Annotated in this window: 47 protein-coding genes and 1 tRNA gene (1 of these 48 cut by a window edge); 21 read left to right on the top strand and 27 right to left on the bottom strand. The window is 35.9% G+C overall.

Going from position 1 to position 43,946, the window contains the following annotated elements:
* Positions 1-121 precede the first annotated feature (121 nt).
* Complete coding sequence (locus LS66_RS05890; RefSeq protein WP_034327161.1) at positions 122-373, bottom strand: hypothetical protein; 252 nt, start codon at positions 371-373, stop codon at positions 122-124.
* A 122-nt stretch (positions 374-495) separates the two neighbouring features.
* Between LS66_RS05890 and LS66_RS05885 the strand changes: the two genes are divergently transcribed.
* Entirely contained in the window at positions 496-1,176 is a 681-nt protein-coding gene (locus LS66_RS05885; protein ID WP_034327163.1) for a helix-turn-helix domain-containing protein, read from the top strand.
* Between the two features lie 287 nt (positions 1,177-1,463).
* Here LS66_RS05885 and LS66_RS05880 read toward each other — a convergent pair whose 3' ends face one another.
* The 8 genes from LS66_RS05880 to tatB form a co-directional block, all read right to left on the bottom strand.
* Complete coding sequence (locus tag LS66_RS05880; RefSeq protein ID WP_034367297.1) at positions 1,464-2,642, bottom strand: site-specific integrase; 1,179 nt, start codon at positions 2,640-2,642, stop codon at positions 1,464-1,466.
* Between the two features lie 175 nt (positions 2,643-2,817).
* Positions 2,818-2,905 (bottom strand) — tRNA-Ser (locus LS66_RS05875).
* On the bottom strand, positions 2,904-3,320 hold the full coding sequence (locus tag LS66_RS05870; RefSeq protein ID WP_011116324.1) for a hypothetical protein: 417 nt from the start codon (positions 3,318-3,320) through the stop codon (positions 2,904-2,906). Before LS66_RS05870 ends, LS66_RS05875 begins: the two co-directional genes overlap by 2 nt.
* Positions 3,317-3,538 (bottom strand): PP0621 family protein, encoded by a 222-nt coding sequence (locus LS66_RS05865; RefSeq protein WP_011116325.1) that lies wholly within the window; start codon positions 3,536-3,538, stop codon positions 3,317-3,319. The genes LS66_RS05870 and LS66_RS05865 overlap by 4 nt, the downstream gene beginning before the upstream one ends.
* A 29-nt stretch (positions 3,539-3,567) precedes the next feature.
* Positions 3,568-4,164, bottom strand: a complete 597-nt coding sequence (gene rsmG, locus LS66_RS05860) for a 16S rRNA (guanine(527)-N(7))-methyltransferase RsmG (protein WP_052057438.1) — start codon at positions 4,162-4,164, stop codon at positions 3,568-3,570.
* Positions 4,161-5,258: a tRNA preQ1(34) S-adenosylmethionine ribosyltransferase-isomerase QueA gene (queA, locus tag LS66_RS05855; protein WP_034367294.1), complete on the bottom strand. Its 1,098-nt coding sequence runs from the start codon at positions 5,256-5,258 to the stop codon at positions 4,161-4,163. Before queA ends, rsmG begins: the two co-directional genes overlap by 4 nt.
* A complete protein-coding gene (gene tatC / locus LS66_RS05850) occupies positions 5,255-6,052 on the bottom strand; it encodes a twin-arginine translocase subunit TatC (RefSeq protein WP_034367291.1) in 798 nt (265 codons plus the stop codon). The genes queA and tatC overlap by 4 nt, the downstream gene beginning before the upstream one ends.
* A 2-nt stretch (positions 6,053-6,054) precedes the next feature.
* Positions 6,055-6,624, bottom strand: coding sequence for a Sec-independent protein translocase protein TatB (gene tatB, locus LS66_RS05845; RefSeq protein WP_034367288.1), 570 nt, complete (start codon positions 6,622-6,624; stop codon positions 6,055-6,057).
* A 159-nt stretch (positions 6,625-6,783) separates the two neighbouring features.
* Here tatB and serS point away from each other — a divergent pair, with 159 nt between their 5' ends.
* Positions 6,784-8,052 carry a serine--tRNA ligase gene (serS, locus tag LS66_RS05840; RefSeq protein ID WP_034367285.1) on the top strand — a complete coding sequence of 423 codons (1,269 nt, stop codon included), beginning with the start codon at positions 6,784-6,786 and terminating at the stop codon, positions 8,050-8,052.
* A gap of 12 nt (positions 8,053-8,064) precedes the next feature.
* On the top strand, positions 8,065-10,548 hold the full coding sequence (locus LS66_RS05835; protein WP_034367282.1) for a lipopolysaccharide assembly protein LapB: 2,484 nt from the start codon (positions 8,065-8,067) through the stop codon (positions 10,546-10,548).
* Between the two features lie 10 nt (positions 10,549-10,558).
* Here LS66_RS05835 and LS66_RS05830 read toward each other — a convergent pair whose 3' ends face one another.
* On the bottom strand, positions 10,559-10,912 hold the full coding sequence (locus tag LS66_RS05830; protein WP_011116332.1) for a hypothetical protein: 354 nt from the start codon (positions 10,910-10,912) through the stop codon (positions 10,559-10,561).
* Positions 10,913-11,161: 249 nt separating this feature from the next.
* On the opposite strand from LS66_RS05830, the gene LS66_RS05825 reads away from it, so the two are divergent.
* From LS66_RS05825 to LS66_RS05800, 6 genes are all read left to right on the top strand, one after another.
* Positions 11,162-12,445 carry a citrate synthase gene (locus tag LS66_RS05825; RefSeq protein WP_011116333.1) on the top strand — a complete coding sequence of 428 codons (1,284 nt, stop codon included), beginning with the start codon at positions 11,162-11,164 and terminating at the stop codon, positions 12,443-12,445.
* Positions 12,446-12,508: 63 nt separating this feature from the next.
* Positions 12,509-13,045, top strand: coding sequence for a 50S ribosomal protein L25/general stress protein Ctc (locus LS66_RS05820; RefSeq protein ID WP_011116334.1), 537 nt, complete (start codon positions 12,509-12,511; stop codon positions 13,043-13,045).
* Positions 13,045-13,716, top strand: coding sequence for an aminoacyl-tRNA hydrolase (gene pth / locus LS66_RS05815; protein ID WP_034367279.1), 672 nt, complete (start codon positions 13,045-13,047; stop codon positions 13,714-13,716). Before LS66_RS05820 ends, pth begins: the two co-directional genes overlap by 1 nt.
* Before the next feature lie 2 nt (positions 13,717-13,718).
* Positions 13,719-14,798 carry an LptF/LptG family permease gene (locus tag LS66_RS05810; RefSeq protein WP_034367275.1) on the top strand — a complete coding sequence of 360 codons (1,080 nt, stop codon included), beginning with the start codon at positions 13,719-13,721 and terminating at the stop codon, positions 14,796-14,798.
* 74 nt (positions 14,799-14,872) lie between these two features.
* Complete coding sequence (locus LS66_RS05805) at positions 14,873-15,553, top strand: F0F1 ATP synthase subunit A (protein ID WP_011116337.1); 681 nt, start codon at positions 14,873-14,875, stop codon at positions 15,551-15,553.
* The gene (locus LS66_RS05800) at positions 15,540-16,139 is read left to right on the top strand and encodes a thiamine phosphate synthase (protein ID WP_034367272.1); all 600 of its coding nucleotides are present in this window, start codon (positions 15,540-15,542) and stop codon (positions 16,137-16,139) included. Before LS66_RS05805 ends, LS66_RS05800 begins: the two co-directional genes overlap by 14 nt.
* Here LS66_RS05800 and LS66_RS05795 read toward each other — a convergent pair.
* Together LS66_RS05795 and LS66_RS10280 are read right to left on the bottom strand one after the other, a co-directional pair.
* Positions 16,108-17,820 (bottom strand): LTA synthase family protein, encoded by a 1,713-nt coding sequence (locus LS66_RS05795; RefSeq protein WP_034367270.1) that lies wholly within the window; start codon positions 17,818-17,820, stop codon positions 16,108-16,110. The two genes, LS66_RS05800 and LS66_RS05795, sit on opposite strands and share 32 nt — an antisense overlap.
* Before the next feature lie 41 nt (positions 17,821-17,861).
* Positions 17,862-18,194 (bottom strand): hypothetical protein, encoded by a 333-nt coding sequence (locus LS66_RS10280; protein WP_052057437.1) that lies wholly within the window; start codon positions 18,192-18,194, stop codon positions 17,862-17,864.
* Positions 18,195-18,288: 94 nt separating this feature from the next.
* Here LS66_RS10280 and LS66_RS05785 point away from each other — a divergent pair, with 94 nt between their 5' ends.
* Together LS66_RS05785 and LS66_RS05780 are read left to right on the top strand one after the other, a co-directional pair.
* Positions 18,289-19,161, top strand: a complete 873-nt coding sequence (locus tag LS66_RS05785) for a DMT family transporter (RefSeq protein WP_236096985.1) — start codon at positions 18,289-18,291, stop codon at positions 19,159-19,161.
* Positions 19,162-19,283: 122 nt separating this feature from the next.
* Positions 19,284-19,607: a TRL-like family protein gene (locus LS66_RS05780; RefSeq protein ID WP_034367202.1), complete on the top strand. Its 324-nt coding sequence runs from the start codon at positions 19,284-19,286 to the stop codon at positions 19,605-19,607.
* A 46-nt stretch (positions 19,608-19,653) separates the two neighbouring features.
* Here LS66_RS05780 and LS66_RS05775 read toward each other — a convergent pair whose 3' ends face one another.
* From LS66_RS05775 to LS66_RS05765, 3 genes are read right to left on the bottom strand one after another with little or no spacing between them, the layout of a single operon-like run.
* The gene (locus tag LS66_RS05775) at positions 19,654-20,463 is read right to left on the bottom strand and encodes a polysaccharide deacetylase family protein (protein ID WP_011116342.1); all 810 of its coding nucleotides are present in this window, start codon (positions 20,461-20,463) and stop codon (positions 19,654-19,656) included.
* Positions 20,432-22,237, bottom strand: a complete 1,806-nt coding sequence (locus LS66_RS05770) for a Na/Pi cotransporter family protein (RefSeq protein WP_034367205.1) — start codon at positions 22,235-22,237, stop codon at positions 20,432-20,434. The genes LS66_RS05775 and LS66_RS05770 overlap by 32 nt, the downstream gene beginning before the upstream one ends.
* 22 nt (positions 22,238-22,259) lie before the next feature.
* On the bottom strand, positions 22,260-23,165 hold the full coding sequence (locus tag LS66_RS05765) for an AEC family transporter (RefSeq protein WP_034367208.1): 906 nt from the start codon (positions 23,163-23,165) through the stop codon (positions 22,260-22,262).
* 216 nt (positions 23,166-23,381) lie between these two features.
* Here LS66_RS05765 and LS66_RS05760 point away from each other — a divergent pair, with 216 nt between their 5' ends.
* On the top strand, positions 23,382-24,485 hold the full coding sequence (locus LS66_RS05760; protein ID WP_034367211.1) for an Mrp/NBP35 family ATP-binding protein: 1,104 nt from the start codon (positions 23,382-23,384) through the stop codon (positions 24,483-24,485).
* Here LS66_RS05760 and LS66_RS05755 read toward each other — a convergent pair.
* Complete coding sequence (locus LS66_RS05755; RefSeq protein ID WP_034367214.1) at positions 24,482-25,810, bottom strand: hypothetical protein; 1,329 nt, start codon at positions 25,808-25,810, stop codon at positions 24,482-24,484. The two genes, LS66_RS05760 and LS66_RS05755, sit on opposite strands and share 4 nt — an antisense overlap.
* On the bottom strand, positions 25,811-26,230 hold the full coding sequence (locus tag LS66_RS05750; protein WP_034367217.1) for a hypothetical protein: 420 nt from the start codon (positions 26,228-26,230) through the stop codon (positions 25,811-25,813).
* 116 nt (positions 26,231-26,346) lie between these two features.
* Between LS66_RS05750 and lysA the strand changes: the two genes are divergently transcribed.
* The 8 genes from lysA to LS66_RS05710 all read left to right on the top strand — a co-directional run bounded on the left by lysA (position 26,347) and on the right by LS66_RS05710 (position 34,788).
* Positions 26,347-27,621 carry a diaminopimelate decarboxylase gene (gene lysA, locus LS66_RS05745; protein ID WP_011116347.1) on the top strand — a complete coding sequence of 425 codons (1,275 nt, stop codon included), beginning with the start codon at positions 26,347-26,349 and terminating at the stop codon, positions 27,619-27,621.
* 19 nt (positions 27,622-27,640) lie between these two features.
* Positions 27,641-28,738, top strand: a complete 1,098-nt coding sequence (gene pheA / locus LS66_RS05740) for a chorismate mutase (protein WP_034367220.1) — start codon at positions 27,641-27,643, stop codon at positions 28,736-28,738.
* Positions 28,739-28,766: 28 nt separating this feature from the next.
* Positions 28,767-29,654 (top strand): DUF2156 domain-containing protein, encoded by an 888-nt coding sequence (locus LS66_RS05735; protein WP_034367223.1) that lies wholly within the window; start codon positions 28,767-28,769, stop codon positions 29,652-29,654.
* Positions 29,651-30,463 (top strand): GH25 family lysozyme, encoded by an 813-nt coding sequence (locus LS66_RS05730; protein WP_034367226.1) that lies wholly within the window; start codon positions 29,651-29,653, stop codon positions 30,461-30,463. The genes LS66_RS05735 and LS66_RS05730 overlap by 4 nt, the downstream gene beginning before the upstream one ends.
* Positions 30,464-30,466: 3 nt before the next feature.
* On the top strand, positions 30,467-31,444 hold the full coding sequence (locus tag LS66_RS05725; RefSeq protein WP_201273659.1) for an alpha/beta fold hydrolase: 978 nt from the start codon (positions 30,467-30,469) through the stop codon (positions 31,442-31,444).
* Between the two features lie 120 nt (positions 31,445-31,564).
* Entirely contained in the window at positions 31,565-32,767 is a 1,203-nt protein-coding gene (locus LS66_RS05720; protein ID WP_034367229.1) for a ferritin-like domain-containing protein, read from the top strand.
* Positions 32,768-32,776: 9 nt separating this feature from the next.
* Complete coding sequence (locus LS66_RS05715) at positions 32,777-33,910, top strand: acyl-CoA dehydrogenase family protein (RefSeq protein WP_034367232.1); 1,134 nt, start codon at positions 32,777-32,779, stop codon at positions 33,908-33,910.
* Positions 33,911-33,912: 2 nt separating this feature from the next.
* Positions 33,913-34,788: a phosphate/phosphite/phosphonate ABC transporter substrate-binding protein gene (locus LS66_RS05710; RefSeq protein WP_034367235.1), complete on the top strand. Its 876-nt coding sequence runs from the start codon at positions 33,913-33,915 to the stop codon at positions 34,786-34,788.
* Here LS66_RS05710 and truD read toward each other — a convergent pair.
* The 4 genes from truD to recR form a co-directional block, all read right to left on the bottom strand.
* Entirely contained in the window at positions 34,785-35,942 is a 1,158-nt protein-coding gene (gene truD / locus LS66_RS05705; protein WP_081947966.1) for a tRNA pseudouridine(13) synthase TruD, read from the bottom strand. The two genes, LS66_RS05710 and truD, sit on opposite strands and share 4 nt — an antisense overlap.
* A gap of 2 nt (positions 35,943-35,944) precedes the next feature.
* Entirely contained in the window at positions 35,945-36,979 is a 1,035-nt protein-coding gene (locus LS66_RS05700; RefSeq protein WP_011116356.1) for an alanine racemase, read from the bottom strand.
* A gap of 44 nt (positions 36,980-37,023) precedes the next feature.
* Positions 37,024-37,329: a c-type cytochrome gene (locus LS66_RS05695; RefSeq protein ID WP_011116357.1), complete on the bottom strand. Its 306-nt coding sequence runs from the start codon at positions 37,327-37,329 to the stop codon at positions 37,024-37,026.
* Between the two features lie 95 nt (positions 37,330-37,424).
* Positions 37,425-38,012, bottom strand: coding sequence for a recombination mediator RecR (gene recR, locus LS66_RS05690; RefSeq protein ID WP_011116358.1), 588 nt, complete (start codon positions 38,010-38,012; stop codon positions 37,425-37,427).
* Between the two features lie 114 nt (positions 38,013-38,126).
* Here recR and dnaJ point away from each other — a divergent pair, with 114 nt between their 5' ends.
* Positions 38,127-39,284, top strand: a complete 1,158-nt coding sequence (gene dnaJ / locus LS66_RS05685) for a molecular chaperone DnaJ (RefSeq protein ID WP_011116359.1) — start codon at positions 38,127-38,129, stop codon at positions 39,282-39,284.
* Here dnaJ and LS66_RS10085 read toward each other — a convergent pair.
* The 6 genes from LS66_RS10085 to LS66_RS05660 all read right to left on the bottom strand — a co-directional run.
* A complete protein-coding gene (locus tag LS66_RS10085; RefSeq protein WP_161594732.1) occupies positions 39,274-39,450 on the bottom strand; it encodes a hypothetical protein in 177 nt (58 codons plus the stop codon). The genes dnaJ and LS66_RS10085 overlap by 11 nt on opposite strands.
* A gap of 285 nt (positions 39,451-39,735) precedes the next feature.
* Positions 39,736-40,281, bottom strand: coding sequence for a hypothetical protein (locus LS66_RS05680; RefSeq protein WP_034364934.1), 546 nt, complete (start codon positions 40,279-40,281; stop codon positions 39,736-39,738).
* A gap of 238 nt (positions 40,282-40,519) precedes the next feature.
* Positions 40,520-41,335: a hypothetical protein gene (locus LS66_RS05675; RefSeq protein WP_034364931.1), complete on the bottom strand. Its 816-nt coding sequence runs from the start codon at positions 41,333-41,335 to the stop codon at positions 40,520-40,522.
* Positions 41,336-41,347: 12 nt separating this feature from the next.
* A complete protein-coding gene (locus LS66_RS05670) occupies positions 41,348-41,635 on the bottom strand; it encodes a hypothetical protein (protein ID WP_034364928.1) in 288 nt (95 codons plus the stop codon).
* A gap of 245 nt (positions 41,636-41,880) precedes the next feature.
* Entirely contained in the window at positions 41,881-43,218 is a 1,338-nt protein-coding gene (locus LS66_RS05665; RefSeq protein WP_081947910.1) for a 2-hydroxyacyl-CoA dehydratase, read from the bottom strand.
* Positions 43,219-43,239: 21 nt separating this feature from the next.
* Positions 43,240-43,946 carry the 3' end of an acyl-CoA dehydratase activase gene (locus LS66_RS05660; protein ID WP_034364925.1) on the bottom strand. Its footprint extends 2,323 nt past the window's final position, so 707 of the gene's 3,030 nt are visible here — the last part of the coding sequence; its start codon lies beyond the right edge, outside the window; its stop codon occupies positions 43,240-43,242.

The raw sequence follows: 43,946 nt of genomic DNA, 5'->3' as shown, positions 1-43,946 counted from the left end.
GTTTCAAATTCACGCTTATCACAAAATAACACATTAGGATTTTGTTTATCTGCATAAAACATCTTGCCACCACAGCATACATCAAGGATAGGTTTCATTTTGTATTTCCCTTTTCTTGCCTTCATTCTACAACATTAGTTTGATTTGTTTCCCTTTCTTGCAATTTAGAAAACCAATCCATAATTGCCTCGCGCTGATAGCAAACCTTGTTTCCTACCTTGAAGAATGGTATTGCGTAGTCTCCATCGTTTTTCTTGCTTTTACGTGTTCTTAGTTTGGATTGTGTAGCCACGCTGATACCAAATTCTATCTCAAATTGTTTTGGACTTAGCACAGCTGGGTTGTTAGGCTCTCTCCTCGTTCTTACCAACATATTATCTCCTTTTTATATCTGCTATTAAGATATTAAATGATATTATTTTAACTATACCTAAAGAAAATTAACAAATTAATTTGTTAAGATATAATTATGTTAAAAATACGCAAGAGGAAATTATGGAAACAAAGCAGACAGAACAAATCAATAAAGCTGAAAAGTTGCGTAATCTACGCTTATTTTTTGGAATCTCACAAAAAGAGTTTGGTAAAAAGCTTGGTTATACAAGAGAAACACTAAATGCCTATGAGCGAAAAGTCAATCCTGTGCCACCTATCTTAATTGAAAAGATTAATAAAACTATGGGGATAGGGCGAGAATATTTTGAAACTGATATGACCCTACAAGAAGCAGTAGAGAAATATCATATAAAACCTAGCGATATTGATATGCTAGGTGATTTTGGTGAGACAAACTGCTTTGTCTATGATGGCATTGAAAATTATGCTAAAAATACTTCCATAGAAAAAAATAATCTAAAATTACATTTTTTTGAGCTACTTTTTAGGCTAAACTACAAGTCTAGCTATCATTTCATAAGACTAAATAATACCACCAATGAGCCATTTGCAAGTAATGGAGATATTTTAATTGTGCTAAAAGATACAGCGGCTGTCAATGGAGACTTTGTTATTGTTTGTTTCAAGCGAAGCTATATCATTTTTCAATATTTTATATCTGGGCTTGATGAAGTGTTATTAAAAGGTAACAATGGCATAGAAATTAAATTAAGTGGTAATGACATTGATAAAGTAGAGATTCTAGGGATAATAAAACAAAAGATTGTTGTGTCAATGTAAAAAGTGCTAAAATCCCCTCAAAAGCAGGATTTATAGCAAAAAAAAGAATAGATAAACATTATTTCCACAAAAAATTAATATCACAATTTAATACTTTTATATGCTTAAAACATCAATAAATAGGCACTTTTAGGCTTTAAAATTATTACTACCTTACACACATATATATAAAAAGTGTAGATTTTTACACCCTATAAATACTGCTATATAGGTAATTTTGCACCTTTTGTTTTTTATAAATTGTGTCATAAATACGCGTAAAATAGGGCAGGGCAATTAAAATGTGCTTAGAGCTTAAAATCACACAAAGCATTCAAATAATCCCCATACCATTGCATTAGAATCCTCTGCTGTTGCAGTGTGCTTTTTTCTCGCTCATATGCATATTTAATACTATTTGTCTCTTTATGTGCCAAACAAACCTCAATCACTTCATCACTAATACCCATTTGTAATAATTCAGCTTTATGTAAAGTGCATATAGTTCTAAATGTGGCTCTAAATCCGTGAGTAGTAACCTTGCCTTGCCATTTGCCTTTATTTAGTCGTCTTAAAGCCTTGCTTAGTGTGTCTCTATGAATATGTCCCTCTTTGCTAAGAGCAATAGTAAAAGGCTCTCGCATTTTCATTTCTTTGGCAGGTATGCTCCACACTTTAGTTTCTAAATCTATGTGTTGCCATTTGCTACCTGCAGTATTTGCTGGGCGATTTACACATAGAATCTGCAAATATAATGCCCTCTTAATTTGTTTTTCTATATGTGCTGCACTTAAATCTTGCAAAAACTCACGCAAATCATTCTCTTTAGTCAATGCTGCAAGGCGTGGGTCAATATCATTGTCTATGTAATACCTCTTAATGCTTGGAAATTCTTTTTCTAGCCCTAGTGTTGGGTCATACTCTATATAGCGGTCTTTTAGTGCAGGGGCTAGGATATTTCGCAAGGCAGTCTTTGCTCTTTTAATTGTCTCTAGTCTAGGTAAGCGTGGATTGTTAGAATCAAATATCGTATTAAAGACTGATAGAATATTTGAATACTTAATCTCTCTTGCGTCCAAATGTCCAAAATGAGGCAATAAATGCCTATTACATAAATTTTCTACAACTCTAATTGTTCTTTGAGTTTGTCCTTTTTTACGCTTTTGTGCGATGAAATCCTTGTAAAGATTCTTAAAGAGATACTTGTCTGTATCTAACTCACCACCACTTTCAATAATTCTAAGCTTTTCTGTTGCTTCCTTTCTTGCTTCTGCTACACTATAAATACCTTGCCTAAATCGTTTGAGTGGGATATTTTTTTCCTTATTACCATTTCTCAAACGCAGTGCAAAGGTTTTTGTGCCACTTGGATACACAAACAAGATGAGCTCACTAGGATTGCCTACAACTACACGATATTTCTTTTCTTTTGGTTTCAATTCTCTTATATCCTTATCAAAAAGGATTGTTTTGGCTATGCGGCTCATTACTTACCTCTCTTAAATAAAACTTTTGAGATAGTATAAACAAGTTCCCTTAAAAGTTCCCAAATAAAAAGAAATCAACTGATATTAAACCATATTCAAATGAAAAAATAAAAGCTAAAAATAGTGCTATTTGTGTAGTTTTTGAAAACAAAAAGAAATAAAAGGAAAGTAATCGTGGCAGAGAGGAAGGGATTCGAACCCTCGAAAGCTTGCACTTTACACGCGTTCCAGGCGTGCTCCTTCAACCACTCGGACACCTCTCTATGAGGAGTGAATGTTATCCAAAACTTGCTTAAAAATCACCCCATCAATGCCAAGTTGAGCGATTTTTGTAAGTTGTGAATCTGTTTTAATCACGCATAAAAGCTTACAATCAAGCAAATAATGTTCTATAAGAGATTGATACATTTTAGCTTGGTTGTGTAGGCTTTTATGCAAAATGAGATATTGTGGTGTTAAATTGGCATAAATGAGTAGTTCATCAATAGAGCAAATCATCACTGCATAATTTACCTTATGCTCATAGCAATATTTCCCAAGTATAAAGCCTTGCTCTTTTTTGAGTTTGCTTGTATCAAACCATACTATATTAGAAGAATGGGTGTTTTGTATATCTGCTATATTCGTAATCTTAACAAAATGTTGGTGAGGAATAGCTGGGTGTCCGATAATAATCATTGCGTATCCTTTTGCATACATTCTTTGGAGCAATAATATTTCCCTTGGGATAAAAATGCTTCATTTGCAGATGTATATACACCACAATATGCACATTCTTGCATTTCCTCAATGCTTTCATCTTTAGGTTTTTTGCGAGGTTTGTTATTTTTAAGAATCGGGCGAATAAGTATATACACAAGTAATGCAAGAGTGATGATAATAAGTAAAAATTTCATACTCTCTCCTTTTTATTTAAATACAAAATTTATAAATCACGGCTGTGTTTATAGTAGTAAATACGATTTTCTCGCGTAAAACATTCCTCTATGCTCATACTTGGTGTTTCTTGACGGAATCTTGTGCCTTTATAGAGAAGAAAATATCCCTCACTTTTAAGAAATTTGCGTGAGAGTGAAATAAGCTCTTTAGCGTCCATAAGCGCACGCGAAGTGATGAGGTCAAGATTATTGACTTCAGCAATTGGCACATCTTGAATACGAATAGGACGCACTTGCACATTATTAAGCTCTAATTGTATAATGATATTTTGCAAAAAGCAAGAACGCTTGTTACGCGGCTCAATGAGGATAAAATGCGATTGTGGTTTAGCGATAGCAAGAGGAATTGCTGGGAATCCTCCACCTGATCCTATATCCATACAACTTGTAAAATCATCAATAAATCTTAATGGATAGAGTGAATCAAAAATATTTTCCATCACAGATTCTATGCTGCTCGCGCCTGTGAGATTGTGAATCTTATTCCATTTCAGCAGTTCATCGCCAAAGGTAGTAAAATGCTTATAGCACACTTCAGGCAACATAATGTGGTGTCTTTGAAGTCTCTCTTGTAAATCTATCATAGTATTAGCATCCCATCTCCATAGGAATAAAATCTATATCCTTTTTCCAAAGCAAGTTTATAAAGTTCAAGGCATTTCTCTCGCCCTACCATTGCACTTACAAGCATCATTAAAGTGCTTTTGGGAAGATGAAAGTTTGTGAGCAAATAATCCACGCGTTTAAAACTTTTACTTGGGTATAAGAAAATATCGCACTCTCCTTGTAAAATTTTATATCTTGCATAATATTCTACACATCTTGCACTAGTTGTGCCAATACAAAGCACCTTGTGAGCATTTTGTATAGCAGCAGCACTTTGAGGTGAGAGAGAGAAAAATTCCTTATGTATAAGGTGATGTCGTATATCGGCACTTTCTACGTTCATAAATGTCCCTGCTCCGATATGTAATGTGAGAAAACAAGTCTCAAACTGCGCCTTTATAGACTCTATACTCTCTTTGCTAAAATGCAATGAAGCAGTTGGGGCAGCGATTGAGCCAAGTTGTTTGCTAAAGACACTTTGGTAAAAATGGGCATCTTGGCAAGAATCTTCGCGTTTAATATAAGGTGGAAGAGGGGTATGTCCATATTTTTCAAGCATATCAAGCACTTGTATATATTCAAGTGCGTGTTCATTTTGCATAAAACTTACCACACGTAGTCCATTATCAAGGCATTCTTCGACTTGGGCTATAAGAAATGGGTTTGTAGAATCTGTATTTATGAGAAGTTTATCGCCACATTTTACACGTCCTTTGATTTGCACAAGAAAAAGTGGTATCGCAGAAGATGTTGATTGCAGGGGTTTATGATAAAAAATTTCAAAAGTTTTATCACTTAGTTTTTGTGTGCTGCAATCAAGTTTGTGGGCGTAGATTCTCGCTTTAATCACGCGAGTATCATTAAATACAAGAAGCGTGTCTTTTGGCACAAAATCACAAAAATGATAAAAATCACTATGGATAATACGCCCACTATCTCTTTGATAGATAAGTAATTTTGCCCTCTCGCGAGGATTGGCAGGATTTTGGGCTATGGCTGAAAAAGGTAAGGTATAATCATAACTAGAGAGAGCAAAGTCGCTTTCTTGAATTTTTGGATCAAAATATGTCATAAAGAACTCTCTTTACCCTCTTGTTTTTCTTGTAATTCTGTTTGAGCAATGTCTTCTTCATCTTCTTCCTCATCTTGAGGTTGTGCTGGATTAACAAACTTAAGCACAATAATAGAGATTCCATAAAGTCCCATAAGAGGAATGGCTAAAAGAACTTGTGAAATTACATCTGGAGGGGCAATAAGGGCAGCAATGATAAAAATAAGAACCACCGCATATTTAAAAAAATTCTTTAGGCTTTCATCGGTGATTAAACCTACTTTTCCCAAAAAAAAGCATAATACAGGCAATTCAAATGCAATACCAAAGCCAATAACAAGTCGTGTAAAAAATGTAAAATAATTTTCTGCGGTGATATAGGCTTCAAATTGGTCATTACCAAAGAGCAAAACATTTTTAATAATAAAAGGAAGCACGCCAAGATAAGAAAATACTACACCGATGGCAAACATAGTTGTCCCAAAGAATACAAAGGGAATCACTACTTTTTTTTCGTTCTTATATAAGCCTGGAGCGACAAAAATCCATATCTGCCAAAAAATTACAGGCGTAGAGATAACAAGAGCAGCAAAAAGTGCAGATTTCATTGCGATAAAAATCCCCTCTATCATACCTGAAGCAATGAATTTACCCCTTATTTCGCTTCCTAAAACTTCAACAAGAGGGAGTTTAATAATATGAAATATTTCTTCCCAAAAACCAAAGCATACAACAAAGGCGGCGAATAATACAGAAATACTAATAATAAGTCTTTTGCGCAAGTCTTGTATGTGTGGTTTGAGGTCTTCAAGCATAGCTATGAATCCTTTGATGATGAAGATTGTGTAGATTCTACTATAGAGGGAGAATGCAGAGAATCTACACTAGTTTCCTTAGAATTAATAGAATCTATGGAATTTTGAGGCTTTTGTGTGGCGTATGCAATCTCCCTTGTGGCATCTGTAGGAATTGATTCTTGGATAGTAGGTGTTTGTGCTGCTGCTGAACTTTCATAGCTTATATCGCTATTAAGAGATTCAAGAGTGGATTGTAAATTTTTTGCCTCTTCCGAGAGAACCTCTTTTGTCTCTTGCAATGGTTTAGTGAGAGAATCCACACTTATTTCGCGTAGCTCATCAAGCCTTATATCTTTTGTGAGTTTATTAACTTCACTTTCAAGGGTATCTTTATATTTGAGCGCTTCTTGCTTGATTTCAGAGAGTTGAATTTCTTTATCAAAAGTCTCTTTTGCTTCTGCCATAGTTTTTTTTACGGCGCGGAAAAATTTAACAATATCAACAATAGTTTGCGGGAGTTTGTTGGGACCAAGTGCAATAACTGCTACAATCAAAATAACTAATACTTCAAAAATACCAACACCAAACATACTTACCTCGTTCTCACTCTATTGAATCTACTTGCATAATGACAATAGCATTTTATAATAACTTAGTAATTTTACAAGTTTCTTGCTTGCCCTTTTAGGAATAAAAAATGCTTTTTTTGGTTAAAATTAGAGTTTATTTAGAGATAAAGTGGAGCAGTAATGATTGATACAAAGGCATTGATAAATCAATTTGATGAAATAAAATCGCGACTTGCAATTAAAAAAGTAAGTGAAGAAACATTGAGTGCTCTTAAAGATATGGCTCTTAAATATAAATCCTGCAAACAGGAGCTTGAAGAGTTACAAGCTTTTCAAAATAAAACTTCAAAACTTTTTGGCGAATATAAAAGAGAGCAAAAAGATATTACAGCACTTAAAGTGGCGCTTGATGAGAATAAAGTTAAGATGAGCACTTTAGAATCCACGCTAAAAGAGATAGAATCACATTTAGAAACACTTGCTTATGGGATACCGAATCTACCTGATGATGCCACACCAGAGGGTGAAGATGAGAATGATAATGTTGAAATTAAAAAAGTGCTCTCTCCTCCACATTTTGATTTTGTTCCTAAAGAGCATTGGGAGCTTGGTATTGCAAATGGTTGGATTGATTTTGAAGCAGGAGTAAAACTTGCTAAAAGTCGTTTTAGTGTGTTGCGTGGAATGGGAGCAAAACTCAATCGCGCACTTATTAATTTTATGTTAGATTATAATGAAAAAGCAGGTTTTGAATCTATCGTAACACCCGTAATTGTTAATGCACGAGCACTTTTTGGCACAGGACAGCTTCCAAAGTTTGAAGAAGATATGTTTAAAGTAGATTCTCATTTTTGTGATGAACAAAGTGAGCACGATTTGTATCTTATCTCTACTTCAGAAATTACGCTTACTAATCTCTATCAAGATAGTATTATTCCAAGTGAGGAACTACCTATTATGCTCACAGCTCAAACACCTTGTTTTCGTAAAGAAGCAGGAAGTGCAGGGCGAGATACGCGGGGTATGATACGCCAACATCAGTTTGATAAAGTTGAACTTGTGGCTATTACTCACCCAACCCAAAGTGCAGCAATGCAGGAGAAAATGGTGCAAACAGCAAGCGAGATTTTAAGTGAGCTTAAGCTTCCACATCGTTTAATGCAGTTATGTGGTGGTGATTTGGGCTTTAGTGCAAGTAATACCATTGATATTGAAGTGTGGCTTCCGGGACAAAATTGTTATCGTGAGATTAGCTCTATATCAAATACGCGTGATTTTCAAGCTCGTAGAGCGAAGATTCGTTACAAAGAAAATGGTAAAAATGCCCTTGTGCATACACTTAATGGTTCATCTTTGGCAGTAGGACGCACACTTATTGCAATTATGGAAAATTATCAGCAAGCAGATGGGAGTGTAATGATTCCTGAAGTGCTACAAAAGTATCTATAAAAGTGAGATATTATGGCAGAAGAACAAGAAAATAATGTTGGTGATAACTTAGAAATCCCAGATTCACAAGGTAAAGATGGTATAAATGAGGGAGATTCTCAAAGTGAGGAAACTATAGAATCTGCTGCTGGGCAAAATAAAATTAAGGCTATCATAGGGACGTTTGAATCGCGTTTGCAGCCTTTTTTGCAAATGCTCAAAGAAAATAAAGTCTTAATGATTGGTGTAATTGTTATTTTTGCACTTATTGTGGTATTTTTGATATTAATTATTGTGCTACTCCTTAGTAAAAATACTTCGCAAGAAAAGCCAGAACCTGCACCTATTTCGCGAAAGATTGTTGAGCCAGCACCAATTCTTGGTGCCTCTAAGCGTCCAGAAGTTGATGATACGGAGCTTGGAAATATGTTAAAAAAAGCGAATCTTCTCTATACACAAGGTGATAAGATGGAAGCTCTCAATTTATTTGAAAATATTGCTGTGTATTCCCAATCTATTGCCTATTATAATTTGGGCGTTATTGAAGTCAAAGAGGGCGATTATAAAAAAGCAATTAGTTCTTTTGATGGAGCAATTAATGCAGGAGAAGATATTAGCGTTAGCGCTTTTAATGCTGCTTATAGCGCATATATGTTAGGAGATATGAATCTTTATGAGTATTATTTGGGTATTAGCTCAAGTTATTTATATTACACAGCAAATCAGCCTCTTTATTCTTATCTCTATGGTCTGTTGCAATATTATAAAGGATTTTATTTTGAATCTCTTTCGCCTTTTTTAAATCCAAGTTCAACAAGCTATGCAAAAGAAAGCAAAAAAATGGCTGCAGAGGCATTTTTAGTTTTTGGCGATGAATATAATGCGCTTGCCCAACTCAAACAGGTAGCAACTAAAGATGATAATTTTGCTATTGCACTTTTGCACGCACGACTTGGAGAATATACACAGGCAAAGCAGTATTTATATGAATATCTTGGTTCGCACGTAGGAGATGCACAAGCACTTATGGCATTACAGCTTGTTGAGCTCAAAAGTGGAAATTTTAAAGAAAGCGCACTCATTTTAGAGCGACTTAATGCCAAAGAAGAAGACGCAAAAGTTTTTAACGATTACCCCATTAAAGTCAAATTACGTGATGATTTGTTTGATATTAATCTTGCACAGGAAAATTTTTGGAATCGCCGCTTTGAGCATAATAAAATACTTGGCTACAAGATTCTCTTTTATTATGCGCCTTTTAGAGTTTTTGATGCAAAAAATGCTTTAGCAATTATTGAAGATGGGAATCTTAATGCTTACTCAAACAATATTGAGAGCGCTAAAAGCACCTTACAAGAGGGACAAAAAGTCTCACAAATTAATCGTTCTATTGCACAAGATTTGCGCACTTTAGCCTTTAATCAAGATATTAGAGAAACCATTAAATCAATGGAATCTTTGCTTAAAGCTTATCCAAATCATTCAATCTTGCATTATAATGTGGGCTTACTTTATGCACAGATGAGCGATTTTGACAATGCGTATTTGCATTTTATTCGTGCTTATCATCTTGATAGTAATGATACAATGTCGGGCATTTTTGCATTAATGTGTGCAGAACTCACTTATAGAGATACTTCGCGTCTTAGTAATTCAATTTCTAATGATTTAGCAGAGATTAATTATACAAGCAAAATTGAACATAATTTTTTACTTTCACTCTTTCGTTATACTGGTAATTCTCCTTCAGATTCGCTATCTTGGCTTAATAATATGCAAAGCGAAGCTTTACAGGATAGAAAGCCTATTTATTACGCGCTTAATGCTGTGTATGGTATTTATACTGCGAATGCAAATCAAATTGTGAGTGCATTTGAGGGGATAAAAAAGATTTATACAAAAGATGTTGTGGCAAATACAATGTATGAGTTAGGCAAGCGATTTGGCAGCAATTTAAAAGATTTTGCCTTGCAAATGAATATCATTTATAAAGAAAAAAATCTTGATATGCGTTCAATTTATTATGGTCCCTCTCTTGCACGTGAATTGTATGTTTATGTAGGCTTTGTAACAGGTTCTTTGCGTTCCGTGCAAGAAGAGCTAGAGGCGAAGCTTGTAGTAGAAACTCGCACAAGTAATGGTATTTTGCAGGCATTAGCACTTTCAAATATCTACAGCAATGATTTTGAAAAAGCTTTCGCATTTTATAATTCATTGCTTGATGATTTGCACGAAGATGATTCTCAAACACGTTTTTATGCTGCGATTGCAGCTATGGGGGCAGGTCACCACGAAAATGCGGTGGCCCTCTTGCAACTCTCAAAGATAGAATCCGCGACTAATTTTGAGGCACGATATGCGCTTGGATTGCTCTATCAAGAAGGTAAAAATATGAAAGCTGCGACACAGCATTATGATAAAATTGCAAATACAGATTTTGAATCTGAATTTTTTGATTTTGATATTGATACAAGCGATTTGCTTGATACAGATAAGCAAGCAAACAAGGATACATAGCCTTAAAGAGCTAATTTGATTTATTTTTGTAGCATTTGCGGCGTGCGCGCTGGGCTTTGCGTTGAGCAAGGAAGATTCTATAATTTGTCTGCCACCAAAGATAATCTTTAATATGTCTTTTTTTAAGTGCTTTATGAGTTATGTCTGCATTTGGCGCAAGAGATTCTACAATATGCAATGATTCTTCAATGATTTGTTCTAAATCTTGAAATTCATTTTCTTCTTGTTCTTTTTCTTTGGCAAGGATTTCAAGTTTATCAAGAATCTCTTGAGGCATAAGTTCTCGTTCAGCTTTTGTGATATGGAGCAAAGGTGTAAGTTCTTTTCTATCCTGTGCTGTTAAAACAACTTTATGCTTTGACATATTTTCTCCCTCATTTTAAGCTTCTATAAGATTACGATATTATATAAAACAAAGTTATACAAAAAACCAAAACTTCATAAAAATGAATAAGAAAATGGTATTTTTGAAAATATTATGAAAATAAAATGTAAGATTTGGCACTTTTGGTGCTAATTTTATACAAAATTTAATTTTTTTTTGACTTTTAAAAGAGGTTTGTGCCATAATAAAAGTGTATAGATTCTAAAAATTGTTAAAAAAGGAGAATACATGGCTAGCATTACTTTAACAAACAATGAGACAAAAGAGAGTTTTGAGTTTGAGCTTATTGAATGCACAAGAGGACCAAAGGCTGTAGATTTTTCTAAGCTTTTTGAACGCACCAATATTTTTTCTTATGACCCAGGTTATGGTTCAACCGCAGGATGTAAATCAACCATTAGCTATATTAATGGCAAAAATGGAGAATTACTTTATAAAGGGCTTCCAATAGAAAAAATTGTAGAAAAATACCAATTTACTGATGTGTGCAAGCTACTCATTACAGGTGAAGTTCCTAAAAATGAGACAGAAACCAAGGAATTTGAAATTGAGCTTGTGCATCGTAGTTTTTTGAATGAGGGACTCATTAATATTTTTAACGCATTTCCTGATAGCGCACACCCTATGGCAAATCTCTCTGCTTCGCTTTCTGCACTTTCTACTTTCCATTTCCGCCATTTGGATATGGGTAATGAGGAAGAGCGTCAAGTGATGGCACGGCGAGCAATTGCTAAAATCCCTACACTTGCAGCATTTTCGTATAGACATTCTTTAGGGATTCCATATATTTATCCTGATGTTGCGCGTGGATATGTTGAAAATTTCCTTTATATGTTGCGTGCATATCCTGGCGGTAAAATGAAACATACAATTAAGGGTGAAGTTGAAATCACTCCTTTAGAAATAGAGGCTCTTGATAAGATTTTTACGCTTCACGCTGATCACGGACAAAATGCTTCTACTACTACTGTGCGCAATGTTGCTTCTACGGGAGCACACCCTTATGCAGCATTAAGTGCTGGTGTTAATGCATTGTGGGGTGCAGCACACGGAGGAGCTAATGAAAAAGTGTTAGATATGCTCAATGAGATTGGCGATGCCAAAAATGTTGATAAGTTTATCAATAAGGCAAAAGATAAAAATGATCCATTTAGGCTTATGGGTTTTGGACATCGTGTGTATAAAAACTATGACCCGCGTGCAAAGATTCTGAAAAAACTCAAAGATGACCTTGATGCTAAAGGTATTAAAATGAATACGCGATTAAGTGATTTGGCACATAAGGTTGAAGAAGTAGCATTAAGTGATAGTTACTTTGTAGAGCGAAATCTTTATCCAAATGTTGATTTTTACTCCGGCATCATTCTTTCTGCACTTAAAATTCCTGTTTCTCTTTTCACGCCAATTTTTGTTATTGGGCGTATGCCGGGTTGGTGTGCGCAGCTTTTAGAGCACGTTAAAGATCCAACTACAAGAATCACACGACCACGACAAGTGTATATAGGTGAGTAACTCAAGTGTATTTAAGGGTTTTTAGCTATAATGCAACCCTTAATTTTCACATAAGGACATACAATGTTAGAAGGACAAATTAGAGAGAGTATTTCAAAATCTCAAGCAAAGGCTTTGAGGAATGATGGTTATCTAATTGCAAATATTTATGGCAAGGGACAGCAAAATATTCATTGTGCCTTTAAGCTTAATGATTTTATTAAAGCAATGAAGCAAAAGACTACCTTGATTTTTCCCGTGCAAGTAGGGGGCAAGACTTTGGAAGTGGTGATACAAGAATATCAAAAAGACCCTGTAACAAACACTCTTATCCACGTGGATTTGCTTTTAGCACAAAAAGGTATTTTAAATAAATATAAAGTTCCTGTAATTGTCAAAGGAAATGCAAAAGGGCTTAAGAATAAAGGTGTGCTTTTTATTTCTACAAAACGTATTAGTGTTAAATGTGCTGCTGAAAATCTCCCCAATGCTTATGAGATTGATGTAAGTGATTTAGATGTGGGAGATTCTATCCTTATTCGCGATTTGCCACAATTTGATAATGTAAATGTGTTAAATCGTCCATCTGTGGCAGTAGTTGGGGTAATTAAAGCTAAATAATGCCTTGCCTCCTTGTCGCAGGACTTGGTAATCCGAGTGCCAAATATCAAAATACTCGGCACAATATTGGGTTTATGGTGCTTGATTTTTTATCAAAAGAATTAGACTTTGATTTTTCTTTTGATAAAAAATTTAATGCAGAAGTTGGTGCTATAAATATCGGTCCTCACAAAGTTTTTTTTCTTAAACCACAAACTTTTATGAATCTCTCCGGGGAGGCAATTAATCCTTTTGTGCGGTATTTTGATATCACACATACATTCGTAATTCACGATGATATTGATATCGGTTTTGGTGATATGCGTTTTAAATATGGTGGTTCAAGTGGCGGACATAATGGCTTAAAATCTATTGATTCATTTATGGGAGATACATATTTTAGATTACGTTTTGGTGTGGGACGAAGTGCGAATAAAAATGTAGTAGAGTATGTTTTAAGTGATTTTAATGCACAAGAAAGAGAGCAACTTGAAGGATTAATAGCTCACGCTAAGGAAGCAGTTATGAGTTTTTGTAATATGGCACAATATCCTAAAGAGCACATTCTTACTCATCTACAGCAGCATTTTACTCTCAAGATACCTAAGCTTACGCCATCGCAAACTCAAAATAATGAATCCTTTGCTACACAATTCTCACAAATGCAGCATACAAGATTTACGCAGGGATAAAAATGATTTTCCGTTTTGTAGGCGTATATTATTTTAAATATTTTTTCATTATTTTTTTAGGCTTAGAAGGCTTCTTTCTTGCTATTGATATGCTCAAATATGTTGATGAATTGCCAGATTCTGCAAATTTGTTGATTTTGTTTTTATTTTATAATGGTATATTTGCGCTCACTTATACTTTGCCCATATCGCTTGTGTTGTGTTCAATTCTGTTTTATATGGCATTTCTTAAAAGTTCACAATTAACAGCACTTATGGCTTTAGGATATTCTAAGCGGCAAATTCTTGCACCTTTGCTTGTTATTTCAAGTGTATTTATTGGAGGGTTTATTGGGCTTAATACAACATCTTTTGCTTATGCAAAAGAATATGCAGAATCCATTATCTATCAACAAAATACCCAAAATGCGCGTGAAAATCTCCTTTTAAAAAGTGACAATCAATATATTTTTATCCGCAAACTTTATCCCTTACTTAATGAGCAAGCAAGAGCAGAGGGAATTAAAGTTTTTACACTTGATGGTGAGCATAAGCTTAAAAATTATCACGAGGCACAGGAAGCTTTTTTTGAAAATAATGTCTGGATTCTTAAAAATGTTAAAAGCCTTGAGATTGCCTCTTCGCTTACACTTGGAGAAAAAGCTTTAAAAATAACTACAAGTGGAGAGATTGAGATTCTCAAAGATTTTAGCTCAAAAGTGCTTGAAACCATTGCGCAAGATAAGCCCACAGCTTCAGTCATTGATGCAATTGCTTCACTTAGAATTGCACACAAACAAAATGTAAGTTCTGATAAAATACGTAGTATTTTGTATGCGTTACTTGTGATTCCATTTTTTGTGCCATTATGTATTGCTATTATTTCTTATTATATTCCCTCATTGCCTCGTTATGGAAATCTTACTTTTATTAGTTTTGTATGTATTATTGGCGCATTAGCAGTGTGGGGGTTGTTTTTTTCTCTCTCACAATTAAGTGTTGCAGGACTTATATATCCCGAAATAGGATTATTGCTTCCTATGGGGATTTTATTTGTGGTATTTTTGTGGCATATTCGGTATTTAAATCAAAAGTTTTCATAAAAATTTTAAAGTTTAAAGTAAAACTAACCAAAAACTGGGCACAATCAATACATCATAAATAAAGGGGTATTGCTATGGACGAGAGGCTTTTTACTTTTGCAGGGTTGATTAATCCCAATCACGACTTTATCATCGGCTTTCATACACTGCTTGTAGCAGTAATTCTACTTATTCTTGCACGATATGCAACACATAAAATGCAAGTTGTTCCAAGTGGCATACAAAATGTATTTGAGTTTATTATTTCTGGCATTATCTCATTTGCTAAAGATATTGTAGGTGAGCAAGTTGCTCGCAAATATTTTCCGCTTGCTGCAACCATTGCATTTTTAGTATTTTTTGGCAATGCCATAGGGATTATACCGGGATTTGAGGCTCCTACTTCAAGCTGGAGTTTTACGCTTGTGTTAGCATTGGTTGTATTTTTTTATTATCATTTTGAGGGTATCCGTGCTCAAGGTGTATTGAAATATTTTAAGCATTTTATGGGTCCTGTATGGTGGCTTGCTCCGCTTATGTTTCCCGTAGAAATTATTTCACATTTTTCGCGCATTATTTCGCTTTCTTTTCGTCTTTTTGGTAATATTAAAGGCGATGATATGTTTTTACTTGTAATGCTAATGCTTGCACCTTGGATTGTGCCTGTTGCTCCTTTTGCAATTCTTACTTTTATGGCATTACTTCAGGCTTTTGTGTTTATGATACTTACTTATGTGTATATTCACGGCGCAGTGGTCGTGGATGAAGAACACTGATTTTATTACACTTCTTATTACGCCTCATATTAATGGGGCATATCTTGAGAATCTTCAGCTTAAAATACAATCTTTGTCTGTTGATTGGATTATGTATCGTCATCAAAATAGTGAATGGATAGAATCTTTTACACAATCTTTATCATTCTTGCATAAACCTCTTTTGCTCAATATTCCTTTTAAAAACACAGAAGAGATATTGCAATTATCAAAAGACTTTGCAGGTGTGCATTTAAAGTCAATATATCTTTCTTGGATTACTCCCTTAAGAGAATCTTATCTTGCCTTAGGTGAAAAAAAAATCATTGGATATAGCGCGCATAGTATAGATGAGGTAACATATGCTTTGGCGTGTGGGGCAGATTATTGCACACTTAGTCCAATATTTTCTACGCCAAATAAAGGCACACCATTAGGTATGGAAGTCTTTTATCAGATTCCGAAATCTTTGCGTTCGCGCATTATCGCACTTGGTGGTATTAATAATTATCATATCCCGCTTCTTAAGGAGTTAGGATTACTTGGTTTTGCTGGAATCCGTTGTTTTGAGGAAACTAATGAGAATCATCGTGAAGTTGCGGATTAAAAATTCGCCAAGCTATTGAGTAATCAAAAAGCTCTTTATAAGTAGAGCTAAAAGCCTTTTTGTAAGGTGTGAGATGTATTTGCGTATCAGTAGAGAGCAACCCAAACGCATTTTTAGAATCTTCCCATTTATAGCCCACATCACTTGGAATTGGATAAATGCCCTCTTTATCAATCCAAACAGCTGCATTATAGCCAAAAGCATATCTTTCATTGTCTTGTTTAGCGAGGATATTTCGTCCGCCTAAGCTCATATATTGGGTATTTGAAAGACTTAATTCATAAAGAGTTGGTAGTATGTCTTTGTGTGAACCTACACGAGTTGGGTCATAGTGTATATGGTGTGCATAATCCTGTGGCACATATATATAAAGCGGCACAGCGTGATTGAGTGCTTTATCGGTGCTTGGATTATTGGTAAAATCCCTGACACGATGATCTCCGCTTGCGGCAACAATCGTCTTTTTCCCCAAATGAGAATCTTTAATCTTGTCCATAAAGTGTCCGAAAGTATCATTAGCATATTGATAGAGCGAAGCAGAAATTTCAAGTTTTCTTCTTGCTTCATCTGTCGCTTTTGCTTTGAGTTTCTCATTAAGTGTGATAGGTTTTGGTGTGTAATGACGAGGGAGATGATAGGGTGGGTGATTGCTGGTGGTAAGTATGGCAATAAATGTTGGCTTTTGTGCATTTTCTAGTAATTCAAATGCAAGCTTATAGGCATATTCATCAGGGATGCCAAAAGCGTTTTTGTCAATTTTGCTCTGTGGAAAAACCTCCATAAGCGAGAGGGCATCATAAATATGGTGCGCACCTTGAATCTTAACATAATCTCCTAAATCTTGCCACGAAGCATAGCCAGAAGTAATATAAATAACCTCATATCCTGCATTTGCATAGATAGAAAATGGATTATAGGGGAGGAGGGTATTTTTGGTAGCCCCGCGTGAAATATTTCCAAAAGGGCTATTTAAAAAGAGTGCGATAAATGAGCCAAGTGTGCCATCTGTACTTGAAAGGAATTTATAGAATACAAAATCTTCTTCAAAATGTTTGCGTAAAGCTCCAAGTAAGTCATTATGTGGGATTTCATCATAAGCAAGCATATTGCTTCCAAAACTTTCCATAAGATTAAGCACGATATGAGGAGGATTATTTTTTAAAAATACAGAATCTGCACTTTGATGAAACAATGGAAAAAGTGCTTTTTGTAATTCTTCACCCTTTTGAGGTGATGGTGGAGCAAAATGAGAATCTGCTTTATAATGTTTATATGCCCAATCAAGTGCAAGAAGTGGATTTGTAGCAAGATGATTAAAAATGGGCAATGTAGAGATAGTGTAATTATTTGCTGTAAGAGGAAAAGTTCCAAGTGAGCCACGCGCAGCAATGAGAAGCAGCACAATAAGTAAAAGGTGAGCGAAAAAATGATAAAAAACGCGAAGTTTGGTTATGGGAATTGCAATTGTGTTAAGAAATGAAAATTTGCTTGGAATCTTATAGAGATAAAGAGTAAAGAATCCGAAAATAAAAGCACTACATATACCAAGCAAGACGGGATAATCTTGCCACATAATTTGAAGAATGGCAAGTGTGTCATCATCTTTTAACCCAAAAATAAAAACATCAATTTTATTTCCATAAGTGCGAAAATAATAAAAATTAACAATAGCAGCCACCATAAAGATAAAACCAAGTAAAAAGGCATATATTTGTGGGATTATCAGGCGGATTTTATCACAAAGATTATATGCCCCCCCCCCGTTAAATTATTTCTCATACGCGCAATAAGAGCATATATCGCTTCTACAATATAAGTTAATGCTAGGAATCCAAGCATAGCAATGCCAATACTGCGCATATCAAGCTTAAATCCCATAAACCACATTGCACCAAAATCGCTCAAGTGTGATTCCCACATACTTTGTGGTAAAAAATGTGCCACCATAATACCACGAGCTAGTGTGCAAAGAAGCAAGAGTGCAAATGTTAAAAGACAAGTGCGAATAATTAAAAATATGAAATGTTGATGTGAATTTGAAAATGAATAAGCCATATAAACCCCTTTCCAATTTAAACAATATATTATAGCATAAATTTGTATGGGTGTTTGTGCTATAATATAGCCCTTAACCCTCTCTTAAGGATAGATGATGTCTCCATCTAAAAATACACCTTTTTTTATTGCTGTGGCTCTTATGGCAGAATGTTTTATTATTTATGCAAGTGTGCTTGTCAAACTCACAGATATGTCGCCGCTTAATTTGGCATTTTATAGAATCATTCTTGCCTTGCCTATTTTTTGGTTTATGGCTCATTTAAAACATAATATATTTAGTATTCCGTTGAAAGATATTTCTTTAATGTTTGTGGCGGGCGTATTTTTTGCTTTTGATTTGCTTTTTTTCAACCTTGCTTTGCGGCATACAAGTGTAGCAAATGTTAATCTTTTTGCTTCTCTTGCGTGTTTTATTCTTATACCTATTGGCATTATTTTTTTTAAAGAGAAAATTAAAAAGAGCTTTTTCTTTGGCGGGTTTGTGGCAATTATTGGTGTATTTGTGCTTATGGGTGGTAAAGGAGCACTAAGTGTGGCAACACCTTATGGAGATTTTATGGCATTTTTGAGTGTGTTGTGTTATAGCTGTTTTTTGGGTGTGATTTACTCACTACGGCGCAAATATGGCACATTTGAGATTATGCTTTTTGCCTGTGTGGGTTCAAGCATCGTGCTTTTAGCTTTAGTGCTTATTTTTGAAGGTTTTGAAGTGCCAAAGGATACCAAAGATTGGGGTATAGTGGTGCTTATTGCTCTTTGCGGACAAGTAATAGGGCAAGGATTCTTTAATTATATTATGGGCAAAGTCAATACTCAAACTTCCTCATTTTTACTGCTTTTTACTCCTGTGGTTGCTGCTTTTATGGGCTTTTTGTTCTTAGGAGAGCATCTTGGTATATATGAAATATGTGGCATTGTAATTATTATTTTTGGCGTGTATATAGCAAAGAGAGAAAATTATTAATTTTACCTTGAGCGTAAAAGGATTGATTTACCCTTGACTTTTGTTTTTTTTTTTTTTTGTATAATCAAATTCCAGCATTAAGGATTTAATCCAAATGCGTCATTTTTCTTTAAGGAGTTTATATGAAAAAGCTAGTTTTAGCTCTAGGTTTTGGTGGTGCAGTAGCACTTTTTAGTGGTTGTGCAATAGGTAGCACCGCAGGACTTACTTCAGGTGTGTTGTATTCTGATATGACAGGTCCTGTGGCAGCAACTTCAACAGGTGGAGATTCTAAACAAGGACAAGCAAAATGCTCAAACATTCTTGGTTTAGTTAGTGTTGGTAATTGTTCTGTTGATGCAGCAGCAAAAGCTGGTAATATCTCACAAATTAAAAGTGTAGATACTAAAATATGGAGTATTCTTGGACTTTACACAACTTCAACAACAATCGTAAAAGGTAACTAAGTCTTGCCTTTAGCCTTTTCCCTTATCTAAGGGAGGGGTTTACTTTTTACTCTTCAAGCTTTCCAAAATAAAAACCTTTCTCCAAAAGCATAGGCACCACTTCTTTAATTCCTGCAAATGTATCGCTTTGAGGTTTATTGAAATGATAAATAAGAATTGAACCATTACGTGCTTTTTGCGCTTGTTTGATAATCTTTTGCTTAGAAAAAGTTGCTCCACCATCGCCCAATACATCAAATCCACCAATTTTATAACCCAAATCTTTGAGTATGGATACTGCTATTTCATCATAATATGCTGTGCCAGAGCGAAAATAATGTGGCTTTTTACCTGTGAGTTTAAAAATAAGCTCATCATTATCCATAATCTCTTTATATACTCCGCTCACAGAATCTGTGCCTTTGATATGATAAATTGATTTGCCATTTACGCTAAGAGGAAGGTGCTTTGTGCCGTGATTTTGGATAGAAAAAAGCGGATTTTGAGCGAGTTTTATAAAATCATCTGTGTGTTTATGAATCCAACGTGCATTAATAAATAAGGTGGCTTGAATATTATGAGCTATTAAATAATCAATCAATGCCTTATCATACGCCCCACCACAAGCATCAAATGTGAGATATGCAACAGGCTTACTTTTATCAGGCAAAAGTGAAGTAATGCCTTCTAGTTTCTCGCCCCATTGTGTAGGGCTAAGGTGGTCATATTTAGCCACAATAGATTCTAAACTTGGCGGATTAGAGTATTTTTGATGCAGGAATACATAAGCTATAATGCCTACAATAGTGCATATAGCGATAAATATAAAACTTAGAATAAATCGTTTATTTTTCAGCAAGACCTTCTCTTGATTCATTATCATTGCCTCCTATAATATCATTTGGCACTTCATCTTTTTCTATATATGTTTTTTGGATTTGAATGATTGCATTCGCAAGTTCTTTGGCAATATTGTGGCTAAAACCTATTGCATTGAGAAGCGAAGTGCTATTAGAGACACTAATTTCTTTTTTGCTTAGCATAGATTCTATATGCACAATAGAATCTTTGTCTATTTTTTTGAATGTCTTTTTTTGCGCTTTAAGCTTAATAATAGCTTCTTCAGGGTGAATTTGTCTATCGAATCCTATTTCTTGGATACTGCGCAAAAGTTCAGCAAGATGCAATCTTAGATTATTATATTCGCTTGAGAGAATTGAATTTTTAGATACACTATTTTTTTTGAGATTGGGTTGTAAAAGTTCCATACTTTTTATAGCCTCAACAATATGCCGCGAAGATGAGGTAAGAAGCGCAAATTTGGAAATATAAGCTGCATCTTGCGTGTGAGCTTGCACTTGTGTAGAAAAATCAAGTATGGCATTAAAAAGCACTTTGATTTTTTTGATATAAAAAATTTCAATATCAATATCCTCTTTTTTCCATACATCTTTTTTTAATACCTCACTCATATTTTTATCACTGGTAATATCTGCACGTGAAAAACCCAAAGAGTGCGCAATAAGCTCAAAAGCATTTTGGTAGAGATGTTCAATTTCTTTAGTAAGGGCAATAAAAGCAGTATCTGGGTAACGCACGATTGTGCTGTTAATATAAAGGGGTTTATCTACTTGAGTATCTTTTTGTGTCATAGATTTTTCAAGTATGGCAGCTATTTTAGGTATTAATGGAAGCAAAATAACGACTGCCACAAGATTAAAGAGTGTGTGAAACAAAGCAATGCGTAACACACTTTCTTCACCCAAACCAAGAAGCGAAGCAAATGTGCTATTAACCCATACAAAATAATCAAATGTTGCAATTACAAGTAGGGCAATACCGAAGTTAAAAATACAATTTGCTGCAGCTAGGCGCTTACCATCTATATTTGTGCTAAGTGAGGCTACTGCTGCAGTTACTACACCACCAACGCTTGTGCCAAGTGTGGCTGCTAGGGCATTTTCATAAGTCAAGCTTCCTGCAGCAAATGCAGCAATGATAATAGTGAGTGTGGCGTGTGAGCTTTGCACGATAGCTGTCATTAATGCACCAAGTCCTACGAAAAAGAGCACTCCTCTTAAGCCTTCTATGGAATATTGTGAGAAGTCAATGATTTCTTTGTATTCTTCAAAGCCTTCTTTAATGTAAGAGACACCCAAGAAAAAGAATCCAATGCCAATAAAAATTTGTCCTACGCCTTTTGCAGTTTTATTATTTTGAAAATTGAATAATACACCGCCTACAACGAGTGGCAACGCAAGGGCTGAAATTTTCATACCGCTTACTCCTGCAATAAGCCACGAACCGGCACTATTACCGAGATTTGCCCCAAACATTACGCCAATACCTTGAGAAAGATTAAGGAGTGCAGCTGAAACAAAAGATATAGAAAGCACAGAAACAAGAGAGGAACTTTGCATAATTGCTGTAGCTATTGCTCCAAAACTTACACTTTTAATAGAGGTATTCGTTGATGAAGTGAGAAGATTCTCTAAAAAGCCTCCATTAAACACTCTAAAGCCATTACCAAGGCTAAGCATACCAAAGAGCAAAATTGCAAGTCCAGCAGTAACGCTTGTAAGAGCCTCACTCGTAGAGACAAGATAGATGATTGTAACGATACACAGAGGGATAAGATATTTTTGAAACATTGTTCCACCTTTCAATGTAAGATTATGTGAGAGTAAGCCATAGGGGCACACTCACAAAACTAAGTAAAATACCAAAAGCGATAGCGCTTACAGCAAGTCTTGCATTTAATCCTGCTCTAATGACAATTGCTCCAGCGCTTACTACTGGGGGCATAGCAACTTCAATAAGTGCCATACGCCATAAATCATTAAATTCGTTAAAACCAATCTTTACGGCACTAAAAAGTAACAAAGGTGCAATAAACATTTTGCCAAAGAGCAAAATTGAAGTTGGCTTCCATTCCTCTTTAATAGATTGAAGACTCATTTGCACCCCGATAGCAAAAAGTGCCACGGGAGTAGCAGTTTGAGCGAGGCTTTTAAGCGGGAGAAAGAGTTCATCGGGGATTTTTATAGGTAAAAATTTGAGTGCTAAGCCACAGAGTAAAGCAAGGAAAAGAGGACTTTGAAAAAGCCTCAAAGCAATCGCTTTGGGGCGAAAACTTCCTTTGCCTCCAAGACTTAGAATAAGTGGTGCAAGGAAAGCGATAGGAATACCTGTAACAATTTGGTCATAAATAATCACTTTATTTGCATATGCTTCGCCAAGTGCGCCATTAACAATGGGTAGTCCTAAAAAAAGTGTGTTGCCAAATGCTCCCATAAAGCTCATTGTGATAATAGAATCTCGATTGAATTTTAAAGCTTTGCCAATCACAAAAAGTGCCAAACCGCCGCTTATAGAGCAAAGAAAGCTTACCAAACATACAGAAAAAAATACACTATCAATATCAGCGTGATAAGTGCCATTAAAGATTTGTGCTGGCAGTGCAAAATTGAGCAAAAAGCCAAGCAAAATACCGCTTTGCTTATTTCCTACAAGCCGCAAAAGTTTTGCAATGTAACCGATAAAAATAAATACACATACGCTATAAATCGCAAGAAGCATAAATTCTATCCAATTCAAGTGGGTTTATGCGAATTTTAACATATTTTAAATAGATTACATATTATTTATACAAATATTTTATAACTCTAGGGAAGATACAATCAAAGTCAAGGGTTAAATATTAATTGTTATAATTTCTTAAATCTTTGAGATATAAATGTATTGTTAAACAGGAGTTTTAGCAAGCATTCAGATACTTTACATAAAGGATAGAATATGCCACAAAATCAAAAACAAATCACAGAAATTTTATCAAGTGTGATTTATCCTAATTTTTCAAAAGACATCGTGAGTTTTGGTTTTCTTAAAGAAGTGAAAGTAGGCGATAATGAGGTAAGAGTTCGTATAGATATACCTTCAAGCTCACAAGAAATAATTGAAAAATTAAGACAAGAGATAAGTCAAAAACTTGAAAGTGTATTGCAAGGAGCGACTTTACATCTTGAAATCAATTCTCCTAAACCTGCACCACAGCCTCAACCAAAAACTAAGAATCTTGCTCCACATATTAAACATTTTGTAATGGTAAGCTCTGGTAAAGGTGGTGTGGGAAAATCTACTTCAAGCGTGAATCTTGCAATTGCTCTTGCACAGCAGGGCAAAAAAGTAGGCTTGCTTGATGCAGATATTTATGGTCCTAATATTCCGCGAATGCTCGGGCTTAATGCCAATAAGGCTCAAGTAGATGAAAGTCAAAAAAAGCTTATTCCACTCAAAGCTTTTGGTGTTGAAATGATGAGTATGGGTGTGCTTTATGATGAGGGGCAAAGCCTCATTTGGCGGGGTCCTATGATTATGCGCGCGATTGAGCAAATGCTTACAGATGTGATTTGGAGTAATCTTGATGTGCTTGTGATTGATATGCCACCGGGCACAGGCGATGCACAGCTTACTCTTGCTCAAAGTGTGCCTGTGAGTGCGGGTGTTATCGTAACAACTCCACAAAAAGTAAGCCTTGATGATAGCGCGAGAAGTTTAGATATGTTTGATAAGCTTAAAGTGCCAATTGCGGGGATTATTGAAAATATGAGTGGTTTTATTTGCCCAGATTGTGGTAAAGAATATGATATTTTTGGTAAAGGCACAAGCGAAGTGCTAGCAAATGAATATTCTACGCATATACTTGCTCAAGTGCCGCTTGAACCAAAAGTGCGTGAGGGTGGTGATAGTGGTAAGCCTATTGCATTTTTTGAGCCAGATTCTCAAAGTGCAAAGGCATATATGCAAGCCGCTGCAAAGATTCTAAACTTTTTGGAAAAAGTCTCATCGCAAAATCTTGCTGACAATAAAGATATTCAGCCTACACAGCATAAACATTAATTGGGTTGTAGAGTTTTGTCTAGGAGCTTTATTGGTGGGCACACACCCTCTTCTGGGAGTTCCCAATAGGGCTCGCCTATATTTAGATATTCTAAACGCTCACAATAAAGATCCTGCATACCTGCTTCACAAGCTTTGGCAAAGTATTCCTTACTTGTTTCAAGAGCTAACTGGTATGATTTATACGCAGCATTTATCTTTGGAAGAGTTGAAGTTATGAGTTCTCTTACTTGTGGTTCTGTACGCTCTAAAATAGCAGCACACTTGTCCTCAAGTGGATATTTTACTCCATTATCATTATAGTAATGGCACTTAAAATGTCGTTTAGACCATCTGCTATATACACTCTCATTTCTGCACTCTTCACCCTTTTCACAGCTTATATGTATGAAATCTTGTGTTGTTTGTGCCATTACTTCATCTTGTGCTTTGTATTCAATTTCCAGACATTCTTCGCGATACTCTCTTGTTGATTTATAAAATGCTCTCTCAAGATTTCTTAAATCATTTTTGTATAAAAGTGCTAAGTTAAATAGAAAATATTGTTTCTCTTGGATTGTGTCCGAATCTAAAGATTGCAGAGCTGCTATTTGCTCTAATCTTTCCAAACTTAAGATTTTGCCCTGCTCACTTGCTAAATATGCAATATTTAAATTTAGTGGTGGGAGGAATGCAAGTGTATCAGGACCTCCAGCAAAGCTTAAATTTTGTGCAAAAAGGCAAGAGGTAATATTATTGTGCTTTAAACACGCACTCAAATTGCTTAACGCCGCCTCTTTTATAGCATAAGAGGGAGGATTTTTGAATCTAAAATCATAATGTGCCACTGCATTGAGTTGATGAGCAAGAGATATGCAAGATTGCGAATAATTGGTGTCTTTCCAATTAAGTGCGATGTGGTGGGCGGATTCAGAAGTAAAAGAATTCTTTGTGATAAGTGTAAGTATATCTCTATCATCGCCACAGGTTGCACGATATTCATCTATGAGTTGGTTCATATAGGCTTTTTGAGCTTGTTTCTGCTCGCTTGCTTTATGGGCATTTGCTCCCCAAATCTTATACAAAGGTGCATAAGTCCATTTGAACACATCACAAGATTCTTTATTACCATTTTTACAAGATTTCTCATATAAACCTCTTGTGGAAACACTATCATTGAGATATTGAGATAATTTCACTTTTTCAAATTCGCTTAAGGGTGCAAAATGGTGTTTTGCAGGAGTTTTTGATGTTGGCTCTGTGATAACATCTTCATTCTCTTGACTACACGCACCAAAACATACCAATAAGCAAAGTAAAGGCACATAATTGATAATTTTATACATTCAAGTAGCCATTATATCTCGTGCATCAAGAGCACGATGGAGTGTTTTATTAAGATCTTTTTCTAAACCGGGATTAAGCTCCCTTAAACGTTTTTCTGTATTCATAATGAGTTCAGTTGAGGTGCGCGCGTGTGTAGTAATTGCAAAGAGGAAACTCTTTTTGCGATAATCGTTTAAGGTAAGTTTGTCATAATTGTCAAAAAACATATCAGCTGCTTTTTTAAGCGTGGGCAAATCGCTTTTAGGAGAATCAAGGATTTTCATAATATCTTCAATACTTATTTTTCGCTCTTCTTCTTTAAATTGATATTCAGGTTTTTTGGGTGCTGGACCAAAAATATATAACAAAGAAATAAGCACGAATAAAGCCACAAAAAATATGCTTATGAGCATAAAGACACCATCTGGAGATAACGCCATAGCAATCCTTGATAGAGAAAATTGTTATTACATATTAGATTTTAACATAATATTATGCTATTGTGGCTAAAATTATCATTTATAAAAGTAATTGAAATGATAAATTCGGAGTAATTATGGAGCAAACACATTATTTTGCCCTTGCAGATACTTATCAAACACCACTTTATGTATATGATTTGGAGCGCATTACTCAAGCATTTTGTGCGATAAAAGACGCTTTTAAAGCGCGTAAATCGCTCATTTGTTATGCACTTAAGGCAAATTCTAATCTCTCTATTATTCATCACCTAGCTCAACTTGGGAGTGGAGCGGATTGTGTATCTATCGGTGAAGTAAGACGCGCTTTAAGAGCCGGGATTCCTAAATATAAAATTATTTTTAGTGGTGTAGGAAAACAAGATAATGAAATTGAAGAAGCACTTCAAAGTGATATTCTATTTTTAAATGTGGAGAGCGAAGAGGAATTATTGCGTATAGAATCTATTGCAAAAAAACTTGATAAAATAGCAAGAATATCAGTGCGTGTTAATCCAAATATTGATGCTAAAACTCACCCTTATATCTCAACAGGATTGAATGAAAATAAATTCGGCGTAGATATAGAGCAGGCAAAATCTATGTATATTTTTGCTAAAAATGCTCAATTTCTTGAGCCTATCGGGATTCATTTTCATATTGGCTCACAAATTACAGATTTAGAGCCAATTAAACAATCTGCACAAAAAATAGCACAACTTACACATTCTCTTCTTGCTCTTAAAATTGATTTGAAATTTTTTGATATTGGTGGGGGTATAGGGATTCGCTATACTGATGAATCCCTTATTAATCCATATGATTATGCTCAAGCTATTTTGGAAGCATTGTATGGGCTTGATTTAACAATTATATGTGAGCCCGGACGATTTCTTGTAGGGGAGAGTGGCGTTTTGCTTACGCGTGTGCTCTATGAAAAGCATAATGGACATAAACGTTTTGTAATTGTAGATGCAGCGATGAATGATTTAATGCGCCCTGCACTTTATCGTGCTACGCATCAAGTGGAATATTTTTTAAAAGATAAAAGAGTAGATTCTTCTTTAGAGTCTAGCCTATGCGATATTGTAGGACCTATTTGTGAGAGCAGCGATTATTTGGCAAAAAATATTAAACTTCCACCACTTCAGGCAGGAGATGTGCTCGTGCTTAAAAATGCTGGAGCGTATGGTTATAGTATGGCAAGTAATTATAATACGCGTCCTCGTCCTGCAGAAGTAGCTCTTATGCAAGGCAATGCACGGCTTATTAAACATAGAGAATCTTTTGAGAAAATGATAGAAGATGAGGAGAGATTGCTTGAAGATACTTTAGAAATGCCTCTTCAATCAGAAGATGGAGAGAATCCCTAAAACAAGATAAGGACATATTATGCCTCAAATACCACAAGATACGATACTCCAAACTCTCCGTAATGAGATTGATAGCATTGATTCGGAGATTTTTGATGCTTTGCAAAAGCGTATGGCGCTTGTAGCACAAGTAGGAGCACATAAGACCAAGCAAGGCGGAGCAATTTATCGCCCAGAGCGAGAGAGGGAAATTATTGAACGTTTGAGTCAAAGAGAAAGTAAATATTTAAATGAACGTGCCATTGAGGCAATTTATCAAGAAATTTTTGCTATTTCGCGCAATTTGGAGTTACCTGAAAAAGTGGCATTTTTAGGACCTGTAGGGAGTTATACGCATCAGGCGGCAGAAGAACGATTTGGCGCAATGAGCGAATATATACCACTTAATACTATCAGTGCAGTTTTTGAATCTCTTGCTTATAAACGTGTAAAATATGGCGTAATACCACTTGAGAACAATACAAATGGTATGGTAGGTGAGAGTATTGACTTTTTAGCATATTATGATTTTAAAATTATTGCAGAAATCATTTTGCCTATTCATCATAGTTTTTTGAGTAGCTGTGAGCATTTGAGCGAAGTGAAAAAGATTTTTTCTAAAGATATTGCATTTGGGCAATGTCAAAAATTTCTTCACGCACATAATCTTCATCATATTGAACAGATTCCTACAGATTCAACAGCACGTGCTGTGCAACTTGCTGCTAGTAACCCGCAAAGTGCGGCTATTGGCTCTAAAATTGCAGGAAAACTTTATAATTTGCCATTGATGTTTGAACATATTGAGGATTCCCAAAATAATAAAACTCGTTTTGTGATAGTGAGTGATTTTGCGAATGCACCTAGTGGAAAGGATAAAACCTCTCTTTTTGTGAATCTCAAAAATGATGACCAAGTAGGCACTTTATTTCGTTTATTGGGTGATTTTGAAAAAGAGGGTATTAATCTTACAAAAATAGATTCGCGTCCAATTCGCTCAAATGAGAGCTTTAAAACAGGATTTTTTATTGATTGTGAGGGGCATTACCTTGATAAACCATTACAGCGACTTTTTGCTAAGAGAAGTGATGAAATAAAATGGCTTGGAAGTTATATTTTTACTGATATTAAAAAATAAATGCAATATAGGCAACTAAGGAGAAATAATGGAGTTTAAAAAAATAGAACTTGAAGATAGAACACTTCTAGAACCATTTACAAATCAGAAAGGACGATGGCTATCAGATATGAATTTTAGCAATATGTTTATGTGGCGACATTCACGCGAGATTAGCTATACATTTTTACAAGAACATCTCATTGTGCAGACACGCTATCCTCATCAAAATCCATTTGTATTCTATCCATTGGGAGTAGGAGATAAAAAACCCATTATAGAATCCCTCATACAATTTTATAAAGACTTATCATTACCGCTTGAGCTGCATTCTTTGCAAAGTAATGAAGTAGAAGAGCTTGAATCTTATTTTCCACATACTTTTGAAATTACTCAAAGACGTGATAGATTTGATTATGTGTATAATGTAGAGGAGCTTATAACACTCTCTGGACGCAAGTTTCATAAGAAAAAAAATCATTTGAATCGTTTTTGGCTTACATATCCACAAACACAATATGAATCTTTTTCAAATGCTAATCTTACCGAAGTTCTAAAAGTAAATAATATGTGGTTTGAAGCAGGAAATAGCGAAGATAAGGGATTATATTTTGAGAATCTAGGCATTAATGATGCTCTCTCTCATTTTGATAAACTCTCATTGCGAGGAGGGCTTTTGCGTTGTGATGGGGAGATTATCGCTTTTAGTTTTGGTGAAGAGATTGATGACGATTTGGCACTTATTCATATTGAAAAGGCTAATATTGCTTTTGGTGGCGCATATCAAGCGATTAATCAAGCTTTATTAAAAAATGAATTTTCAAATCATCGCTATGTTAATCGTGAGGAAGATTTGGGCATTGAGGGCTTGCGAAAGGCGAAACTTTCCTATCAGCCATCATTTTTGCTTGAAAAATATGATGCGAGATTAAAGTGAGATTGCAATATTTGCGCTATTTAGTGTTTTTACGGCGAGTAGGGAAGTTTGCCATTCGTATAGGTGTGCTATGTGTGTTAGGTTTTATTTTTTTTATTTTGCAGCATAATGGTGTAGTGTGGTTTAATATGCCAAGTGATAAGGCATATCCTATCAAAGGTGTAGATGTCTCTGCTCATCAGGGGCAAATTGAATGGAAGATTCTAAAAGAGCAAGGCATTAGCTTTGCTTTTATCAAAGCCACAGAGGGAAGCAAATGGGTAGATAAACGTTTTGCATATAATTTTGAAAATGCACATAATCAAGGATTATTTGTAGGAGCTTATCATTTTTTTAGCTTTGATAGCAGTGGGCTTACGCAGGCAGAAAATTTTATTCGTAATGTGCAAAATGATAAATCTCCTAAGAGCTTACCTCCTGTGGTAGATATAGAATTTTATGGCACAAAGGCAAGCAATCCTCCAAGTGCTCAATCTGTATATAAAGAGCTTGATAAGCTTCTTTTGCACTTAGAGCAATACTATGGAGTAAAGCCTATTATTTATACAACACCGAGTTTTTATGATATGTATTTGCGTGGGCGATATAAAGATAATCCATTATGGATACGTTCGGTATTTTTTGCCCCACATTCTCTATGGGCAAGGTTGTTTAATGTGTATTTTGATAAAAACTCGTGGGTATTTTGGCAGTATAATCCAAAAGGTGTATTAAAGGGATATAGCGGGGCTGAAAAGTATATTGATTTAAATGTGTTTAATGGAGGACAAACAGAGTTAGAACAATGGCTTAAAAAGAATAAGGAATAAAATATGCAAAAAAATATTACAGAAGAAATTTTTATACAAAAAGATAATAGTTTTATTTCAGCACAAGATGGACTTAGAATCTTTTATGATGTATATATGCCAAGCATTTTGTCAGAGTATGTTGCTGTCATTCAAGTAGCACACGGTATGGTGGAACATAAAGGACGTTATGAGTGGGTAGGCAAATCTCTTGCCAAAGCGGGATTTATTGTGGCGATAAATGACCATAGAGGGCACGGAAAGAGTATTGATAGGTATCATATATGGGGTGAAATGAAGGGAAGTGCACAAAATGAGGCAAATAATGTCAGTGGATTTGATAAAGCAGTGGCAGATATGCACCAGCTTACGCTTTTACTCAAACAGCATTTTAAGCCGCAAAAATTTGTCTTACTTGGGCATTCTATGGGTTCTCTACTTGCGCGTAGTTACCTTAAAAGTTATAAACACGAGCTTGATACACTTATTTTATCAGGCTCACCTGCATACAATCCACTTGTTGGCTTTGGACAAGCATTGGCACAGATGCTTAATGTCTGCCGACTTGAGCAATGGGGGAAGCATTTAATTAATAATCTTTCTTTTGGCAGTTTTAATAAACCATTTTTACACAATGAGGGTGAAGATAATACAAAAGGTGGCTTTGCGTGGCTTTGTCGCGATAAAGCCATAGTAGAGGCATATAAGGCAGATAGTGCGTGTCAGTTTATTTTTAGTCTAGAGAGCTTTATAGGACTTTTTGAGGGTATGAGACAGGTAAATGATATGCGAGGGCTACAAGGAGAGAATCTTCCACTTTTAATTATAAGTGGTAGCTGTGATAGTTGTGGAGATTTTGGTGCAGGTGTAGAGAAAATTGCATATCAATATGAGCAATGCGGCTTTAATGTGGAGTTGATACTTTATGAGGGTGCAAGACACGAGATTTTAAATGAAATAAATAAAGAGCAAGTATTAGAAGATATTTTAAACTTTATATGAAAGGTATCTGCCTTAAGAGTTATTTAAGTTAAATATTTTTATTATTTATTCCTAAGCTTTCTGTAAGAAAGAATACAAGTCTTCTTAAACTTGAATGTAGTTTTAACACAAAGTTATTTTATGCAAAATTCAAAATCCTGTGTTTTTATGGGCGCATTGCCTGCAAGCACACTCTTTTTTATGCGACTTGAAAATGCTTTTTTATTAACAGAAAAAGGCGCATTGATAGAAGTTGTAAGTGATGTAGATAATTTAGAAAATGACCTTATTATGTGGTGTGCTTTCAAAGGTGAGGAGTTTGTCCAAAAGTGTGCAATAAGTCAAAATGCAGATTCTAAGGGTAATTTTGTGTATATTTTGTGCAAAAAATCCCCCACAAGATTCCAAAAATTTGATTGTCATTCTCACATAAGTCCATCGGCTCAAGGTTTGGCACCAAATGGTGTGCAAGTGGAATTGGCAAGTCCAAATTATCATTTTGGTATAGAATCTAATAATAATATTTGGAGCAGTAATGCTTTGCAAATTTATGAGGATTCTAAAAAGTCGCAATGGAATGCCACCACAGATATAAAATGGCAAGAAATACCAGAGTTTAGCCCAGCCCTGCAATTTGCAATCGCACAGATTATGACTTCTTTAACTGAAAATGAGTTTTCAGCTCTGTATATCCCCGCACGATTTTTAGGGCAGATTTCACCCTTTTTCACGCCTATTCCGCTTTTACTCTCCTCTATTATCGGTGATGAGAGCCGACATATAGAATCTTTTATCAAAAGGGCAAATATTACAGGGCTTGGTGTGCAATACTCCACACTTACAACACAACAAAGCCTTTTTAGTCTGTGGAATGAGAAAGATTATTTCAAATCTAGCTTTTTGCTGCATATTATGGGGGAAGGGACTTTCATTGATTTATTAAAGTTTTTAGAGGAGAGCTTTAGGGCATTAGGAGATGAGGCGAGTGCATATTTACTTGCTTTAGCAAGGAAAGATGAAAGTCGCCACGTTGCCTATGGAATCAATAATGTGAAACAAGCAATAGCACAAAATCCTGCCAAAATTGCTGCCTTAAAGGAAGTCGTTTTTGCGCGTAAAAATTATTTAGATGCGCAAAGTGGAGAATCCTCCCTGCTTTTAGAATCTATGGCTCTATTGCGTGGAGGAGGTGAGGATAGCGCGTTAATTTCAAATGGATTTGAGGAGGTGCAGGAATTAAAGAAAAAAATGGAGAAAAATCGCACAAAGCGGCTTGTGGAATGTGGCATTGATGAGGAACTTGCCCTTGATTTAAGCAGGGCTCATACACCTAATTTTATGTAAGGAGAAAATATGTTAAGTTTGGAAAACTTAGAACAAAAAGCAGCGGAGTTTGGTAAGGTATTTGTTGCTCCTCATACAGAATCTATTGACAAAGAAGCAAGATTCCCAAAAGAAGCCTATGATGAGCTCAAAAAGCAAGGGTTTATGGGGCTACTTGTGCCTAAAGAGTATGGTGGAAGCGGTGGAAATTGCTCTCATCACGCTTTAACTTGTTATACTTTAGCACAATTTGATGCTTCTACTGCACTTTGTTATATGATGCACAATGTTGCAACGGCTTGTATTGCAACTTTTGGGACAAAGGGGCAAAAAGAGGAATTTTTGCCAAAAATAGCAAAAGGGGAGATTTCTTTTGCTCTTGCTTATAGTGAAAGTGGCTCTGGGACACACTTTGGTTTGCCTGATATAACAGAGACAGAAGCGGGAGAGTATAGAATCTTAAAAGGGCGCAAAAGCTTTGTAACTTCGGCTCAACAAGCTAACTATTATCTTACTTATACAAATTCTTGCAAGGTAAATGGTGGTAAAAATAATTGGATTACACCTCATAATGCAGAGGGTATTTATCACGAAGAGGGCGTGTGGAATGGGTTAGGTATGCGCGGAAATGTCTCAAAACCTGTGCAATATAATGATGTGAAGCTTCATACAAAACAATATTTGCTAGGCATTGACGGAGAGGGTGAAGCGCAAGCTGGAGTTGTAGCAATGTATTTTGTCGTGGGGCTTGGAGCGGTGTATAGCGGTGTAGGAAAGGCTGCTTATGAATGCGCACTTAGTCATTGTAAGAGTAGAAAATATACTGATGGCTCCTCTTTGGCAGATAAAGAGTTAGTGAGAATCCATATCGCAGAACTCTATACCAAAACGCAAAGCCAAATTGCACTGACAAAAGAGGCTGCAAGGGCATTTGATAATAAAGAATCTGATGCAATGTGCAAAATATTTGCGTGTAGGATTAACGCCACACAGCTTGTTATGGACATTTGTGCTCTTGCAATGCGACTTGGTGGAGGAAAAGCTTATAGTAAGCTCTTACCACTAGAACGATATTTGCGAGATGCGTTCGCTTCACAAGTAATGGCGCCAAGTCTTGATATTTTACAAGTGTGGCTCTCTGATGCACTTTTACCAAAGGAGTAAATATGAAGTCAATTTTAGTAGGTGCGGTGGCGTATGCGCCACAAATTGTCCCTATTTGGGATACGATTAGGGAATATGCTAATGATTATTTTAAAGATATAAGGCTAGATTATGTGTTATTTAGCAACTATGAGCGGCAAGTGCAGTGGCTTAAAGAGGGAAAAATAGATATTGCTTGGAATACAAATGTGGCTTTTATCCGCTCTAAGTATTGCACAAATAATGGTGCAGAGGCAATTTTAATGCGCGATACTGATATTGGCTTTAAAAGTGTATTTGTAGGTAAAAGAGATACAATGAAGGGCTTAGAGGATTTGAAGGGTAAAAAATTTGGTTTAGGGAGTTTAGATTCTGCTCAAGCGGCGATTATGCCTTTATTTTATTTACAAAAAAATGGATTTAAACTGCAAGAAATTTCTCCTGCTTTGCTTGGTAGCACACAGGTGGAAAGTGGGAGTGTGGGGATATTTCGCTTTAATAGCGATGTGGGCAAACACGGCGATACAGGGCAAAGTGAATTTGATGTGCTGGATAAAATAAAAAGTGGAGAATTAGATGCAGGAGCGATTGGCTCTACTACTTGGGTGAGGGTTATGCAAGAGGGAAATTATCCTCAAATGGTGAATTTTTACACAAGCCCTGCTTATTGTCATTGTAATTTTACAACCCTAAAAAGTTTTGATTCTTACTTAAAAAGAAGCTTTGTAGAAATGATGAAATCACAAAATGCCCTTAAAAATGACCCAAAAATTGCACATATGATGAGTTTAGAGGGACTTAATGAATGGGTTTTATGCGATCAAGATGCACTGAAGGGTTATGAAGAGATTGCTCAAGCAATGAAAGAACAACATCTTTTAGACATAGCGAATTATTAACAATTGTGTGTGCTAAGTAGGCTTTCAAGGAAAATAGTTGCATAGCTTCCTTTAGGGAGGCTAAAATGCAATTCAAAATGTGCTTCTTGTGGAATATATCGCCCCTCTATATTTTCTGCCCACACCCACGCATAACGTCTTGTGCCATTTGCTTTGATTTGAGAATCTAAAAATTGTTCTTCAATATCATAGGCAAGGCATTTTGAATGAGTGAATTTTGTGCCACAGAGCGCGCCCGTTGGAGCAATATCTTTTTGCAAAAAACGTGTAGATTCTATTAATGTATCATTGCATACAAAGTTTTTGCCAAATGGATAATGGCACATTATATCACCTTGCAGAATCACAAATGGTTGTTTTTGGCTTTGCAAAGTTTTAATGAGTTGAGGTGTGCAAGACTTAGCAAAAGTATGCAAAGTAGGAAAATTTGGGCTTTGCAGTGCTCTTAAAACTTCATTTGGCTTAAAGGAGCGAAGTATTTGTGTGAGTTGTATCCTTGAGCTAAGCCACGCATTAAAAAGATGACTTTGATAGCTTGAGATGAGAAAATTGCTTATTTTTTTGTTTTTAAGCGTGAGTTTGTGCTCACTGATAGCTTTTCCACTTTGAAAATTATCTCCTTCTTTGCCAAAACGTTGATTGCCAAAATAATTTGGGAATCCACTATAAGCGAGTAATTCTAATGTGGAATGAAGTTTAGTAGCATTGTTTGAGGAAACTTTTTTGAGGCGCATAAAAAAGCTATTCCCCTTGAGATGTCCGATTTTGAGCTTATGGTTGTGAGGTGTGATAGTGAGAATTTTAATATGTTGAGAGTGTAAATGAGGCAAGGCAGATTCAAGACGATTTTGTAAGGAGCGATGAATACTTAAATATTGATAGCTTGTAGCTGCTTTGTCTTTAAGCCCTGCATAGCCAATATCACGCACTCTACAGCCTAATGAGCTAGAAAGAATATTTAAGAGTTCAAAAGTGCTTAAGCCTTTTTTACGCACATAAAGTAATAAATGCTCACCACTTCCGCTTGGCTCATAAAGAGGAATTTCTTTAATCACAAAATCGCGAGGTGAGGTGTTGAAATGGCATTCTATGGGAGTGTGTGTAAAGGGGTAGATTCTAGAAATGTTTGTAAGCTGGGGAAGGTGCGGCGACATAGCTATATAATAGTGCGTTTGATAAAGGGCGAGAGATGAGTTAGAATCTCATAGGTGATTGTGCCAAAAGCTTGAGCGATTGTATTTGCATCATCAAAGACACAGATTCTACTCTCATCACACATACAAGAAAAGCAATCCATTGACAAGCGGGGCAAGATTTGATAGCCTTTGGCAGTATAGACTTTGTGTCGCTCACTCACGCGGAAAAATCCATCACCATAGCCTATATCATAAGTGCTTACTATATTTTTAGAATCCATCTTTGTGCAACCACTATAACCAATTCGCGCATTTTGGGGTAAAACACGTGTAGAAATCCTATCAGCATAGAGGGCTGCAACTTTGCGTAATTTCGCGCTAATAGGATTCTCAAAGGCAACATCAAGGTAACCATACGCTGCAATACCTATGCGCACCAAATCATCATTAATGTTATTATTCATTGCTTCCCGAATTGCCCCAGAGGAGCTTAGGGAGTGAAAACGTGGCAGAGGAAATCCATACTTTTGGGCTAATTCTTTGATTTCTTGTTTGATAAGTGCAAATCGTTCCTGTGTGCGTTCAAATTCTTCATCAATATCATCGCCATAGCCATTATGTGAAAATACACCTATAAGGTTTAAGCCCCGATGCAAAATAAGTTCAACAAACTCACTTATCTCACTTGCTTGTATGCCATTGCGATTCATTCCTGCATTCACTTTTAATTCTACATTTGTGCCTTTTGGCAAGATAGAGATATGTTCTTTATGATTAATAACAAAGGCGATATGAGGAGGGAATGTGCCTTGAGGCATTCCATAAAGTGCAGTAATACAAGGAAAATCATCTTTGATTTGCATTGCTTCGGCATAGTTTTTGACAAACACACTCTTAATGCCATATTCTCTCGCTAAAGTGCTTATTTGCTCTAAGCCGTGTCCATAGGCATTATCTTTTAATACAATAGCAAGTTCTGTGCTTGTTCCGATGTGTGAAGATATGAGATTGAGATTGTGTTTGTAAGATTGAGAATCAATAATTATTTCGGACATAATGTCGCTTATGCGGATACAATGTCATATCCGCATAAATAAATTTATTTAGGAAGTTTAGAAATGTAATCAGCTAATGCTTCAATATCAGCATCACTTACATTTGCCATCTGTCCATACATAATAGCCTTAGCACCACCATTATCTTCTGTTTTAGCTTTGTAACCTTTAAGCTTTTTGAGCAAATCATCTTTTGCCATACCAGCTATTGTTACATCACCTTTGCTGCCCGGAGCAATTTTCTTTGCATCAGGTCCGTGGCAAGCAACGCATTTTTTGAATGCTGCAGGAGCATCAGCGAAAGCAAGACTAGCAAAACCCAAAAGTGTGAGTAAAAGCAACTTTTTCATTGTTTGTTCCTTTCTGTTATTGGAGTTAGAAAACACGTAAATTATACGCCCAAAGAAATTAATTATTTCTTAATTATTTCTTAATTATTTCTTAATTAAAGCTTGACGCGCAAACTCATTGCACGCGAAAGAGAGAGCTGGTCAATAGCATCTAGTCCTATCCCTGTGGGCACACCTTGTGCGATTTTGCTAAAATGCAAAGGCATTTTAATTTTATCTTCAATATAGAGCATAATTGCTTCATTTGCAAGACTTGGCGAGAGTGCAAAAATAATTTCACGCACAGATTCGGTATCAATTCTTTGATTAAGGAGCGTAAAGTCAATTTGCTCTAAATCTCCTTGTGAATCTAGCACAAAATATCGCCCCTTAAATTCTCCCATATCTTCAAGCGTAAAAATATCACGTGGATTTGCTACGATGCATAATTCTCCATTTTCCCTTGAACTATCAAGACAAATATCACAAATCTCGCTTTCGCTTATACCAAAACATTTATGGCATTTTTGCACCAAAAGGGCAGCATTTTCAATGGCGTGAGCGATATTAAGCCCTAAGAATTTGTTTTCCATACAGAGAGCATATGCCATTTTTTGCGCACTTTTTTTGCCAATGGCGGGGAGTTTCTCAAGTGTAGAGATAAGCTCTGAAAACGCTTTAAGGCTGGATTTATATTGATTCATTATTATGCCCTTACTAAGATTAAACTTGCAATCATAGCTATAAAGAATTTAACTTCGCCTTATAAAATTTCGCTACAATTTCAGATTTAATTTTGATTAAAGTAGGAGTGAGTTTTGGAGACATTTGATTATTATGAAATCCTTGAAATTACGCGCACAAGTGATAAGGAGACAATCAAAAAAGCTTATCGTAAAATGGCACTTAAATATCACCCTGATAGAAACCCTGATGATAAAGATGCAGAAGAGCAGTTTAAACGCGTAAATGAAGCCTATGAGGTGCTAAGCGATGATTCTAAGCGCCAAATTTATGATAAATATGGCAAGGAAGGCTTGCAAAATTCAGGTTTTAGTGGTTTTAGCGGTCGCGATTTTAGTGATATTTTTGGGGATTTGGGTTCAATTTTTGAATCTGCATTCGGTGCCAACTTTGGATTCTCAACTCAAAAACGAGGCGGGGGTAAATATAATTTAGATGAGATTGTGGGATTAGAGTTAAGCTTTACAGAAGCCGTATTTGGGTGCAAAAAAGAAATTCATAATAGTTTTAAAATTGCGTGTAGTGATTGTAAAGGCACAGGTGCTAAAGGTGGCAAACTCAATACTTGCAAGGATTGTGGTGGTAAGGGACAGGTATATATGCGACAAGGATTTATGACTTTTGCGCAAACTTGTCCTACTTGCAAGGGTGAGGGGCAAAGTGCAAGCGAGAAATGCTCCAAATGTAAGGGTAGCGGGTTTGAGATAAGTGAGGAGAGCTTTGAAGTGAGTATCCCTGAAGGCATCGATGATGGGAATAGAATCCGCATTGGTGGGCGAGGAAATGCTGATAAGAATGGTAGCAGGGGAGATTTATATATTGCCGTGAGTGTTGCAGAAGATGAAAATTTTGTGCGTGATGGAGAGAATGTTTATATTGAAGTGCCGGTATTTTTTACTTCAATCGTGCTTGGCACAACGCTTAAGATTCCATCTTTGCGTGGAGAATTAGAGCTTAAAATCCCGCCAAATACACGGGATAAAGAGCAATTTGTTTTTGATAATGAGGGGATAAAAGATGTCAATAGCGCATACAGAGGGAAGTTTGTCGCACAGATTAAAATCACTTATCCTCCAAAGCTTAATGCCGAGCAAAGAGCGCTTACTGAAAAGCTTCAAGAAAGCTTTGGCATTGAGAGCGAGCCTTATAAGAATGTTTTTGAAGAGTGCTTTACAAAAGTCAAGCAATGGTTACATAAGCATAGTAAAAATGACAAAGACACTACAAAATAGATTTTAAGCCACTATGCCCTTTAATCACATAGCTATAATCATTTATGCCAGAGCGGGTTTCGCCAAGATAGTGATAGCCGTGAAATACATAGTAGTAGCCTACATTGTATTCATAAGTTGTCTTAGCGCCACTTTGAATGAAGCCGTGCAAATCTAATCCAGCCATATGAAGCCCTGTCCTAAAGTCTTTACCTATTGCGTCATTCCATTGATGATTAAATGAATACGCTACATTTAAAAAGAGTGGATTTGTTTGGGAAGCAATATTTACTCCAAACTTGATATGAGCATCATACCAAACGAACGGCTCATTTTTACTACCCTTTGCTTTGCTTACACCAACTCCAAGAATCTCACCCCCTGCTTCAGCAAAAGATATACTAAGATTCTATAATCATTAAGAGTTACGAAATTCCCCAAACATTATAGAAACTCATAAAAGTGTTACAATTTAACTTAATAAATTTTCAAGGCTTATACCACATTCAAGCATAAGTGCGTAATCATTGCGTGGAGGCAGCGTGATAGGGGTATTATATGTTTTATTGTGATAAAAAATACCCATTGCTCTTACATAAATATCGCTTTTCTTGCTGTATTCATCTCCTCTTTTAAAGCGTATACCGATAAAGGTATCAATGCGATAGCTTCCATCAATATTGTTTCTTTGAGATATAGAGTTTTTATCTGCATTTTGGCTTGTGTAGTATCTTACAATACTTGGACTTATTCCTAATCCTATCTCTAACATTATGCCACTGCTTATCTTTGCGTGATTGGCGATATATGCGCCCATAAAGAGTTGATTTGCACTAAAGGTGGTATTTTCTCCAATGCTGTATCGCTCAATTTTTGTTTCAACATAGAGAAAAAGAGGATTCTCTCCACCAAGTTTTGCGCCAATATGCGCGTAGGCAGAAGCTAAAAGAGAATTATAATTTTGCTTATTTGAATCTATTGTGGGTGCAAAGGTAGGGTTGACTTGTCCTATATTCACACCCCCTGCGATATAGAGCTTATCCCAATGTCCTCCAGCATATCCAGAGAGATATACGCCTGTATCATAAGTTTTACTATGATGTGCCCCTAGCCCTATGCGTATATCCTCACAATGTGAGCTATAACAAGTATAGGCAAAGGCATTAGTGTAAAGGAGAAAAACTAAAATGATTTTGTTTATAAGAACTCCTTGTATTGAATCTTGATTTTATCTTTACTCAAATGTTGTATTTCAATTAATAGCGAAAATCCAAACTTACGCCAAATTCAAGCATAGCGACGAGATTTTTTGTCGCAGGATAGGTAAAAGCAGGAGTAGTATTTTTAGAAGAGCCGGCATTTAAATCAAAATATCGCATCTTAAGCTTTGTGTAATACACAGGGCTTTTTTCATAAGATTGAGCCATATTTTTGCCAAATACTATGCCCAAAGAACCCTCCCACAAACTCCCACCATCAATATTTAAACGCCCAGAATCTCCAGTGCCTTGATATTTGAAAGTATGCCCTTGATTTGAGCCTACTGCATAGCTATAACTTAATCCATACTCTAGGGCAGCTTTATTAAGACTCTTGCGTCCCGAAATACTTCCACCTATAAATACAAAGGCACTTTGGAGGTGATTACCCTTTTGTATCCTAAAGTCATAAACCTCAAGAGGCACGATAACAGACATAAAGAGCGGATTTTCCAGTGAGCCGAGATTGATACCTACGCGAGGTTTAGCAGATACAAAGTTTCCTATATCTTTAGCAGGAGCATTTGCTCCGATGAGAGAGCCCTCAATCTGTGAGTGAGATATTCCTCCTAAAAAATCAGCTCCTATGCCAAACCAACGCCAGTGTTTCCCTACAGATACAGGTATGTATCCGCCATAGCTTGTGGCTTTTGGGTTGGAAGAGGCATTCATATCACCATAATATACTCCCAAACCAATGCGTAAGTCATCACAGCTTGTATCCGAACATTTATACGCCCATACATTAGGACACAACCCACAGCAAAGAATAAGTATGAGACAACAATATTTTAATGTTATTAAAATATTCATAGTTTCTCCTTATTAACAACCCTTAGAAAAAGCTTTTAATACTCTACAAACAACTACACCTCCCCAAACTCCTGCAGCAAAACCAAGCCACTCTCCCTCTGTCTTTTGCATTTCCTCATCACTTAAAGTCACTACATTAAGATTGTTTGCATTTGCAGTAAAAAGAAATGCTGCATCAGCTTGACTAAGAGATGTGTTTTGCGCATTGTGTGCATTCTTTTGTGAAGTAGATTCTAACGCACAAAGCGGACTAAAAGCTAAACCCAAAGATAAAGTTAAAACCAAACCAAATTTGTTCATAAAGAACTCCTTTATTGAAATGTAAAAATTGACTTTACAAAAAAACTATCAAGTTTTAAGTAGTCTTAGTCATATTTCCATAATAAAGTTTAAATTTTTATTAATGTATTGAGCATTACTTTTAGGATAAGTAATATGTGAGGGTGCATAAAAAGAAAAGAGAGTATGAAACCCCTTTGAATACTGAATACAATCTTATATAAGTTACAATTTTACTCACTTGCTTGGGTGCGCATAAATGCACATTAAGCATTTGTAGTGTGCGCCTTTTTAGCATTGCTTAACATAAGCTTAATGCGATTTTCTTGATTAACTTTTGTCGCACCCGGGTCATAGTCAATAGAGACGATATTGCTTTGTGGGTTGCGCTCTTTTATCGTTTTCATCATACCGCGCCCTACAATATGATTAGGCAGACAACCAAAAGGTTGGGTGCAGACGATGTTTTCCACGCCTTGCTCAATGAGTTCAAGCATTTCAGCAGTAAGCAACCACCCCTCGCCCATATTCATACCTTCAGAGACATAGCCTTGCACCGCTTTTTTCGTGTATTTAAACGCAGTGGGTGCTCTAAATACACCGTGCTTTTTAATGGCTTTAATTGTATCAATTTGTTTGCTTGCAAAAAACCAATACACCACACGATAAATAAGTGCTTGCATAAGTGTGCCACCATACATTTTGCCACCCACAATTGTATCATTGATACAATACAAGCAAAAGTCCATAAAGCCCGGAATTACAACCTCACAATCTTCTGCTAAAAGGAAATCTTCAAGATTATTATTGCCAAGCGGAGAGAATTTGATATAAATCTCACCTACAATGCCTACGCGCACTTTTTGCTTGGTATCTCTAGGGATAGAGGCAAAATCATCAAGGATAAGTTTCATATCTTTTTTGAGCGCACTATATTTTCTTAATCCCTCATTCGTGCCCTCACTTGTAATGCGACGTACCCATTTATCTACCATTGCATCGGTATCACCTTTATTTTTCTCATAAGGACGGCATTGATTAGCAATATGCATTATCAAATCCCCATACACAATTGCGTTTAAAAGATTTTGTAGCATTGGGCGCGTAACGCTAAAGCCTTGGTCAGCTTCTAATCCACTAAAATTAAGAGAGATAACAGGAATATTCCCAAATCCCGCTTTATTGAGAGCTTTTCGCAAGAGATAAATATAATTACTTGCACGACAACCCCCTCCTGTTTGCGTAATCAGTAATGCGACTTTTTGCAAATCCCACTTACCACTTTTAAGCGCATCAATCATTTGCCCAATCACAAGCAATGCAGGATAACAAGTATCATTATGGACATTGCGCAAACCTTCATCTACCACGCCTTTCCCATCATTATGCAAAAGCTCCGCATTATAGCCGTGTAAGTGCAAGATTTTTACAAGCAATTCAAAATGAACAGGCAACATCATCGGCACAAGAATTGTATGTGTTTGCTTCATCTCTGCAGTAAATGGCACGCGTTTAAGTTCGCGCTTATTTTCTGTTTTGATAATCAATGATTGAGAATCTGGCGTTTGCCAAGAATTAATATGAGGGGTCATTTTTTGTGTCATAGGATTCCTTTATAAATAAATTTAAGCATTCTCAAGTATTTGAGTTGATTGTAGCAAAATTTTTGCATTTTTTTGCGCTTGTTTTTCTTCCATTGCTCCAAGCAGACTTCGGATTCTGATTTTTACCGCGCCTAAATTGCTGATTTCATCAATTTTGAGCTGAGTGTAGAATTTCCCGTGAGATTCTAAAATCTCGCGCACTTCATCAGTTGTAATAGAATCTATTCCGCAACCAAAGCTTACAAGCTGCACAAGCTCAAGATTCTCATCACTACTTACAAAGGCTGCTGCATTATAAAGCCGTGAATGGTAGCTCCACTGATTAAGGATATGAAGTTCTCCCGCATCTGCTAAATGCTCGACACTATCCTCACTTAGCACAACAAGCCCTAAAGAATTAATGAGCTTATCAATGCCGTGATTGATTTCTGGGTCAATATGATATGGACGTCCGCATAACACAATAGCCTTGAGTTTGTTTGCTCGTGCGAAATGTAGAGCTTTTTCACCTTGTAGTTTTACATCACTGAGCCATTCATCACGCACTTCATAGGCTTTTTCTACTGCCTTGAGGAATGACTTTTTATCCGCACCCAATTCTTTTTTGAAAAATACGAAGCCCTTTTTCTTAAAATCTTCTTTTTGATGTAATCCAAAATACGGATAAAAAAAGCTTACTTCGCGTAATTTATCAACATTTGCATTTAAAAGTTCGGGATAATAAGCCA

The sequence above is a fragment of the Helicobacter sp. MIT 03-1614 genome, assembly GCF_000762925.2.
GTDB classification, from domain to species: domain Bacteria; phylum Campylobacterota; class Campylobacteria; order Campylobacterales; family Helicobacteraceae; genus Helicobacter_C; species Helicobacter_C hepaticus.
The sequence above is the reverse complement of the archived record's forward strand: the minus strand, read 5'-3'. Positions and strand labels throughout refer to the sequence as shown.

What these genes read in the sequence shown, in the direction of transcription:
- LS66_RS05865 (WP_011116325.1), bottom strand. Translation starts at nt 3,538, where the DNA reads ATGAAATTTTTACTTATTATCATCACTCTTGCATTACTTGTGTATATA.
- LS66_RS05880 (WP_034367297.1), bottom strand. Translation starts at nt 2,642, where the DNA reads ATGAGCCGCATAGCCAAAACAATCCTTTTTGATAAGGATATAAGAGAA.
- LS66_RS05695 (WP_011116357.1), bottom strand. Translation starts at nt 37,329, where the DNA reads ATGAAAAAGTTGCTTTTACTCACACTTTTGGGTTTTGCTAGTCTTGCT.
- LS66_RS05735 (WP_034367223.1), top strand. Translation starts at nt 28,767, where the DNA reads ATGGAGTTTAAAAAAATAGAACTTGAAGATAGAACACTTCTAGAACCA.
- queA (WP_034367294.1), bottom strand. Translation starts at nt 5,258, where the DNA reads ATGACATATTTTGATCCAAAAATTCAAGAAAGCGACTTTGCTCTCTCT.
- LS66_RS05665 (WP_081947910.1), bottom strand. Translation starts at nt 43,218, where the DNA reads ATGACACAAAAAATGACCCCTCATATTAATTCTTGGCAAACGCCAGAT.
- LS66_RS05885 (WP_034327163.1), top strand. Translation starts at nt 496, where the DNA reads ATGGAAACAAAGCAGACAGAACAAATCAATAAAGCTGAAAAGTTGCGT.
- LS66_RS05780 (WP_034367202.1), top strand. Translation starts at nt 19,284, where the DNA reads ATGAAAAAGCTAGTTTTAGCTCTAGGTTTTGGTGGTGCAGTAGCACTT.
- LS66_RS05800 (WP_034367272.1), top strand. Translation starts at nt 15,540, where the DNA reads ATGAAGAACACTGATTTTATTACACTTCTTATTACGCCTCATATTAAT.
- LS66_RS05810 (WP_034367275.1), top strand. Translation starts at nt 13,719, where the DNA reads ATGATTTTCCGTTTTGTAGGCGTATATTATTTTAAATATTTTTTCATT.
- LS66_RS05760 (WP_034367211.1), top strand. Translation starts at nt 23,382, where the DNA reads ATGCCACAAAATCAAAAACAAATCACAGAAATTTTATCAAGTGTGATT.
- LS66_RS05825 (WP_011116333.1), top strand. Translation starts at nt 11,162, where the DNA reads ATGGCTAGCATTACTTTAACAAACAATGAGACAAAAGAGAGTTTTGAG.
- LS66_RS05670 (WP_034364928.1), bottom strand. Translation starts at nt 41,635, where the DNA reads ATGAACAAATTTGGTTTGGTTTTAACTTTATCTTTGGGTTTAGCTTTT.
- pheA (WP_034367220.1), top strand. Translation starts at nt 27,641, where the DNA reads ATGCCTCAAATACCACAAGATACGATACTCCAAACTCTCCGTAATGAG.
- LS66_RS05830 (WP_011116332.1), bottom strand. Translation starts at nt 10,912, where the DNA reads ATGTCAAAGCATAAAGTTGTTTTAACAGCACAGGATAGAAAAGAACTT.
- LS66_RS05770 (WP_034367205.1), bottom strand. Translation starts at nt 22,237, where the DNA reads ATGTTTCAAAAATATCTTATCCCTCTGTGTATCGTTACAATCATCTAT.
- LS66_RS05795 (WP_034367270.1), bottom strand. Translation starts at nt 17,820, where the DNA reads ATGGTGGCTGCTATTGTTAATTTTTATTATTTTCGCACTTATGGAAAT.
- LS66_RS05805 (WP_011116337.1), top strand. Translation starts at nt 14,873, where the DNA reads ATGGACGAGAGGCTTTTTACTTTTGCAGGGTTGATTAATCCCAATCAC.
- LS66_RS05720 (WP_034367229.1), top strand. Translation starts at nt 31,565, where the DNA reads ATGCAAAATTCAAAATCCTGTGTTTTTATGGGCGCATTGCCTGCAAGC.
- truD (WP_081947966.1), bottom strand. Translation starts at nt 35,942, where the DNA reads ATGTCGCCGCACCTTCCCCAGCTTACAAACATTTCTAGAATCTACCCC.
- LS66_RS05750 (WP_034367217.1), bottom strand. Translation starts at nt 26,230, where the DNA reads ATGGCGTTATCTCCAGATGGTGTCTTTATGCTCATAAGCATATTTTTT.
- lysA (WP_011116347.1), top strand. Translation starts at nt 26,347, where the DNA reads ATGGAGCAAACACATTATTTTGCCCTTGCAGATACTTATCAAACACCA.
- tatB (WP_034367288.1), bottom strand. Translation starts at nt 6,624, where the DNA reads ATGTTTGGTGTTGGTATTTTTGAAGTATTAGTTATTTTGATTGTAGCA.
- LS66_RS05835 (WP_034367282.1), top strand. Translation starts at nt 8,065, where the DNA reads ATGGCAGAAGAACAAGAAAATAATGTTGGTGATAACTTAGAAATCCCA.
- LS66_RS05785 (WP_236096985.1), top strand. Translation starts at nt 18,289, where the DNA reads ATGATGTCTCCATCTAAAAATACACCTTTTTTTATTGCTGTGGCTCTT.
- recR (WP_011116358.1), bottom strand. Translation starts at nt 38,012, where the DNA reads ATGAATCAATATAAATCCAGCCTTAAAGCGTTTTCAGAGCTTATCTCT.
- LS66_RS05725 (WP_201273659.1), top strand. Translation starts at nt 30,467, where the DNA reads ATGCAAAAAAATATTACAGAAGAAATTTTTATACAAAAAGATAATAGT.
- LS66_RS05710 (WP_034367235.1), top strand. Translation starts at nt 33,913, where the DNA reads ATGAAGTCAATTTTAGTAGGTGCGGTGGCGTATGCGCCACAAATTGTC.
- LS66_RS05675 (WP_034364931.1), bottom strand. Translation starts at nt 41,335, where the DNA reads ATGAATATTTTAATAACATTAAAATATTGTTGTCTCATACTTATTCTT.
- LS66_RS05765 (WP_034367208.1), bottom strand. Translation starts at nt 23,165, where the DNA reads ATGCTTCTTGCGATTTATAGCGTATGTGTATTTATTTTTATCGGTTAC.
- tatC (WP_034367291.1), bottom strand. Translation starts at nt 6,052, where the DNA reads ATGCTTGAAGACCTCAAACCACACATACAAGACTTGCGCAAAAGACTT.
- LS66_RS05890 (WP_034327161.1), bottom strand. Translation starts at nt 373, where the DNA reads ATGTTGGTAAGAACGAGGAGAGAGCCTAACAACCCAGCTGTGCTAAGT.
- LS66_RS05700 (WP_011116356.1), bottom strand. Translation starts at nt 36,979, where the DNA reads ATGTCCGAAATAATTATTGATTCTCAATCTTACAAACACAATCTCAAT.
- LS66_RS10085 (WP_161594732.1), bottom strand. Translation starts at nt 39,450, where the DNA reads ATGGCTGGATTAGATTTGCACGGCTTCATTCAAAGTGGCGCTAAGACA.
- pth (WP_034367279.1), top strand. Translation starts at nt 13,045, where the DNA reads ATGCCTTGCCTCCTTGTCGCAGGACTTGGTAATCCGAGTGCCAAATAT.
- rsmG (WP_052057438.1), bottom strand. Translation starts at nt 4,164, where the DNA reads ATGATAGATTTACAAGAGAGACTTCAAAGACACCACATTATGTTGCCT.
- serS (WP_034367285.1), top strand. Translation starts at nt 6,784, where the DNA reads ATGATTGATACAAAGGCATTGATAAATCAATTTGATGAAATAAAATCG.
- LS66_RS05820 (WP_011116334.1), top strand. Translation starts at nt 12,509, where the DNA reads ATGTTAGAAGGACAAATTAGAGAGAGTATTTCAAAATCTCAAGCAAAG.
- LS66_RS05715 (WP_034367232.1), top strand. Translation starts at nt 32,777, where the DNA reads ATGTTAAGTTTGGAAAACTTAGAACAAAAAGCAGCGGAGTTTGGTAAG.
- LS66_RS10280 (WP_052057437.1), bottom strand. Translation starts at nt 18,194, where the DNA reads ATGGCTTATTCATTTTCAAATTCACATCAACATTTCATATTTTTAATT.
- LS66_RS05755 (WP_034367214.1), bottom strand. Translation starts at nt 25,810, where the DNA reads ATGTATAAAATTATCAATTATGTGCCTTTACTTTGCTTATTGGTATGT.
- LS66_RS05870 (WP_011116324.1), bottom strand. Translation starts at nt 3,320, where the DNA reads ATGATTATTATCGGACACCCAGCTATTCCTCACCAACATTTTGTTAAG.
- LS66_RS05775 (WP_011116342.1), bottom strand. Translation starts at nt 20,463, where the DNA reads ATGAATCAAGAGAAGGTCTTGCTGAAAAATAAACGATTTATTCTAAGT.